This is a genomic window from Pseudomonas sp. AG1028 (assembly GCF_007993955.1).
Taxonomy (GTDB): Bacteria; Pseudomonadota; Gammaproteobacteria; order Pseudomonadales; family Pseudomonadaceae; genus Aquipseudomonas; species Aquipseudomonas straminea.
This window is the reverse complement of the sequence record NZ_VIVP01000001.1, coordinates 284243-341913: the sequence shown is the minus strand read 5'-3', so window position 1 is coordinate 341913 and position 57671 is coordinate 284243. Positions and strand designations below refer to the sequence as shown.

At 63.0% G+C, this 57671-nt stretch carries 51 protein-coding genes, 1 tRNA gene, 1 other RNA gene and 1 pseudogene (2 of these 54 running past the window's edge); 10 read left to right on the top strand and 44 right to left on the bottom strand.

The genetic code is table 11. The annotated features are described in order from the left end of the window. Positions 1-316, bottom strand: the 5' portion of a protein-coding gene (locus FB481_RS01545; RefSeq protein ID WP_093504084.1) for a YajQ family cyclic di-GMP-binding protein. Its footprint begins 164 nt before the window's first position; 316 of the gene's 480 nt are visible here — the first part of the coding sequence; the start codon lies at positions 314-316; its stop codon lies beyond the left edge, outside the window. 257 nt (positions 317-573) lie between these two features. Here FB481_RS01545 and FB481_RS01540 point away from each other — a divergent pair, with 257 nt between their 5' ends. The 4 genes from FB481_RS01540 to FB481_RS01525 are packed head-to-tail and all read left to right on the top strand — an operon-like array spanning position 574 to position 5084. Beyond that, positions 574-1536: a response regulator gene (locus FB481_RS01540; RefSeq protein ID WP_093504087.1), complete on the top strand. Its 963-nt coding sequence runs from the start codon at positions 574-576 to the stop codon at positions 1534-1536. Then, positions 1533-2444: a putative 2-dehydropantoate 2-reductase gene (locus FB481_RS01535; protein ID WP_093504088.1), complete on the top strand. Its 912-nt coding sequence runs from the start codon at positions 1533-1535 to the stop codon at positions 2442-2444. Before FB481_RS01540 ends, FB481_RS01535 begins: the two co-directional genes overlap by 4 nt. 46 nt (positions 2445-2490) lie before the next feature. Continuing rightward, positions 2491-4494, top strand: coding sequence for a HAMP domain-containing sensor histidine kinase (locus FB481_RS01530; RefSeq protein ID WP_093504090.1), 2004 nt, complete (start codon positions 2491-2493; stop codon positions 4492-4494). A 14-nt stretch (positions 4495-4508) separates the two neighbouring features. Next, positions 4509-5084 (top strand): cob(I)yrinic acid a,c-diamide adenosyltransferase, encoded by a 576-nt coding sequence (locus FB481_RS01525; protein ID WP_093504092.1) that lies wholly within the window; start codon positions 4509-4511, stop codon positions 5082-5084. Here FB481_RS01525 and FB481_RS01520 read toward each other — a convergent pair. The 7 genes from FB481_RS01520 to FB481_RS01490 all read right to left on the bottom strand — a co-directional run bounded on the left by FB481_RS01520 (position 5074) and on the right by FB481_RS01490 (position 14028). Then, positions 5074-5958, bottom strand: a complete 885-nt coding sequence (locus FB481_RS01520) for a pseudouridine synthase (protein WP_093504094.1) — start codon at positions 5956-5958, stop codon at positions 5074-5076. The two genes, FB481_RS01525 and FB481_RS01520, sit on opposite strands and share 11 nt — an antisense overlap. Positions 5959-5980: 22 nt before the next feature. Continuing rightward, positions 5981-6907: an AEC family transporter gene (locus tag FB481_RS01515; RefSeq protein WP_147174868.1), complete on the bottom strand. Its 927-nt coding sequence runs from the start codon at positions 6905-6907 to the stop codon at positions 5981-5983. Positions 6908-6976: 69 nt separating this feature from the next. Next, positions 6977-7927, bottom strand: coding sequence for a Nudix family hydrolase (locus tag FB481_RS01510; RefSeq protein ID WP_147174867.1), 951 nt, complete (start codon positions 7925-7927; stop codon positions 6977-6979). Continuing rightward, on the bottom strand, positions 7924-8556 hold the full coding sequence (locus FB481_RS01505) for a glutathione S-transferase family protein (protein WP_147174866.1): 633 nt from the start codon (positions 8554-8556) through the stop codon (positions 7924-7926). The genes FB481_RS01510 and FB481_RS01505 overlap by 4 nt, the downstream gene beginning before the upstream one ends. A gap of 109 nt (positions 8557-8665) precedes the next feature. Further along, positions 8666-9883: a bifunctional glutamate N-acetyltransferase/amino-acid acetyltransferase ArgJ gene (gene argJ, locus FB481_RS01500; protein ID WP_147174865.1), complete on the bottom strand. Its 1218-nt coding sequence runs from the start codon at positions 9881-9883 to the stop codon at positions 8666-8668. 314 nt (positions 9884-10197) lie between these two features. Further along, complete coding sequence (secA, locus tag FB481_RS01495) at positions 10198-12933, bottom strand: preprotein translocase subunit SecA (RefSeq protein WP_147174864.1); 2736 nt, start codon at positions 12931-12933, stop codon at positions 10198-10200. 168 nt (positions 12934-13101) lie between these two features. Beyond that, on the bottom strand, positions 13102-14028 hold the full coding sequence (locus FB481_RS01490; RefSeq protein ID WP_147174863.1) for a M23 family metallopeptidase: 927 nt from the start codon (positions 14026-14028) through the stop codon (positions 13102-13104). A 90-nt stretch (positions 14029-14118) separates the two neighbouring features. Between FB481_RS01490 and FB481_RS01485 the strand changes: the two genes are divergently transcribed. Continuing rightward, positions 14119-14577 (top strand): DUF721 domain-containing protein, encoded by a 459-nt coding sequence (locus tag FB481_RS01485; RefSeq protein WP_147174862.1) that lies wholly within the window; start codon positions 14119-14121, stop codon positions 14575-14577. A 180-nt stretch (positions 14578-14757) separates the two neighbouring features. Here FB481_RS01485 and lpxC read toward each other — a convergent pair whose 3' ends face one another. The 18 genes from lpxC to rsmI form a co-directional block, all read right to left on the bottom strand. Next, on the bottom strand, positions 14758-15669 hold the full coding sequence (lpxC, locus tag FB481_RS01480) for a UDP-3-O-acyl-N-acetylglucosamine deacetylase (RefSeq protein ID WP_013792645.1): 912 nt from the start codon (positions 15667-15669) through the stop codon (positions 14758-14760). 112 nt (positions 15670-15781) lie between these two features. Then, a complete protein-coding gene (ftsZ, locus tag FB481_RS01475; RefSeq protein ID WP_013792646.1) occupies positions 15782-16972 on the bottom strand; it encodes a cell division protein FtsZ in 1191 nt (396 codons plus the stop codon). A 77-nt stretch (positions 16973-17049) separates the two neighbouring features. Then, on the bottom strand, positions 17050-18297 hold the full coding sequence (ftsA, locus tag FB481_RS01470; protein WP_147174861.1) for a cell division protein FtsA: 1248 nt from the start codon (positions 18295-18297) through the stop codon (positions 17050-17052). A 22-nt stretch (positions 18298-18319) separates the two neighbouring features. Then, on the bottom strand, positions 18320-19174 hold the full coding sequence (locus FB481_RS01465; RefSeq protein WP_013792648.1) for a cell division protein FtsQ/DivIB: 855 nt from the start codon (positions 19172-19174) through the stop codon (positions 18320-18322). A 2-nt stretch (positions 19175-19176) separates the two neighbouring features. Beyond that, positions 19177-20127 carry a D-alanine--D-alanine ligase gene (locus FB481_RS01460; RefSeq protein ID WP_147174860.1) on the bottom strand — a complete coding sequence of 317 codons (951 nt, stop codon included), beginning with the start codon at positions 20125-20127 and terminating at the stop codon, positions 19177-19179. Then, a complete protein-coding gene (gene murC / locus FB481_RS01455) occupies positions 20124-21530 on the bottom strand; it encodes a UDP-N-acetylmuramate--L-alanine ligase (protein WP_049792726.1) in 1407 nt (468 codons plus the stop codon). Before murC ends, FB481_RS01460 begins: the two co-directional genes overlap by 4 nt. Positions 21531-21564: 34 nt before the next feature. After that, positions 21565-22635 (bottom strand): undecaprenyldiphospho-muramoylpentapeptide beta-N-acetylglucosaminyltransferase, encoded by a 1071-nt coding sequence (murG, locus tag FB481_RS01450; RefSeq protein WP_147174859.1) that lies wholly within the window; start codon positions 22633-22635, stop codon positions 21565-21567. Further along, positions 22625-23848, bottom strand: a complete 1224-nt coding sequence (ftsW, locus tag FB481_RS01445; RefSeq protein WP_147174858.1) for a putative lipid II flippase FtsW — start codon at positions 23846-23848, stop codon at positions 22625-22627. Before ftsW ends, murG begins: the two co-directional genes overlap by 11 nt. After that, on the bottom strand, positions 23848-25194 hold the full coding sequence (gene murD, locus FB481_RS01440) for a UDP-N-acetylmuramoyl-L-alanine--D-glutamate ligase (RefSeq protein WP_147174857.1): 1347 nt from the start codon (positions 25192-25194) through the stop codon (positions 23848-23850). The genes ftsW and murD overlap by 1 nt, the downstream gene beginning before the upstream one ends. A gap of 7 nt (positions 25195-25201) precedes the next feature. Further along, the gene (mraY, locus tag FB481_RS01435; RefSeq protein WP_147174856.1) at positions 25202-26284 is read right to left on the bottom strand and encodes a phospho-N-acetylmuramoyl-pentapeptide-transferase; all 1083 of its coding nucleotides are present in this window, start codon (positions 26282-26284) and stop codon (positions 25202-25204) included. Next, a complete protein-coding gene (murF, locus tag FB481_RS01430) occupies positions 26285-27664 on the bottom strand; it encodes a UDP-N-acetylmuramoyl-tripeptide--D-alanyl-D-alanine ligase (RefSeq protein WP_147174855.1) in 1380 nt (459 codons plus the stop codon). It lies immediately after the preceding gene. Further along, positions 27657-29120, bottom strand: coding sequence for a UDP-N-acetylmuramoyl-L-alanyl-D-glutamate--2,6-diaminopimelate ligase (locus tag FB481_RS01425; RefSeq protein WP_147174854.1), 1464 nt, complete (start codon positions 29118-29120; stop codon positions 27657-27659). The genes murF and FB481_RS01425 overlap by 8 nt, the downstream gene beginning before the upstream one ends. Beyond that, entirely contained in the window at positions 29120-30856 is a 1737-nt protein-coding gene (locus FB481_RS01420; protein WP_167363138.1) for a penicillin-binding protein 2, read from the bottom strand. The genes FB481_RS01425 and FB481_RS01420 overlap by 1 nt, the downstream gene beginning before the upstream one ends. Further along, on the bottom strand, positions 30856-31149 hold the full coding sequence (gene ftsL / locus FB481_RS01415; protein ID WP_013792658.1) for a cell division protein FtsL: 294 nt from the start codon (positions 31147-31149) through the stop codon (positions 30856-30858). Before ftsL ends, FB481_RS01420 begins: the two co-directional genes overlap by 1 nt. Continuing rightward, complete coding sequence (gene rsmH / locus FB481_RS01410; protein WP_147174853.1) at positions 31146-32087, bottom strand: 16S rRNA (cytosine(1402)-N(4))-methyltransferase RsmH; 942 nt, start codon at positions 32085-32087, stop codon at positions 31146-31148. Before rsmH ends, ftsL begins: the two co-directional genes overlap by 4 nt. Before the next feature lie 2 nt (positions 32088-32089). Beyond that, positions 32090-32545: a division/cell wall cluster transcriptional repressor MraZ gene (gene mraZ / locus FB481_RS01405; RefSeq protein WP_013792660.1), complete on the bottom strand. Its 456-nt coding sequence runs from the start codon at positions 32543-32545 to the stop codon at positions 32090-32092. 302 nt (positions 32546-32847) lie between these two features. Continuing rightward, positions 32848-33197: RNase P RNA component class A (gene rnpB / locus FB481_RS01400), an RNA gene on the bottom strand. 41 nt (positions 33198-33238) lie between these two features. Further along, positions 33239-34111: a 16S rRNA (cytidine(1402)-2'-O)-methyltransferase gene (gene rsmI / locus FB481_RS01395; RefSeq protein WP_093504126.1), complete on the bottom strand. Its 873-nt coding sequence runs from the start codon at positions 34109-34111 to the stop codon at positions 33239-33241. Between the two features lie 196 nt (positions 34112-34307). Between rsmI and FB481_RS01390 the strand changes: the two genes are divergently transcribed. The 4 genes from FB481_RS01390 (at position 34308) to FB481_RS01375 (ending at position 37648) form a co-directional block, all read left to right on the top strand. Further along, on the top strand, positions 34308-36065 hold the full coding sequence (locus FB481_RS01390; RefSeq protein WP_147174852.1) for a penicillin-binding protein activator: 1758 nt from the start codon (positions 34308-34310) through the stop codon (positions 36063-36065). Then, on the top strand, positions 36025-36423 hold the full coding sequence (locus FB481_RS01385; RefSeq protein WP_093504283.1) for a YraN family protein: 399 nt from the start codon (positions 36025-36027) through the stop codon (positions 36421-36423). The genes FB481_RS01390 and FB481_RS01385 overlap by 41 nt, the downstream gene beginning before the upstream one ends. 101 nt (positions 36424-36524) lie before the next feature. Continuing rightward, positions 36525-37118: a phosphoheptose isomerase gene (locus FB481_RS01380; protein WP_013792664.1), complete on the top strand. Its 594-nt coding sequence runs from the start codon at positions 36525-36527 to the stop codon at positions 37116-37118. After that, positions 37115-37648, top strand: a complete 534-nt coding sequence (locus FB481_RS01375; protein WP_093504128.1) for a BON domain-containing protein — start codon at positions 37115-37117, stop codon at positions 37646-37648. Before FB481_RS01380 ends, FB481_RS01375 begins: the two co-directional genes overlap by 4 nt. Positions 37649-37713: 65 nt before the next feature. Here the strand turns inward: FB481_RS01375 and FB481_RS01370 are convergent. The 15 genes and pseudogenes from FB481_RS01370 to rlmE form a co-directional block, all read right to left on the bottom strand. Further along, a pseudogene (locus FB481_RS01370) lies at positions 37714-38465 on the bottom strand (carbon-nitrogen hydrolase family protein). 150 nt (positions 38466-38615) lie between these two features. Further along, positions 38616-40721, bottom strand: a complete 2106-nt coding sequence (gene pnp, locus FB481_RS01365) for a polyribonucleotide nucleotidyltransferase (protein ID WP_093504129.1) — start codon at positions 40719-40721, stop codon at positions 38616-38618. A gap of 206 nt (positions 40722-40927) precedes the next feature. Next, positions 40928-41197, bottom strand: a complete 270-nt coding sequence (gene rpsO, locus FB481_RS01360) for a 30S ribosomal protein S15 (RefSeq protein ID WP_042554902.1) — start codon at positions 41195-41197, stop codon at positions 40928-40930. A gap of 139 nt (positions 41198-41336) precedes the next feature. Further along, the gene (gene truB / locus FB481_RS01355) at positions 41337-42254 is read right to left on the bottom strand and encodes a tRNA pseudouridine(55) synthase TruB (RefSeq protein WP_093504130.1); all 918 of its coding nucleotides are present in this window, start codon (positions 42252-42254) and stop codon (positions 41337-41339) included. Positions 42255-42258: 4 nt separating this feature from the next. Next, positions 42259-42666 carry a 30S ribosome-binding factor RbfA gene (gene rbfA / locus FB481_RS01350; RefSeq protein ID WP_013792669.1) on the bottom strand — a complete coding sequence of 136 codons (408 nt, stop codon included), beginning with the start codon at positions 42664-42666 and terminating at the stop codon, positions 42259-42261. Between the two features lie 109 nt (positions 42667-42775). Then, positions 42776-45265, bottom strand: a complete 2490-nt coding sequence (infB, locus tag FB481_RS01345; protein WP_093504131.1) for a translation initiation factor IF-2 — start codon at positions 45263-45265, stop codon at positions 42776-42778. A gap of 26 nt (positions 45266-45291) precedes the next feature. Next, positions 45292-46773, bottom strand: a complete 1482-nt coding sequence (nusA, locus tag FB481_RS01340) for a transcription termination factor NusA (RefSeq protein WP_093504132.1) — start codon at positions 46771-46773, stop codon at positions 45292-45294. 63 nt (positions 46774-46836) lie between these two features. Next, positions 46837-47295 (bottom strand): ribosome maturation factor RimP, encoded by a 459-nt coding sequence (gene rimP / locus FB481_RS01335; protein WP_013792672.1) that lies wholly within the window; start codon positions 47293-47295, stop codon positions 46837-46839. Between the two features lie 301 nt (positions 47296-47596). Further along, positions 47597-47682, bottom strand: a tRNA-Leu gene (locus FB481_RS01330). Positions 47683-47692: 10 nt separating this feature from the next. Continuing rightward, complete coding sequence (secG, locus tag FB481_RS01325) at positions 47693-48079, bottom strand: preprotein translocase subunit SecG (protein WP_147174851.1); 387 nt, start codon at positions 48077-48079, stop codon at positions 47693-47695. A gap of 4 nt (positions 48080-48083) precedes the next feature. Further along, a complete protein-coding gene (tpiA, locus tag FB481_RS01320) occupies positions 48084-48839 on the bottom strand; it encodes a triose-phosphate isomerase (RefSeq protein ID WP_147174850.1) in 756 nt (251 codons plus the stop codon). 65 nt (positions 48840-48904) lie between these two features. After that, positions 48905-50242 (bottom strand): phosphoglucosamine mutase, encoded by a 1338-nt coding sequence (gene glmM, locus FB481_RS01315; RefSeq protein ID WP_093504136.1) that lies wholly within the window; start codon positions 50240-50242, stop codon positions 48905-48907. 22 nt (positions 50243-50264) lie between these two features. Then, positions 50265-51116, bottom strand: a complete 852-nt coding sequence (folP, locus tag FB481_RS01310) for a dihydropteroate synthase (protein WP_093504137.1) — start codon at positions 51114-51116, stop codon at positions 50265-50267. 10 nt (positions 51117-51126) lie between these two features. Continuing rightward, on the bottom strand, positions 51127-53043 hold the full coding sequence (gene ftsH, locus FB481_RS01305; protein ID WP_178109814.1) for an ATP-dependent zinc metalloprotease FtsH: 1917 nt from the start codon (positions 53041-53043) through the stop codon (positions 51127-51129). Positions 53044-53230: 187 nt separating this feature from the next. Beyond that, a complete protein-coding gene (gene rlmE / locus FB481_RS01300) occupies positions 53231-53863 on the bottom strand; it encodes a 23S rRNA (uridine(2552)-2'-O)-methyltransferase RlmE (RefSeq protein WP_147174848.1) in 633 nt (210 codons plus the stop codon). Positions 53864-53960: 97 nt separating this feature from the next. Between rlmE and yhbY the strand changes: the two genes are divergently transcribed. Continuing rightward, positions 53961-54272 carry a ribosome assembly RNA-binding protein YhbY gene (yhbY, locus tag FB481_RS01295; protein ID WP_147174847.1) on the top strand — a complete coding sequence of 104 codons (312 nt, stop codon included), beginning with the start codon at positions 53961-53963 and terminating at the stop codon, positions 54270-54272. A gap of 9 nt (positions 54273-54281) precedes the next feature. On the opposite strand, the gene FB481_RS01290 is transcribed toward yhbY, so the two are convergent. The 3 genes in view from FB481_RS01290 to carB are tightly spaced (each overlapping or abutting the next) and all read right to left on the bottom strand, a layout consistent with a single transcriptional unit that may run on beyond the window. Further along, complete coding sequence (locus tag FB481_RS01290) at positions 54282-54737, bottom strand: DUF4149 domain-containing protein (RefSeq protein WP_306109825.1); 456 nt, start codon at positions 54735-54737, stop codon at positions 54282-54284. Then, positions 54715-55191 carry a transcription elongation factor GreA gene (gene greA / locus FB481_RS01285; RefSeq protein ID WP_147174846.1) on the bottom strand — a complete coding sequence of 159 codons (477 nt, stop codon included), beginning with the start codon at positions 55189-55191 and terminating at the stop codon, positions 54715-54717. The genes FB481_RS01290 and greA overlap by 23 nt, the downstream gene beginning before the upstream one ends. Further along, positions 55188-57671, bottom strand: the 3' portion of a protein-coding gene (gene carB, locus FB481_RS01280) for a carbamoyl-phosphate synthase large subunit (RefSeq protein ID WP_147174845.1). 738 nt of this gene lie beyond the right edge of the window; only the last 2484 of its 3222 coding nucleotides appear in the window; its start codon lies beyond the right edge, outside the window — the gene reads right to left on this strand; the stop codon is at positions 55188-55190. Before carB ends, greA begins: the two co-directional genes overlap by 4 nt.

Below are 57671 nucleotides of genomic sequence, written 5' to 3'. Positions count from 1 at the left end.
TCTTCTTGGCCAGCTCCTTGTCGATGCCTTCGCGGAATTCGACTTCCTGCTTGATCACCTTGCCGGACGCATACGGGTCCTTGGTCTCCATGCACTGGCTGTCGATCTTGCGCTTGATCAGGCAGCTGCGAATGATGTCGAGCATCTGCTCAAGCATGAAATCGGCTTCGGCGGTCAGCGTAACGGCCTTGTCCTTGACTTCGAAACTGCACTTGCCGCGCAGGTCGAAGCGCCGCTCCAGCTCCTTGGTGGCATTATCCAGGGCGTTGGTGAGTTCGTGTTTGTCCAGCTCCGACACCACGTCGAACGAGGGCATGGAATTCCTCCAGTTAAAAAGCGCGACCGGCAGCACCGTTTCGCGAGTCGCTGCCGGCAGCCGCCTTGGCCGCGCTACGAATGCATCGGGCTGGGCGCCAGTTCGCGAGATCGTGAATTAAGTCTGCGCAAATCGCGCGGATGGCTTGACGATAAAATTGGCGCGATCATTATATCCGCTCTGATACAGATCGCTCGGCGTTGTATTGGTTACTCCCTTCCCTCGACCTGTTTTCCTGCCCGCGAGTGCCATAAAAAATGCCCAACCCCCATCTCAGTATTCTGGTGGTGGACGACGCCAAGTTCTCGAGCGCCATGATCGGCCGTGCATTGAGCCAGGCTGGATATCAGGATATTCGCTTCGCCAGCAGCGCTGCCGAAGCCATCAGCAATCTCGAACAACGCCCCGCCAGCGTACTGCTGGCAGACTGGCTGATGCCCGAAATGGACGGTCTGGAGCTGACCGGACGGGTGCGCCAGCTCGACGAGGCGGCCGAGCACTACACCTACATCATCCTGCTGACCGGCAAGGAGGGCGAGAACGTCCTCAACGAAGCCTTCGACCGCGGCGTCGATGACTTCATCAGCAAGTCAGCGATGAACGAACAGCTGCTGCCCCGGGTATTCGCCGCCGAACGCCTGTGCAGCACCCTGCAGCGCCTGCTCCACGAAAACGCCCTGCTGGTGCAGAACATCGCCAGCCTGGAAGAACGCAACCTGGTCGACCCACTGACCGGCCTGGGCAACACCCGCTACCTGAAACAGAAGATGGCCGACAGCCTGCGCCAGGTGGAATCGCGTGGTGGCGCACTGTGCTACCTGATGATCGGTCTGCAGGGCGTCGACGAGCTGAGCGCACGCCACGGCGCGGTATTCAGCAACGAGTTGCTGCGCAGCGTGGCCCGCCGCCTGCAACAGCTGGTACGCCCGCTGGACGTGCTGGTCAGCCTGGATGATCGTCATTTCGCACTGATCACCCTGCTCGAAGATCTGCAGGAATGCTCGCCGAGCAGCTTCAAGCGTCTGCACGAAGGCCTCAACCTCAAGGCCTTCAAGACCAGCGAAGGCTTTATCAGCCTCAAGGCCGGCATCGCCGTGGTCGGGCTGGACAGCAAGGCCATGCCCATGGAGCAGCAGCAACTGCTCGACCTGGCCACTCGTCTGCTACCCGAAGCCCACGCCAGCGGCCGCGTGACCGCGGTACGCCTGCCCCGTCCATGAGCTGGCATGTACTCGGTGCCGGCAGCCTGGGCAGTCTGTGGGCCTGCCGCCTGTTTCGCGCCGATGTGCAGGTGCAGCTTGTGCTCCGTGACCCGCGGCGTCTGACCGCGTATCGCCAGGCGAGCGGCCTGACCCTGGTCGAGCAGGGCCACAGCCACCTCTACCCTATCCCGGCCAGCGACCTGCAGGATTCGGCGCCCATCGAGCGTCTGCTGCTGGCCTGCAAGGCCTATGACGCCGCTGAGGCGATTGCCGCCGTGGCCCATCGCCTGACACCGGCTGCCGAAGTCGTCCTGCTGCAGAACGGCCTGGGCAGCCAGGACGAAGTGGCGCAGCAGTTGCCTGGCCGCCGTTGCCTGCCCGCCTCCAGCACCGAAGGCGCGTTTCGTGACGGTGACTGGCGCGTGGTATTCGCCGGTCAGGGCCACACCTGGATCGGCGATCCATGCGGCGCGGCGGCGCCTGCCTGGCTGCAGGAACTGGAACGTAGCCAGATTCCCCACACCTGGAGCGCGGACATCCTCGCGCGCCTGTGGCGTAAGCTGGCGTTCAATTGCGCGATAAACCCGCTGACCGTGCTGCACGGCTGCCGCAATGGCGAACTGGTGCGCTATCACGAACAGGTCGATGCGCTATGTACCGAGCTGGCCGAGCTGTTGATCGGCTGTGGCCAGGTAGAGGCCGCCCAAAAGCTGCATAGCGAAGTGTGGCGGGTGATCGAGGCCACGGCCGCCAATTACTCGTCCATGTACCAGGACGTCGCCGCTGGTCGGCGCACCGAAATCAGCTACCTGCTCGGCTACGCCTGCGCCGCCGGCGAACGCGCTTTGCTGCAGCTGCCGCAGCTGAAAGCCTTGCACCAGCGACTGCAGGAGCATCTGGACGGCCACGGATTGCCGCGCTATTGAGTCACGCGCTACCCTGCGCCCTCACCTGCCACCACGAAACACGCCCATGCGTCTGCGCCACCGCCTGAAGAACCTGCCCGTAGGCCGAAAGCTGCTCGCTGCCCTGCTGGTCCTGCTGGCCGCCGTGCTGGTGGTCGCCAACATGACCTTCATCAGCGCGGCCTACTGGATCTCCCAGGAAAGCGTCGCGCCCCAGGCGCTGCAGACCTTGGGCCGGCTGTTCGCCACTCCCGCCCTGAGCCGCGACGCCCTGAGCTCTCCCGAAAACGCCCATGAGCTACTCAAGCGCCTGGAGGGTTATGGCCCACTACGCGCCGCGGTGATCTACGACGCCGACGGCAATAGCATGGCGCAGTTGCAGAGGGGCGAGAAACTCGACCTACCCGAGCAGGTCGCTGCTCTGGACAACTGGCGCATCGGTGAATTTCGCGCCAACCAGTTGGTCGAGCTGCCGCGATCCGATGCTCCGCCAGGCCACCTGCTACTGGTCGCCTCCAGTGAGTTGCCGGGCGCTTTCTACACCGGCACCGTCACCGCCAGCCTGGTGATCCTGCTGTTCAGCCTGGTGCTATGGCTGTTGGTGGCGCGGCAGATCCGCCGCCTGGTCACCAGCCCGATCAAACGCCTGGAAGAGCTGACCCGCCAGGTCACCCGCGAAGAGAACTACTCACTGCGCGCGCGACGCGGCAACCGCGACGAAATCGGTAGCCTGGCCGAAGCCTTCAACACCATGCTCGAGCGCATCGAGGCCCGCGAACAGCAGCTCAAGCGTGCCCGCGACGATTCCGAAGAGGCTTACAACCAGGCCCGCGGCCTGGCCGAGGAGACGCGCCTGTCCAACCGCAAGCTGGAACTCGAAGTGCAGGTGCGCAGCAAGATCGAGAAGAAGCTCACCGGTTTCCAGAACTACCTCAACAGCATCATCGACTCCATGCCCTCGGCGCTGATCGCCCTGGACGAACAGCTCTACGTGGCGCAGTGGAATCAGGAGGCCAGTGCGCTGTCCGGTACCTCCATCGACGAGGCGGTCAACCAGCCGGTGTTCCTCGCCTTCCCACTGCTCAAACCGTACCTGTCCAAACTCAAGCGCACCGCCGAGCAGCACCGGGTCGAGAAGATCGAACGCGTCACCTGGATTCGCGATGACGAGCCCCATCACTACGCCCTGACCTTTTATCCGCTGATCGGCAGCATCGGCCGTGGCGTGGTGATCCGCATCGACGACATCACCCAGCGCCTGAATCTCGAAGAGGTCATGGTGCAGTCCGAGAAGATGCTTTCCGTGGGCGGCCTGGCGGCCGGCATGGCGCACGAGATCAACAACCCGCTGGGCGCCATCCTGCACAACGTGCAGAACATCCGCCGGCGCCTGTCGCCGGAGCTGCCACGCAATCAGGAGCAAGCCGAACTGGCCGGCGTCAGCCTGCCGGCCATTGACCGCTACCTGGTAGCGCGGGAGATCCCTATGCTGCTCGACGGCATCCAGCAGGCCGGTGCACGAGCCTCGAAGATCGTCACCCACATGCTCAGCTTCAGCCGCCTGAGCAACCGTCAGCTGGCGCCCTGCCAGTTGCCGGCACTGATCGACCAGGCGGTGGAGATCGCCAGCAACGACTTCGACCTGACCGAAAGCTTCGACTTCAAGAGCCTGCTGATCCAGCGTGAATTCGACCCGCAGCTAGGGCCGATTCCCGGCATCGCCAACGAACTGGAGCAGGTGCTGCTCAACCTGCTGAAGAACGCTGCCCAGGCCATTCACCTGCGTGAAGACGAAAGTGAGCCCGGCAAGCTGATACTGCGCACGCGCCTGGCGCCGCCCTGGGCCGAAGTGCAGGTCGAAGACAATGGCGTGGGCATCCCCGAAGCCGTGCGCAAGCGCATCTTCGAACCGTTCTTCACCACCAAAGAGGTCGGTCAAGGCACCGGACTGGGACTTTCGGTGTCGTACTTCATCGTCACCAACAACCACAAGGGCCAGATGGAAGTGCACTCGCGCACCGGCCAGGGCACCTGTTTCACCCTGCGCCTGCCCCTGGGCGCCAGCAGCTGATCAGCGGAGACCCCATGGGTTATCGACTCTCGAAAATCTACACGCGCACCGGCGATGCCGGACAAACCGGTCTGGCCGACGGCCGCCGCGTCGCCAAGGATCATCCGCGCATCGAAGCCATCGGCGAAGTGGACACCCTCAACAGCCAGCTCGGCCTGCTACTCGCCGACCTGCTCGAGCAGCAGGCTAACCACCCGGGTCTCGGCGAGCTTGTCGAAGTGCTCGCGCCCTGCCAGCACCGCCTGTTCGACCTCGGTGGCGAGCTGGCGATGCCCGAGTACCAAGCGCTGCAGGGCGCCGAAATCGAGCGCCTGGAAGCGGCCATCGACCGCTGGAACGAGGAAGTCGGGCCGCTCACCAACTTCATCCTGCCCGGCGGCTCACGGCTGATCGCCCAGGCCCACCTGTGTCGCAGCAGCGCCCGCACCGCCGAGCGACGCTGCGGCCAGCTGCATACCATCGAACCACTGCGCGGTGAGTTGCTGGCCTACATCAACCGGCTGTCCGACCTGCTGTTCGTGGCCGCGCGGCTGATCGCCAGGCGCCAGGGCATCGACGAAGTGCTCTGGCAGGCCGCCGTCAAAGGCTGAGGCAACTCTCGAAGCGGCGCAGCTCGCCGCTCAGCGGGTCGCTGAACGACAGCCCACGGGCCAGCAGCTTCAGCGGCCGCCCGTAGTCGTCGGGCTCACCCTCGGCGCAGCTGACTTCGGGATAGAACGGATCGTTGAGGATCGGCGCGCCCAGGGCCGCCATATGCACCCGTAGCTGATGTTTCTTGCCGGTGACTGGCTCCAGACCGTACAACCAATGCTCGGCGCGCTTCTCGATCACCTCGACGCGCGTACGGGTGTTCGCCACCCCCGGTGCCTCGCGCATGCGAAAGAACGGCTCCCCGGCTTCGAAACGCGTCTCGCGCAACAGCGGAAACTGCAGCCCGGGCAAGGGAGCAGCCAGCGCCTCGTAGCGCTTGTCGATGGCGCGCTCGCGAAACATTGCCTGGTAGCGCCCGCGAGTCTGCGGATTGCTGGAGAACAGCACCAGCCCGGCGGTGTGCCGGTCGATGCGATGCAGGGGCACCAGATCGGCATTGCCGGTACGCTTGACCAGCCGCGCCAGCAGAGTCTGCTCGACATAGGCGCCGGCCGGCATCACCGACAGGAAATGTGGCTTGTCGGCGACCAGAATGTGCTCGTCGACATGCAGGATGGCTTCCTCGAAGGGAATCAGCGGCTCGGCGGGCACCTCACGGAAATAATGCACGCGCAGGCCGACCCGATACGGGTGATCGACGCCGATGGGCGCGCCGTCGGCGTCCAGCACCCGGCCACGGGCCATGCGCTCGAGCCAGACGTCTCGCGGAATCGCCGAGAAATGCGCGCACAGGCAGTCGAGCACCGTCGCCCAGTCGCCGGCAGGCAGGTGCAGCGTGCTGGGACGCAGGGTCGGCTGATCGGATGGTGGCATGCGAAGGCTCCAGGCGCGGTAGTCAGGGCGCGATCAGGTAGAGAAAGATCGACAGCGTCACCAGCGAACCCAGCGTCGACAACAGAATGGTGCTCGACACCTCGGCACCGTCGCGGCGATAGAACTCGGCGAGCATGAACGGCCCGGTACCGGTCGGCAACGCGCTGAGCAGCAGCGCGGCGTGGGCCCACATCGACGGCAGGCGGAACACGTAGACGGCCAATGTCCAGGTGATCAGCGGATGAGCGACCAGCTTGATCAGTACCAGGCCGGTACCGCGCTGCTTCGGCCCTGCGTGCTTTGCAGCCAGGAACAAACCCAGGGCGATGAGCGCGCAGGGGCCCGTGGCGGCGGCGAGCAATTTGAGAAACTGGTGCAGGGGCGCCGGCAGCGGCTGCGCCGTAGCCGCCCACAGACCACCGAGCAGCGGCGCCATGACGATCGGGTTCTTCAGCAGAGCGATACCGACTTTGCGCACCGCGGCCAGCAGGCTCTTTTCGTTCTGCAGGCCCACTTCGATGCACACCACCGCCAGGGCGAAAAGTACGCAGATGACGATCAGGCAGGCGATCAGCGCCGGCTCCATACCGGCATCGCCGAACACCAGCAGGCACAGCGGAATGCCCATGTAACCGGTATTGGCGTAGGAAGCGCTCAGCCCCTGCACGCTGGCATCGGCCAGGCTGGTGCTGCGCAAGCGCCACAGCAGCACCAGGGCAAAGAGGCCCAGGGTGGCGATGCCATAGGCAAGGATGAAACCGGGCTGCCAGATCTCGTCCCAGACCACCGTCGCCATCGCCTCGAACAGCAGCGCCGGCAGGCACAGCCAGACCACCATGCGGTTGATCTCCGAGGCCGCGCTGGCGCCCAGCAGGCCCAGGCGCCGGCAGGCAAACCCCGCAAGGATCAGCGCAAAGACCGGCAGGATGACATTGAGAACGGAGGCCATGGGCCGTGGATCACTCGAAAACGGGACGCCGCAGGGTAGGCGCTACGGCGTACTCATACAAGCGCCGGCTCAGCGCTGGTGCCCTGGCCAGAAAGCGCGAATGCCGGCAACGCCTTGGGCGCCAACCTGCCAGGCCTGCTGGCAATCCCGCGGCCCGACCCCACCGAGCAGGTAGCACGGCTGGTTGAAACCCTGCAGCCATTCACTCGCCCGCTGCCAACCCAGCGGCTGGGCCTCGGGATGGGTCTGGGTGACCTGCAACGGCGACAGGGTGACGAAGTCGGCGCCAATCTGGGTCGCCAGTTCGAGTTCTTCGGCACTGTGGCAGGACGCGGCCAGCCAGCGCCCTTCGGGCAGCGGACGGCCTTTGCTGGCGTACTTACGCAGTTGCTCGGCGGTCAGGTGCCAGCCGGCAGCCGGAAAATCGCCCAGCCACTCCAGCGGGCCCTTGAGCATCAACTGCGCCTTACCGGCGCAGAGCCCCTGCACGTCCACGGCCAGATCGCGGTACTGGGCGTCGAACATCGCCGGCGCGCGTAGCTGGATCAGGCGCATACCGTTGGCGACAGCAGCCCGTACGCCAGCCAGCAGCTCCGGCCCGTCCAGCCCTTCCGGGGTGATCAGGTAATGCTCGGGCAGGCGCGCCGCCGCGACGATCGGTCGGTTGGCGGCCGGAAACTCATAGTCGCCCAGCTGTCGTGGGCTGACCCAGGCCAGCGGCTGGCCCTCGGCGCCATGGGGCTCACCAGTGAATCGACTGACTTCCCAGACATCCAGCAGCACCTGCTTGTCGCTGTAGTCGTGACGTACCTGGATCAGCGGCCGCGCCGCCTCCACGCCGATGCCCAGTTCCTCGTGCAGCTCGCGCGACAGCGCCGCCAGAACGGCCTCGCCCTCCTCGACCTTGCCGCCCGGAAACTCCCAGAGCCCGCCCTGGTGCTTGTCGTCCGGGCGTTTGGCGATCAGGACCCGGCCATCGTCACCGCGGATTACCGCGGCCGCTACATGCACGCGTTTCACGTCTTCTCCTCTAGTGCAGCCTGCAGCCAGCGCTGGAATGCCGGCCACTGAAAAATGGTTTCCACATAGGCCGCCGCATCTGCCGGAAGTTGCACGCCGTAGCTGCGCAGCCGACTGGCGACCGGGGCGAAGTAGGCGTCGGCGATGCTGACTTGACCGAACAGGTACGGCCCGCCTTGACCGAAGCGCTCGCGGCAGCCCGCCCACAGCGCGACGATGCGCTGGATATCGTGCTTGACCTCGTCGGTCACGCTGGCCAACGGCGCATTGCGCTGCATGTCCATCGGCATGTGGCTGCGCAGCGCGCCAAAGCCGCTGTGCATTTCCGCGCAGGCCGAACGGGCCATCGCGCGGGCAGCCACATCGCGTGGCCACAGCCCGGCTTCGGGGAAACGCTCGGCCAGGTATTCGGCGATGGCCAGGGAATCCCAGATCACCCCGGCGTCCTCGGTCTTGAGCACCGGTACCTTGCCCGTCGGCGAATGCTCCAGCAGCCGCGCGTGGGTGTCGGCGCGAAACAGCGGCACCAGGGTTTCCCGATAGGCCGCGCCGCTGAGTTCAACCAGCAGCCAGCCGCGCAGCGACCAGGAGGAGTAGTTCTTGTTGCCTATCACCAGTTCGAGCGACATCTATTTCTCCAGCGTTCGGAAGGAACAGAGCGACAGCTTCACCCGTGGCTGCCGGCAAGGCAAATTCCCTGCGCGCATGAGGCCATGCGCGCGGGGAATCCATCGGCGATCAGGTGCGGTATTCGGCGTTGATCTTCACGTACTCGTGGGACAAGTCGGTGGTCCAGATCGTCTCGCTGCAGGTGCCGCGGCCCAGCTCGATGCGGATGGTGATTTCCTCTTCGGCCATCACCGCCGCACCCTGCTCCTCGGTGTAGCTGGCAGCGCGGCAGCCCTTGCTGGCGATACACACGTCGCCCAGGAACACGTCGATCTTGCTGACGTCCAGTTGCGCCACGCCGGCACGGCCCACGGCAGCGAGGATGCGCCCCCAGTTGGGGTCGGAGGCGAACAGCGCGGTCTTGATCAGCGGCGAATGGGCCACGGCATAGCCGACGTCCAGGCATTCCTGGTGGGTCGCCCCGCCGTTGACCTGCACGGTGACGAACTTGGTAGCGCCTTCGCCGTCACGGACGATGGCCTGGGCCACTTCCATGCACACCTCGAACACCGCCTGTTTGAGCGCTGCGAACAGCGCACCGCTGGCCTGGGTGATTTCCGGCAAGGCGGCCTTGCCGGTAGCGATCAGCATGCAGCAGTCGTTGGTCGAGGTATCACCGTCGATGGTGATGCGGTTGAACGACTTGTTCGCCGCGTCGCGCAGCAGGTCCTGCAGCACGCCTTGGGCGACCTTGGCGTCGGTGGCGATGTAGCCGAGCATAGTGGCCATGTTCGGTTTGATCATGCCCGCGCCCTTGCTGATGCCAGTCACGGTGACGGTCACGCCCTCGTGGGTGAACTGGCGGCTGGCGCCCTTGGGCAGCGTGTCGGTGGTCATGATGCCGGTGGCAGCATCGGCCCAGTTGTTCTCGGAGAGGTTGTCCAAAGCGGCCTGCAGGGCGCCTTCGATCTTCTCGACCGGCAGCGGCTCACCGATCACCCCCGTGGAGAACGGCAGCACTTCGCTTTCATCCACGCCGGCCAGGCTGGCCAGGCTCGCGCAAGTGCGCATGGCGTTCTGCAGACCCGGCTCGCCGGTGCCGGCATTGGCGTTGCCGGTGTTGGTCAGCAGATAACGCACGCTACCGGACACTCGCTTTTTGGCCAGGATCACCGGCGCCGCGCAGAACGCGTTGAGGGTGAACACCCCCGCCACACTGCTGCCCTCGGCACAGCGCATCACCACCACATCCTTGCGCCCCGGGCGCTTGATGCCGGCAGAGGCGATGCCCAGCTCGAAACCTGGAACCGGATGCAGGGTAGACAGCGGGCCAAGACCAACAGCCATGGGAAAGCTCCTTGAATTAGGTGGATGGGCACAGCATGTTCGATGCGAAAACGCCGCGAAGAGGCTAGCCCTCGCGGCGTTGGGATTTTACAGCTCAGGTAAAGAACCTGATCACGACCTTGCGAGCTAGAGGCCTGCAAGGCCTAGGCGGCCCCACGAAAACAGGCGAGGAAGCGGAGTGTACTTTTGTACATGAGCATTACTCGCTTCGCTCGCCCCTTCGGGGCCGCACTAAAGTGCGTTAGCCGCAAGCGGCTTGCCGAGCCTGTTTTCAACGCCGCAGGGCCGACGCGCAGCTAGTCGTGTTCAGGTTCTCAGTTGACCTGACCGTGGCAGTGCTTGTACTTCTTGCCGGAACCGCACGGGCACAGCTCGTTGCGGCCGATCTTCTGCTCGGCGCGTACCGGGGCGGCAGCCACGGCGACATCGCCGTCCTGGCCCTCGGCTTCTGGCTCTTCGAGCGCGGAAACTTCATCGTGCTGGAACTGCATGCGCTGGGCCATGGCTTCGGCTTCGCGGCGCAGGCGGGCTTCTTCCTCGGCCGGGTCTTCACGGCGCACCTGCACGTGAGAAAGCACACGGATGGTGTCGCGCTTGATCGAATCCAGCAGTTCCTGGAACAGGGTGAAGGACTCGCGCTTGTATTCCTGTTTCGGGTTCTTCTGCGCGTAACCACGCAGGTGGATACCGTGACGCAGGTGGTCCATGGTCGACAGGTGGTCTTTCCACAGGTCGTCCAGCACGCGCAGCAAAATCTGCTTCTCGAAGGTACGCAGGGCTTCGGCGCTGGCCTGGGTTTCCTTCTCGTTGTAGGCGTCCACCAGTTCCTTGAGGATGCGCTCGCGCAGTGTTTCTTCGTACAGCTTGTCGTCTTCGTCGAGCCACTGCTGGATCGGCAGGCGCAGGTTGAAGCCGGCGAAGATCGCCTCTTCCAGACCGGCGATGTCCCATTGCTCGGGCAGCGACTGCGGCGGCATGTGCGCGCTGATGGTGCTATCCAGAACTTCCTGGCGGAAGTCCTCGATGGTCTCGCCGACGTTGTCGGAAGCCAGCACGGTGTTGCGCATGTGATAGATCACCTTGCGCTGCTCGTTGGCCACGTCATCGTATTCGAGCAGCTGTTTACGCATGTCGAAGTTACGGCCTTCGACCTTGCGCTGCGCCTTCTCGATAGCGTTGGTCACCATGCGGTGTTCGATGGCTTCGCCCGGCTGCATGCCCAGGGCCTTCATGAAGTTCTTCACGCGGTCGGAGGCGAAGATGCGCATCAGGCTATCTTCCAGCGACAGGTAGAAGCGGCTGGAACCGGCATCGCCCTGGCGACCGGCACGGCCGCGCAGCTGGTTGTCGATACGCCGCGACTCGTGGCGCTCGGAGGCGATCACGTGCAGGCCACCGGCTTCCAGCACCTGCTGGTGACGCTTCTGCCAGTCGGCCTTGATCTGCGCGATCTGCTCGTCGGTGGGGTTCTCCAGTGCAGCGACTTCCACTTCCCAGTTGCCGCCGAGCAGGATGTCGGTACCACGACCGGCCATGTTGGTGGCGATGGTCAGCGCGCCGGGACGACCGGCCTGGGCGATGATCTCGGCTTCCTTCTCGTGGAACTTGGCGTTGAGCACCTTATGCTCGATGCCTTCCTGCTCGAGCAGGCGCGACACGTATTCGGAGGTCTCGATGGTCGCGGTGCCGACCAGGATCGGGCGGCCCTGGGCCTGGCACTCGCGGATATCGTTGATGATCGCGGCGTACTTCTCTTCCTGGGTCAGGTAGACCAGATCGTTGAAGTCCTTACGGGCGATCGGCTTGTTGGTCGGGATCACCATCACGTCCAGACCGTAGATCTGGCGGAATTCGAAGGCTTCGGTGTCGGCGGTACCGGTCATGCCGGACAGCTTGTTGTACAGGCGGAAGTAGTTCTGGAAGGTGGTCGACGCCAGGGTCTGGCTTTCGGCCTGGATCTGCACGCCTTCCTTCGCCTCGATGGCCTGGTGCAGGCCTTCGGACAAGCGACGGCCCTGCATGGTACGGCCGGTGTGCTCGTCGATCAGGATGACCTGACCGTTCTGCACGATGTATTCGACGTTGCGATGGAACAGGGTGTGGGCACGCAGGCCGGCATAGACGTGGGTCAGCAGGCCCAGGTTGTGCGCGGAATAGAGGCTTTCGCCCTCGGCCAGCAAGCCGATCTGGGTGAGCATGTCCTCGATGATCTGATGGCCGGCTTCGTTGAGTTCGACCTGACGGCTCTTCTCGTCGACCTTGTAGTGGCCTTCCTGAGTGACCACGCCTTCCTCTTCCTCGATGTGCTGCTTGAGGCGGGGAATCAGCTTGTTGATCTCGATGTACAGCTTGGAGCTGTCTTCGGCCTGACCGGAAATGATCAGCGGCGTACGGGCTTCGTCGATGAGGATCGAGTCCACTTCGTCGATCACCGCGAAATTCAGTTCGCGCTGGAATTTCTCTTCCAGGCTGAACGCCATGTTGTCGCGCAGGTAATCGAAACCGAATTCGTTGTTGGTGCCGTAGGTGATGTCGGCAGCGTAAGCGGCGCGCTTCTCTTCCGGCGGCATGAACGGGGTGACAATGCCGACCGACAGGCCGAGGAATTCGTACAGCGGGCGCATCCAGTTGGCGTCGCGGCGGGCCAGGTAGTCGTTGACCGTGACCACGTGCACACCCTTGCCTTCCAGGGCGTTGAGGTAGACGGCCAGGGTACCGACCAGGGTTTTACCCTCACCGGTACGCATTTCGGCGATCTTGCCTTCGTGCAGAGTCATACCGCCGATCAGCTGGACGTCGAAGTGGCGCATGCCCATCACGCGCTTACCCGCCTCGCGGGCCACGGCAAAGGCTTCAGGCAGCAGTTGATCCAGGGTTTCGCCCTTGGCCAGGCGGGCCTTGAATTCTTCGGTCTTGGCACGCAGTTGCTCATCGGAGAGCGCGAGCATCTGCTCCTCGAATGCATTGACGGCCTGAACCGCCTTGAGCATGCGTTTGACTTCACGCTCGTTCTTGCTTCCAAAGAGTTTTTTCAACAAAGGCGCAAACATATCGACAGGATCTTCCACGCTATGAATGGAGGGCGGCCCCGTGAGTCGCCCATGCAGCCCGTATGGCTGCGTGCGAAGGGGGCATTCTACCCGGAAACGGAATTGAAGAAAGAGCGCGATTGGCACAGGGCCATCGGCACAGGGCAAGCCGGCCTTGACCGGCTTTTGTCAGGGCTCGTCGCTGACGCGGGCGATATAGCTGTGCGGGTTGACCAGCTCGCCGCTGCGGGTGACTTCGAAGTGCACGTGGTTGCCGGTCGAGCGCCCGGTGCTGCCGACCGTGGCGATGGCCTGACCACGCTGGACCAGATCGCCGACCTGTACCTTGTTGCTGCGGTTATGCGCATACAGGGTGACATAGCCGTCGGCGTGGCTGATTTCCACGGTGTTGCCATAACCATTGCGGCGCCCGGCGAAGGTCACCACGCCGGCACCGACCGCCACCACGTCGCTGCCGGCCTTGGCGGCGAAGTCAACGCCCTTGTGCACGCTGACGCGTCCGGTCAGCGGGTCGATACGCCGCCCGAATGGTGACGACACGTAGCCTTGCAACACCGGATGGCCGGAGAGCATCGTCGCCTCGTCGAGACGACGGTCGGCGAGCAGCTGTTCCAACACTTCGAGCTGCTGCTCACGGCTGTCCATGCGCAGGGCCAGCTCGTCGAGCGTGCTCATGAACGGCGGTGGCGCGTAGGCCGCGCTGCCAAGCGGTTCCTCAGGACCGCCCTGCCCCACGCCAAGAGAAAAATCGAACTCACTGGCATCCAGTTCGGCCAATTCGGTAAGCCGCTCGCCCAGAGCGTCGAGCCGGGTCAGGCGCGCCTGCAGCTCGGCAACGTGTGCGGCGAAGGCATCGAGCTGACGCTGGGCATCGATCTTCACCGCGCCAACTTCCTCGCGCTGGGCATCAAGAGCCTGGCTGACCACATCGCTGTTCAGTACCGGCACCGATTGCGGCGCAATCCACGCCCCCAGCGCTGCACCGCCGCCCACCGCCAGAACGACCAGCAGCACCGCACCGGCCAGCAGCCAGCGCAAATCGAGGCTGAGCGAGCGCGCGGCGCCGTGGCGCCTGCTGAGCAAAATGATGTGCATGACATCCCCATTTCGAAAAAAGTGGAACCCGAGCGGTCAGCAGAGGTTCTGCTACCATGACGGCCCCAAAAACGTCGCAGGCTTCCTGCCATGAGTTTTCGTCCCTTGCCGGCCAAGGCGCCCGCCGCGCTCCTGCGCGAGGCGAAGCCGCTGAAAGCGCTGTTCAGCCAGGCTCAACGCCTCGACCACCTGCAGCAGGTGGTGGAAAGCCAGCTGCAGCCTGCCGCCCGTGAACACTGTCGCGTGGCATCGTGGCGTGAAGGCTGCCTGCTGCTGATCGTCACCGATGGCCACTGGGCCACGCGGCTGCGTTATCAGCAAAAACGCCTGCAACGGCAGTTGCAGGCGCTCGAAACGTTCGCGACCTTAACGAAAATCCTCTTCAAGGTGCAACCTCCGAGCGGCGAGAAACGCCAGGCGCCACGGCCCTTCGAGCTCTCCGACAGTGCCGCCGACAACATCCAGGAAACCGCCGAAGGGGTCAGTGATCCGCGCCTGAAGGCTGCCCTGGAGCGCCTCGCCAGTCACCGCCGTCGCAGCGATTCCTAGACCCTTCAGCCAGTTAGATTCGCCAAACAGCGAGCGCCATAAAAATGGCAGCTCGGTTGACAGCGTCTGCCCAACCCGCGCTGGGCCTGCCTCTGGCCGTTTGTCGGGCCACTTGAGCGCGGTATAAAAAAAGGCCACCCGAAGGTGGCCTTGAAAGAGATAAAGCTAGGAGAGAGTGCCTTACACCGCCGCAGCCGGGCGCATGTAAGAGATCGGAGCAGTGTCGGCGTCTTCGAACGTCACCGTTTCCCAAGCATCCGGCTGTGCGATCAAGGCTCGCAGCAGGCGGTTGTTCAGGCCATGGCCGGATTTGTAGCCGCGGAACTCACCGATCAGGCTGTTGCCGAGCAGATAGAGGTCACCGATCGCATCGAGAATCTTGTGCCTGACGAATTCGTCCTCGTAACGCAGGCCGTCTTCGTTGAGCACACCGTCTTCGTCCACCACGATGGCATTGTCCACACTGCCGCCGCGCGCCAGGTTGTGCGAACGCAGAAATTCGATATCACGCATGAAACCGAAGGTGCGGGCACGGCTGACTTCCTTGACGAACGAGGTGCTGGAAAAATCGACACTCGCGGTCTTGGTGCGGTCGTGGAATACCGGGTGATCGAAGTCGATCTCGAAACTCACCTTGAAGCCATCGAACGGAACGAAGGTGGCGCGCTTGTCGCCGTCCGTCACGGTCACTTCACGGGTGATGCGGATGAACTTCTTGGGGGCGTCCTGCTCTTGCAGACCAGCCGACTGAATCAGGAAAACAAAGGGACCCGCACTGCCATCCATGATCGGCACTTCACAGGCGGAGAGCTCGACGTAGGCGTTATCGATGCCCAGGCCTGCCATGGCCGAAAGCAGATGCTCGACCGTATCCACCTTGACATCACCATTGACCAGCGTGGTCGACATGGTGGTCTCACCAACGTTCAGGGCGTGCCCCTTCACCTCCACCACAGGGTCAAGGTCGGTACGACGGAACACGATACCGGTATCCACCGGAGCCGGCTTCAGGGTCAGGTAAACCTTCTCCCCGGAATGCAGGCCGATACCCGTGGCGCGGATGATGTTCTTCAGGGTGCGTTGTCTGATCATGGGTCTGGCCGCTATTACGCTAGGTGCGAATTGTTTTCAACAAAGGCTGGCGATGATAGCAGAACCGACCTTTGCTGAACACCAATCACCCTTATACTCCTGATAGATTTCATTAATCCGCCTGACGACGCAGGAATGCCGGAATGTCCAAGTAATCCAGGTCGTCCTGCGGATTCATTTTCGCCGCAGTGGCTGCGCCACCATGGCTCTGACGCTGAACGGTCGGGCGCTCGTAGTCCTTGTAGTTGACGTTCTGCTCGGCGCGAACCGGAGCGGCTACCGGGGCAACTGGCTGTGCGGCGGCGACCTGAACGGTATTGTCGACGACCTTGACCGGCTTCTCCATGCGCGCGCCCAGACCGGTGGCAACCACGGTCACGTGCAGCTCGTCGCGCATGTCCGGATCGATCACGGTGCCGACCTTGACGGTAGCGTGCTCGGAAGCGAACTGTTCGATGATGTTACCCACATCGGAGTACTCACCCAGGGACAGGTCAGGGCCAGCGGTGATGTTCACCAGGATGCCGCGGGCGCCCTGCAGGTTGACGTCTTCGAGCAGCGGGTTGCGGATGGCCGCTTCGGTGGCTTCACGCGCACGGTTCGGACCACTGGCGCAGCCGGTGCCCATCATCGCCATGCCCATTTCGCTCATCACGGTCTTCACGTCGGCGAAGTCGACGTTGATCATGCCCGGGCGCTTGATGATGTCGGAGATACCACGCACGGCACCGCTCAGCACGTCGTCGGCCTTGGAGAAGGCGGACAGCAGGCTGGCGTCCTTGCCGAGAATGGTCAGCAGCTTCTCGTTGGGGATGGTAATCAGCGAGTCAACGCTTTCCTGCAGCGCGCGGATGCCTTCGTCGGCGATCTGCATGCGCTTGCGGCCTTCGAACGGGAACGGACGGGTCACCACCGCAACGGTGAGGATGCCCAGCTCCTTGGCCACTTCGGCAATCACAGGTGCTGCACCGGTACCGGTACCGCCGCCCATGCCGGTGGTGATGAACACCATGTCGCAGCCCTGCAGCACTTCAGCGATGCGCTCACGGTCTTCGATGGCTGCCTGACGGCCAACTTCCGGGTTGGCGCCAGCGCCCAGACCCTTGGTGACGCCAGTACCGAGTTGCAGCACGGTACGTGCGCCGATGTTCTTCAGTGCCTGAGCATCGGTGTTGGCGCAAATGAATTCGACGCCTTCGATGTTGCTCTTGGCCATGTGGTTGACTGCGTTGCCACCGCCACCGCCGACACCGATAACCTTGATGACCGCGCTTTGCGGAAGGTTGTCTACGAGTTCAAACATGGTCTCTCTCCTGTATTTTCTAGTTTTTAACGCCTAGTGCCGACAACGCTGCACACGCCCGTGCCGCGTCGCCCGCCTTAGAAATTGCCCTGAATCCAGCGCTTGAGCCGTTCCAGAGCGGGTGCCTTGGTTTCATCACCGTACCCGCCATTGCCGGGCATCGGGATGTCGTCGGACTGCTTGCGCAGGCCATACATCAACAGGCCAACGCCCGTCGAGTAAATAGGGTTGCGGACCACATCGCTGAGGCCTTTGACACTGTGCGGCACGCCCAGGCGCACCGGCATGTGAAAGATTTCTTCAGCCAGCTCAACCGCGCCTTCCATCTTCGCCGTACCACCGGTAAGCACGATGCCCGCCGGGATCAGGTCCTCGTAGCCGCTGCGGCGCAATTCGGCCTGGATCAGGGTGAACAACTCGTCGTAACGCGGCTCGACCACCTCGGCCAAGGACTGGCGCGACAGATCGCGCGGCGGACGATCACCGACGCTCGGCACCTTGATGGTTTCGCCGGCGCCGGCCAGCTTGGCCAGGGCGCAGGCGTAACGGATCTTGATCTCTTCGGCGTACTGGGTCGGGGTACGCAGTGCCATGGCGATGTCGTTGGTGACCTGGTCACCGGCAATCGGGATTACCGCGGTGTGACGGATAGCGCCTTCGGTGAAGATGCAGATGTCGGTGGTGCCGCCGCCGATGTCGACCAGGCACACCCCCAGCTCTTTCTCGTCGTCGGTCAGCACCGCATAGGCGGAAGCCAGCTGCTCGAGGATGATGTCGTCGACTTCCAGGCCGCAACGGCGCACGCATTTTTCGATGTTCTGCGCCGCGTTCACCGCGCAGGTGACCACGTGCACCTTGGCTTCCAGGCGTACGCCGGACATGCCCAGGGGCTCGCGCACGCCTTCCTGGTTATCGATCACGTAGTCCTGCGGCAGGGTATGCAACACACGCTGGTCGGCAGGAATGGCGACGGCCTGGGCAGCGTCGAGCACGCGCTCCAGGTCGGCGCTGCTCACTTCACGATCACGGATGGCGACGATACCGTGGCTGTTCAGGCTGCGGATGTGGTTGCCGGCCACGCCGACGAATGCCGAGTGGATGCGGCAGCCCGCCATCAGCTGGGCTTCCTCCACTGCGCGCTGGATCGACGCCACGGTGGACTCGATGTTGACCACCACGCCCTTCTTCAGGCCGCGCGATGGGTGAGTACCGATGCCAACGATTTCCAGCTGACCATCAGCGGTCACTTCGCCTACCAGCGCCACCACCTTGGAGGTGCCGATGTCGAGGCCGACGATCATCTTGCCGCTCTGCACGTTTGCCATGTTTCCTGCCTTCTCTCTCTATTCACTGCACTGCAGCGGTGTCGACCGCCGCAGGTGCCGGCGGCTCGCGCCACGCGACGGCCAGGCCGTTGGCGTAACGCAGATCGACCCGCGCGATGTTGTCTTTCTGATCCTTCAGCGCCTTGCTGTAGATAGCGCCGAAACGACGTATTTTTTCCACCAGATGGTCGCGCCCCAGCAGCACTTCGATCCCCTGCCCGGTGGACAGGAACCAGCTGCCCCGCTCACGCAGCTCCAGGCGCGTCACGGTAAAACCCATGGGGCGCAGCATCTGGCTGAGTACCTGATACTGCTGCATCACTTGCTGCTGGGCGCGTTTCGGGCCGACCAGCTGCGGCAAATTCTCGTAGTGCGCCAGTTCCCGTGGCGCGAACGCCTGGCCCTGGTTGTTGAGCAGCGCCTCGTTGCCCCAGCGGGCGATCGGCAGTTGCTCTTCAAGGCGCACCACCACCTGATCGGGCCACACACGGCGAACTTCGGCGTGAGCAATCCATGGCATCTGCTCCAGTTCATGGCGCATACCGACAAGGTCGACACTGAAGAAGCTCGCACTCACAAAAGGTTCAATGCGTTGTTGGACCGATTGCTGGCTGATGTAGCTCAGGTCGCCTTCCACGCTGATCTTGGCGATGGGCCGGTCGGCGTAAGGCAGCAGACGCAGCGACAGTTCATAGGCGCCAAAGCCCAGCACCAGCAGCATCACCGGCCAGGTCAGGCGCTTGAACAGGCTGAAATTCGGCCGCGGCAAACGCGCACTGATCGGCTCCTTGGCCACCAGGCGGCTGGCGCCACGCGGTACGGCCTTGCCGCGTAGCGGCGTGCCTGAACCTGGCTGATGACGAAGGACGGCGCCCATGCTTACCCCCGAGCCTCGACGCTGTCAGCGAGAATCGCCAACACCAGCTGCTGGAAATCCAGACCGGCCGCCTGCGCCGCCATCGGCACCAGGCTATGGTCGGTCATACCCGGAACGGTGTTCACCTCCAGCAGCCAGAAGCGGCCGTCGGCGTCCTGCATCACGTCGGCGCGGGCCCAGCCCTGGGTGCCAACGGCTTCGCAGGCGCGGGCGGTCAGGGCCTTCAGCTCGGCTTCCTTGTCAGCCGACAGGCCGCAGGGCACGCGGTACTGGGTGTCATTGGCCAGGTACTTGGCGTCGTAGTCGTAGAAGCTGTGTGGCGTGCCCAGGGCGATCGGTGGCAGTACCTCGCCGCGCAGCATGGCGATGGTGAACTCCGGGCCCTGGATCCACTGCTCGACCAGCACCTGGCTGTCGTAGCAGGCAGCGTCCTGCCAGGCGGCGATCAGGGAGTCGACGTCGCCGACCTTGGCCATGCCGATGCTCGAGCCTTCGTGGGCCGGTTTGACGATCAATGGGAAGCCCAGCTCGTAGGCGGCGCGGCGGCAATCGTCGGCGCTGCTCAGCACCGCGTGACGCGGCGTGGACAGCCCCAAGCTCTGCCACACCTGCTTGGTGCGCAGCTTGTCCATGGCCAGGGCCGAAGCCAGGATGCCGCTGCCCGTGTAAGGAATGCCGGCGCACTCGAGCAGGCCCTGCATGCTGCCGTCCTCACCCCCACGGCCGTGCAGCACGATAAAGGCGCGGTCGATCTTCTCGCTGGTCAGACGCGCCAGGAAATCATCGCCCACGTCAATGCCGAAGGCGTCCACACCGGCGCTCTGCAGCGCGCTGAGCACGGCATTGCCGGACTTGAGCGACACTTCGCGCTCGGCGCTCTTGCCGCCGAACAGTACGGCAACGCGACCGAAGGCGGCGCCCGGCAGTTGTGATTTCAGGGTTTCAGCACTCATTTCCCTTGACCTTGCGCGCGAAACAGCGGGCTCTGCAGCAGTTGGGGGGCCACGCCACCGATGTCACCGGCGCCCTGACACAGCAGGATGTCGCCAGCACGCAGCAGCGGCTTGATCAGCGGCGCCAGGTCGGCACCGCGCTCGATATAGATGGGGTCCAGCTGACCGCGCTGGCGGATGCTGTGGCACAGCTGACGGCTGTCGGCACCGGGGATCGGCTCTTCGCCGGCCGGGTAGACCTCCATCAGCAGCAGCACGTTGGCATCGGTCAGCACCTGCACGAAATCGTCGTACAGATCGCGGGTACGGCTGTAGCGGTGCGGCTGATAGACCATCACCAGGCGACGCTCCGGCCAGCCGCCGCGCACGGCCTTGATCACCGCCGCCACTTCGCGCGGGTGGTGGCCGTAGTCGTCGACCAGCATCACTTCGCCGCCTTCGACCGGCAGCTGACCGTACACCTGGAAGCGCCGGCCGACGCCCTGGAACTGCGACAGGCCCTGAACGATGGCCTCGTCGCTGATGCCTTCGTCGCTGGCGATGCAGATGGTCGCCAGGGCGTTGAGCACGTTGTGGTTGCCCGGCATGTTCACCGATACGTCCAGCGGTTCGCAGTCCGGGCGCAGCACGGTGAAGAAGGTCTGCATGCCCTGCTGGCGCACGTTGATGGCGCGCACGTCGGCGTCTTCGCTGAAGCCGTAGGTCAGGGTCGGGCGACCGACCTGGGCGAGAATCTCGCGCACCACCGGATCGTCCACACAGAGCACAGCCAAGCCATAGAACGGCAGGTTGTGCAGGAACTCGATGAAGGTCTTCTTCAGTTTGTTGAAGTCGCCCTCATAGGTACTCATATGATCCATGTCGATGTTGGTCACCACCGACACCATGGGCTGCAGGTGCAGGAAGCTGGCGTCGCTCTCATCAGCTTCGGCGATCAGGTAGCGACTGGAACCCAGCTGGGCGTTGGTGCCCGCGGCGTTCAGCCGGCCACCGATCACGAAGGTCGGATCCAGGCCGCCGGCGGCGAACACCGAAGCCAGCAGGCTGGTGGTGGTGGTCTTGCCATGAGTGCCGGCCACAGCGATGCCATGGCGGTAGCGCATCAGCTCGGCCAGCATCTCGGCGCGCGGCACCACGGGGATGCGACGCTCCAGGGCAGTGGCCACTTCCGGGTTGGAGGTATTGATTGCGCTGGAAACCACCAGCACATCGGCGCTCTCGGCGTTCTCGGCACGGTGGCCGATGAAGATCTGCGCGCCGAAGTTTTCCAGGCGCTCGGTCACAGCCGAGGTTTTCAGATCGGAGCCGGACACTTCGTAGCCCAGGTTGAGCAGGACTTCCGCGATACCGCACATGCCGGCGCCGCCGATACCGACGAAGTGAATGCGGCGGATACGGCGCATGCGCCGCACTTCTGCCTTGACCGCTGCGGGAGACTTAGCCACGGGCCACCTCCAGACAAACATCGACAACGGTACGGGTAGCATCGGGCTTGGCCAGGCGACGTGCGGTGCTGGCCATTTGTTTGAGTCGTTCGGGGTGCATCAAGACCTCGGTCAGCTGCGCTGCCAGATCGGCAGCGTCAGTGGAACGTTGCGGCAGAAGAACGGCGGCACCGTCCTTCGCGAGATAGCTGGCGTTGCGCGTCTGGTGATCGTCGATCGCGTGGGGCAACGGCACCAGGAAAGCCGGCAGACCGGCGGCAGCCAGTTCGCTGACGGTCAGCGCACCGGAGCGGCAGACCACCAGGTCGGCCCAGGCGTAGGCGCGGGCCATGTCGCTGATAAAGGGCGCGACCTGCGCTTCGACGCCCGCTGCGCTGTATCGTTCGGCGGTCACCTCGGCGTGTTGCTTGCCGGCCTGGTGGAAGACTTCCGGACGCAACTCGGCAGATACTTGTGCCAGCGCCTCCGGCAGCAGTTTGTTCAGCGGTTCGGCGCCCAGGCTGCCACCGAGAATCAGCAGACGTGGCCGACGGTCGGTCAGCGAATCGCGCGGGGTTTCCAGGAACAGCTCTTCGCGCACCGGGTTGCCGGTGGTACGACGCTTGTCGGACGCAGCGAAGGTATCGGGGAAAGCCTCGCAGACCCGGCTGGCGAATGCCACCAGGCTGCGATTAGCGGTACCAGCCACGGCATTCTGTTCGTGAATGATCAGTGGCACGCCGGCCAGCTTGGCAGCCAGGCCGCCCGGGCCGGTCACGTAGCCGCCCATGCCGAGGACGCAGACCGGTTGCAGCTCGCGCACCACCTTGCGGGCCTGGAACAGTGCCTTGATCAGTTGCAGCGGCGCCTTGAGCAGCGACAGTTTGCCTTTGCCGCGCAGGCCACTGACGTTGATCAGGTGCAGCGGCAGACCAGCCGCCGGCACCAATTCGTTCTCGATGCCGCGCGGTGTGCCCAGCCAGTGCACACGATAGCCGCGCGCCTGGAATTCGCGGGCGCAGGCCAGCGCCGGGAACACGTGGCCGCCAGTGCCGCCGGCCATGATCAATACGTTACCGGCCATGCTGCACCTCCCGCTCGGGCTCGAGGAAGTCGCTCTCGTCGAATTCGATGTCTTCGTTGCCCAGGCCGTTGCGTGCTTCCCACTCGATGCGCAGCAGCAGCGCCAGGCTGACGCAGCAGATCACCAGGGACGAACCGCCGTAGCTGAGGAACGGCAGGGTCAGGCCCTTGGTCGGCAGCAAACCGATGTTCACGCCGATGTTGATCAGGAACTGGCCGATCCACAGGAAACCCAGGCCGAACGCCACATAGGCGGAGAAGAACTGCTTGGCCTTCTCGGCCCACAGGCCGATGTACAGCGCGCGTACGCTGACGAACACGAACAGGCCCACGGTCGCCAGCGCGCCGACCAGGCCCAGCTCTTCGGCCAGAATGGAGAATACGAAGTCGGTGTGGGCTTCAGGCAGGTAGAACTGCTTCTGGATGCTGTTGCCCAGGCCAACGCCCAGCCACTCGCCACGGCCGAAAGCGATCAGCGCCTGGGTCAGCTGGTAACCGGAGCCGTACTGGTCGGCCCAGGGATCTGTGAAGGTGATCAGACGCTGCAGGCGGTATTCCTGGCTCTGCACCAGCACGAACACCGCGCCGACTGCCAGAGCCACCATCAGCAGGAAGCGGAACAGGCCGACGCCGCCGAGGAACAGCATGGCCATGGCCGCGCCCATCATGACAACCGTGGCACCGAAGTCGGGCTCGAGCAGCAGCAGGAAGGCCATCGGCAGCAGCACCACGAAGGGCTTGAAGAAACCGGCCCAGCTTTCACGCACTTCTTCCTGACGACGCACCAGGTAGCCAGCCAGATAAAGCACCACGAAGACCTTGGCGATCTCCGACGGCTGGATGTTGAAGGCGCCGAAACCGATCCAGCGCTTGGCGCCGTTGACCTCACGGCCAATGCCGGGCAGCAGCACCAAGACCAGCAGCACGATGGCGATGATCAGCATCACCCAGCTGTGACGTTGCCAGGTGGACAGCGGGATCATCAGCACCACGCCGGCTGCGCCCAGGCCGATGGCCAGATAGATCAGGTGGCGGATCATGTAGTACAGCGGGCTGCCGGTGTTGGCCGCCGCCACTTCGGTGGAGGCCGAGGAGATCATCACCAGGCCGAGACCGAGCAGCGCCAGGCAGCCGGCGAGCATCGCGAAGTCCATGTCCATCAGGCCACGACGGCCGAACAGTGGGGACGGATAGGGGCGCAGGAAGGACAGCATCAGTTAAGCTCCTCCACTGCCTGGGCGAACAGACGTCCGCGCTCTTCGAAATTCTTGAACATGTCCAGGCTTGCGCAGGCGGGCGACAGCAGGACGGCGTCGCCGCTCTGGGCGATGGCAGCAGCGCGCTCGACGGCGGCCTGCAGGCTGTCGACACGAATGATGTCCACCGCGCCATCGAACACCGCAGCCAGCTTGTCGGCATCACGGCCGAGCAGCACCACGGCGCGGCAGTGAGCGGCAACCGGCTTGCGCAGGCTGGAGAAGTCGGCGCCCTTGCCGTCGCCACCGGCGATCAGCACCAGCTTGCCGGCGATGTCCGCGCCCAGGCCTTCGATGGCCGCGAGTGCTGCCCCGACATTGGTGGCTTTGGAATCGTCGTAGTAACTCACGCCCGCGCGCTCACCGACCCACTGGCAGCGGTGCGCCAGCCCGGTGAACTGCTTGAGGGTTTCCAGCATGGCCGCCATAGGCAGGCCCACGGCATGGCCCAGCGCCAGCGCCGCCAGGGCGTTGGACTGGTTGTGCGCGCCACGCACCCTGAGTTCGCGTACCGGCAACAGCGCGTCGAATTGATAGGCCAGGTATTTTTCGCCGTTCTCTTCGAGCAAGCCGAAGCGCTTGAAGTCCGGCTTGCCGAGGCCGAAGCTCCAGCACGGTACCTGATCGGCGATCATCGGCCGCGACAGCGGATCGTCACGGTTGACCACCACCTGACGCGCGCCGCGGAAGATGCGGTGCTTGGCCAGGTGGTAGGCCGGCAGATCGGCGTAGCGATCCATGTGGTCTTCGCTGACGTTCAGGCAGGTGGCCACTTCAGCGTTGAGCAGCTCAGTGGTTTCCAGCTGGAAGCTGGACAGCTCGATCACGTAAAGCTCGACGTCATCAGCTAGCAGATCCAGCGCCGGCGTGCCGAGGTTGCCACCCACGGCGACCTTGCGGCCGGCCGCGGCGGCCATCTCGCCGACCAGGGTGGTCACGGTGCTCTTGGCATTGGAGCCGGTGATGGCGACGATCGGCGCCTTCGCCGCGCGGGCGAACAGGTCGATATCGCCGGACAGCTTGACGCCGCGTTTGGCCGCTTCCTGCAGCGCTGGGGTAGCCACGGCCAGGCCGGGGCTGATCAGCAGTTCACTGGCACGACTCAGAAATTCCACGTCCAGCTCGCCACAACGCACTTCGACCTGCGGGAACTGTTCGCGCAAGGTGCTCAGCTCCGGCGGATTGGCACGGGTGTCGACCACGGCGAAGCGCACGCCCTGACGCGCGAGGTAGCGCACCAGGGACATACCGCTCTTGCCGAGGCCGACAACGATGCGGAATTGGTCGGAAGCGATCAGGCTCATGCTCTCCTCAACGCAGTTTCAAAGTAGCGAGGCCGATCAGCACCAGAATGACGGTGATGATCCAGAAACGAACGATGACCCGTGGCTCGGGCCAACCCTTCAACTCGAAATGGTGGTGAATCGGTGCCATGCGGAACACGCGCTTGCCGGTCAGCTTGAAGCTGGCGACCTGGATGATCACCGACAGGGTTTCCATCACGAACACGCCACCCATGATGAACAGCACGATTTCCTGACGCACGATCACGGCGATGGTGCCCAGCGCGGCGCCCAGCGCCAGCGCGCCGACGTCGCCCATGAACACCTGCGCTGGGTAGGTGTTGAACCACAGAAAGCCCAGGCCGGCGCCGATCAGCGCGCCGCAGAACACGATCAGCTCGCCAGCGCCCGGCACGTAGGGAATCAGCAGGTATTCGGCGAACTTCACGTTGCCCGACAGGTAGCAGAAGATGCCCAGGGCGCCGCCGACCATTACGGTGGGCAGAATCGCCAGGCCGTCGAGGCCGTCGGTGAGGTTCACCGCGTTGCTGGAGCCGACGATCACGAAATAGGTCAGCACCACGAAACCGATGCCCAGCGGGATGCTGACATCCTTGAGCAGCGGCACGATGAAGGTGGTTTCGATCGGGCTCTGCGCAGTCATATAAAGGAAGACAGCAGCGCCAATGCCGAACACCGACTGCCAGAAGTACTTCCAGCGGCTCGGCAGGCCGCGCGAGTTCTTCTCGATCACCTTGCGGTAGTCGTCGACCCAGCCGATGGCGCCGAACAGCAGGGTGACGATCAGCACGACCCACACGTAACGGTTGCTCAGGTCAGCCCACAGCAGGGTGCTGATGGCAATGGCCGAGAGGATCAGCGCGCCACCCATGGTCGGCGTGCCTTTCTTGGACAGGTGCGATTGCGGGCCGTCGTTACGCACGGTCTGGCCGATCTGGCGGATCTGCAGGGTACGGATCATCCACGGGCCCAGGCACAGCGCCAGCACCAGCGCGGTCAGCACGCCGAGAATCCCGCGCAGGGTCAGGTACTGAAAGACCGCGAAGCCCTTGTAGAACTGTTGCAGATACTCTGCCAGCAGCAGCAGCATTTAGTGACTCTCCCCACTGTCGCCACACAAGGCGGCGACGACGTTTTCCATCGCGGCGCTGCGTGAACCTTTAATTAGAATGGTGCTGTCGCCGGGCTCGGCGCGTACCGCGTCGATCAGCGCGGCCTGATCGGCGAAATGCCGACCCTCGGCGCCAAAGGCCTGCACGGCGTGTTTCATCTGCGAGCCAACCGCGTACAGCACGTCGGCGCGGCCGCGGGCGTATTCGCCCACTTCGCGGTGGCCCTGCTCGGACCACTCGCCCAGCTCGCCGATGTCGCCCAGCACCAGCACCTTGCGACCGGCAAAGCCGGTAAGGATGTCGATGGCGGCGCAGATCGAAGCCGGGTTGGCGTTGTAGGTATCGTCGATCACCCGGGCGCCGTTTTGCGCCAGTTGCGCCACGGCGCGGCCCTTGACCGGCAGCAGGCTCTCGAGACCGTTCTTGATGGCCACCAGCGGCACCGCCAGGGCATGGGCGGCAGCGGCAGCGGCCAGTGCATTGGCCACGTTGTGCTCGCCAAGCAGATTCAGTTGCACGCGGGCCTGGCCTTCGTGGCAGAACAGCGTGAACGCCGGGCAGCCGCGCGGATCGCGGCTCAGCTCACGGGCATGGAAGTCAGCACTGGCGTCGCGCAGGGCGAAGCTCAGTACGCGGCGGCCGGTAGCGCGCTTGACCCAGCGCTCGAACGCCACGTCGTCACGATTAAGCACGGCCACGCCATTATCGCTCAGGCCTTCGATGATCTCGCCCTTGGCCAGCACGATGTTCTCAGGGCCGCCGAACTCACCGACGTGGGCGTTACCGGCATTGGTAATGATGGCCACCTGCGGCTTGGTCAAGCCAACGGTGTAGGCGATCTCGCCGATACCCGAAGCGCCGAGCTCGATCACTGCGCCGGTGTGCTGCGGGCCCAGCTCCAGCAGAGTCAGCGGTACACCCAGTTGATTATTGAGGTTGCCACGGGTCGCCAGCACGGCGCCGCCGTCTTGGGCAAAGGCTGCACGCAGGATGGCCGCGAGCATTTCCTTGACCGTGGTCTTGCCGCTGGAACCGGTCACGGCTGCCAGTAAGCCGCCGTAGGCCTGACGATTGAGCGCGCCGAGCTGGCCGAGCGCCAGGGCGGTGTCGGCGACGACCAGCTGCGGCAGGTCAACGCCCGCCACTTCGCGCGACACCAGCGCAGCGACGGCGCCCTTGGCAGCGACCTGGGCCAGGTAGTCATGGCCGTCGAAGCGCGGGCCGCTCAGGGCCACGAACAGCTGGCCCGGCACGAGGCTGCGGCTGTCGGTGCTGACCGCCGAGAAGGCGCAGTCGGCACCAACCACACGGCCACTCAGAGCACTTGCCACGTCGCTCAACCGCAGGGCCTTAAGCATGTGCCGCCTCCCATGCATCCAGCGCGCGGCTGGCTTGCTGCAGATCGGAAAACGGCTGGCGGACGCCGTCGATTTCCTGATAGTCCTCATGGCCCTTGCCGGCCAACACCACCACATCGCCGACCTGGGCTTCGCCAATCAGCTGGGCGATTGCATCGCCACGGCCGTGTACGAAGCGGACCTGATCAGCGCTACGGAAGCCTTCGCGAATGTCGTCGAAAATCTGTGCGGGCGCTTCAGTACGTGGGTTGTCGTCGGTAACCAGCGCGGCATCGGCCAGGCGCTCGACCACTTCAGCCATCAGCGGGCGCTTGCCGCGATCACGGTCACCGCCGCAACCGAACAGGCACAGCAGGCGGCCGGTCACATGGGGGCGCAGTGCACCCAGCACCTGCTCCAGCGCGTCCGGGGTGTGGGCGTAGTCGACCACCACCAGCGGCGCGTCCTGGCCGCCTAGGCGCTGCATGCGGCCAATCGGCCCCTGCAGACACGGCAACACCTTGAGAATTTCGTCCAGCGGGTAGTCCATGGCGACCAGAGCACCGACCACGGCCAGCAGATTGCTCAGGTTGAAGCGGCCCAGTAGCGAACTGCGCAGGCTGCCTTCGCCACGTGGGGTGACCAGCGTAGCCCGCACGCCCTGGTCGTCGAAATGAATGTCGCGGCAGAATAGGTAGGCGCTCGAATCCTGCAGGCTGTAACCGATCAGCCGGGAGTCACGCTCCTGAGCAGCCAGTTCGCGACCCATGGCGTCGTCAAGATTGATAACGCGAGCGCGCAGGCTAGGCCAGGCGAACAGTGCAGCCTTGGCAGCCTGATAGGCTTGCATCGAACCGTGGTAGTCGAGGTGATCGCGCGACAGGTTGGTGAACACCGCCACGTCGAAATCCAGAGCGGCCACGCGGCCCTGATGCAGGCCATGGGACGACACTTCCATGGCGATCGCACGGGCACCTTGCTTCTTAAGACCAGCCAGAGTCGCCTGTACGCCGATCGGATCCGGCGTGGTGTGCATGCCCTGGGCCAGCGCGCCGTAGAAGCCGTTGCCGAGGGTGCCAACGATGCCGCAGGGTTCGCCGAGCAGATCCAGCGCCTGGGCCAGCAGCTGGCTGACGCTGGTTTTACCGTTGGTGCCGGTGATGCCGACCATGTGCAGGCCGCGGCTCGGCTCGCCATAGAAGCGCCCGGCGATGGCCGACAGTTGGCCGGCCAGGCCCTTGATGGCGACCAGCTCGGCGCTTTCGGCAGTCATCGGCAGCGAGCCGTCGGTTTCATAAGCAACTGCCGCCGCACCGCGGGAAATTGCATCGGCGATATGTACGCGACCGTCCTGACGAGTACCGGGCACGGCCAGGAACAGGTCGCCTGGGCGCACCTGGCGGCTGTCGAGGGTCAATTCGCGGATCAGTACGCCGCTGCTGGCCTGAGGCAGAAGCTGATTCAATGGCATGGGCATCAGCCGCGCCCTCCATTGCTAGCCGCCGCCGGCGCATCGGCTTTCGCCGCGGCGGTTTCGGGCAGGTTGTCCGGGGTAATGTTCATCAGGCGCAGGCCGCCGGCCATGACGCGGCTGAATACCGGTGCCGATACCAGGCCGCCGAAGTAGCCGCTCTTGCTCGGCTCGTCGATGACCACGGCCACCGCGATGCGTGGGTTGCTGGCTGGTGCGAAGCCGGCGAACAGCGAGCGATAGGCATTGGCTTGGTAGCCTTTGGTACCCGAGGCGGTCTTGCGCGCCGTGCCACTCTTGCCGGCCACGTGGTAACCCGGAACCTGAGCGCGGAACACGCCACCTGGGGCCTCGATAACCTGTTGCAGCATGCCCTGCAGGGTGTGGGCGACGTCTTCAGGAATCACCTGCACGCCGTCACGTACGCTGTCGGTGCGGGTCAGCGACATCGGTACGCTACGACCGTTATTGCCGAGCACCGCATAGGCGTGGGCCAGCTGCACGGCGGTCACGGACAGGCCGTAACCGTAGGACAGGGTCGCGGTTTCCGCCTTGCGCCACTCACGGTGGTTGGGCAGGTTGCCGACGCGCTCGCCAGGGAAACTCAGGCCGGTGTCCTGACCGAGGCCGACCTGCTGCATCACGTCATAAATAGCCGCGCCGCCAATATCGAAGGCGACCTTGCTCATGCCCACGTTACTGGACTTGATCAGAATGCCGGTCAGATCCAGCACACCTTCCGGCGCGCGCGATACGTCCTTGATGGTGTAACGGCCGATCTGCAGCGTACCGCCCTGCACATCGACCTTGTCGGTCGGTTTCCAGCGCCCAGTTTCCAGGGCGGCGCTCATGGAGAACGGCTTCATGGTCGAACCCGGCTCGAACACGTCGATCATGGCGCGGTTACGCATGGCCGCCGGTTGCAGGTTGCGACGGTTGTTGGGGTTGTAGGTCGGCTGATTGACCATGGCGAGGATTTCACCGGTCTTCACGTCGAGCATCACCAGGCTGCCGGCCTTGGCGCCGAACTCGACCAGCGCGTTGCGCAGTTCACGGTGCGCCAGATACTGCAGACGCAGGTCGATGGACAGCGCCAGCGACTTGCCGGCCTTGGCATTCTGGGTGACCTGCACATCGCGGATCAGACGACCGCGGCGATCCTTGAGCACCTGACGCTTGCCCGGCACGCCGGCCAGCCAGTCTTCGAACGCCAGCTCGACACCTTCGCGACCGTGGTCGTCGATATCGGTAAAGCCGACCATGTGCGCTGTGACTTCGCCGGCCGGATAGAAACGACGAAACTCTTCGATGGAGTAGACGCCCGGCACCTTGAGGTCGAGCACGCGTTGACCCTGCTCGGGGGTCAGGCCGCGCACCAGGTACATGAACTCGCGCTCAGCGTTGGCCTGCAGACGCTGTGCGAAGGCATTGGGCTCCTGGCCCAGGGCCGCTGCCAGCACCGGCCACTGCGCCTTGCCAGCCTGCAGCTCCTTGCCGTTGGCCCACAGCGTGGTGACCGGCGTACTGACCGCCAGCGGCTCGCCGTTACGGTCGGTAATCAGGCCACGATGCGCCGGAATCGGGATATGTCGCACGCTACGCGCATCGCCATGAGCCTTGAGGAAGTCATGGTCGAACACATGCAGCTCGAAGATACGTGCGGCGATGGCCGCGACCATCAGCGCCAGCAGCAACATGACTAGACGGAAACGCCATGGGTACAGAGCACCCTCGAGCTTCATCATGGCGCCACCATGCGCACTTCGGCGGCGTCGGGAATGCGCATTTTCAGCTGTTCGCTGGCCAGGGTCTCGATACGATTGTGGGCGGTCCAGGTGCTCTGCTCGAGGATCAAACGGCCCCACTCGGCCTGCGCCTTGTCGCGCACGCTGAGCTCGCCGTACAAGCTGTTGAGCAGTTGACGATTCCAGTGCGCGCTGTAGGACACCGCCAGCGCGGAGCCCAGCACGGCGATGAACAGCACCAGCATCAGCAGGCTGCCCTTGGGGAAGCGCTTGGCGCCCACGCCGCTCATCGCAGCTTCTCCGCGACACGCATGACCGCACTGCGCGAACGTGGGTTGGCCTTGAGCTCGGCCTCGGAGGCGAACTGCGGCTTGCCGATCAGCTTCAGGCGTGGCTCGAAGGCTTTCGGAATGATCGGCAGATCACGCGGCAGCTTGTCCATCTCGCCCTTGGCGTGCTTGCGCATGAACTGTTTGACGATACGGTCTTCCAGAGAGTGGAAACTGATGACCACCAGACGACCACCGATTTCCAAATTCTCCAGCGCCGCATCGAGGCCGCGCTCCAGATCACCCAGTTCGTTATTGACGTGAATGCGCAGCCCCTGGAAGGCGCGGGTTGCCGGGTTCTTGCCCTTCTCCCAGGCGGGATTGGCCACTGTCAGCACCTGGGCCAGATCGGCGGTGCGCTCGAACGGCTGCTCCTGGCGACGGGCAACCACGGCGCGAGCCATGCGCTTGGCGAAACGCTCCTCGCCGTATTCCTTGAATACGCGGGCGATTTCGTCTTCGTCGGCAGTAGCGATGAACTGCGCCGCGCTGACGCCGCGCGACGGATCCATGCGCATGTCCAGGGGGCCGTCATTCAGGAAGCTGAAACCGCGCTCGGCATCATCCAGCTGCGGCGAGGACACGCCAAGATCCAGCAGAATGCCGCTGACCTGACCGGCCAGGCCGCGGACAGCGAGCTCGTCGGCAAGTTCCGCAAAGCTTCTCTGTACAACGACAAAGCGGCCGTCTTCGGCCGCTAGCGTATTTCCAGTCGCGATTGCGAGAGGGTCCTTGTCGAACCCCAGCAAGCGACCGCCTGGCCCAATCCTCTCCAGGATCAGCCGGCTGTGCCCACCCCGCCCGAACGTGCCATCCACATAGCAGCCATCGGTGCGCAGCGAGAGCGCCGCAACGGCTTCCTCGAGCAACACGGTGATATGGCGGAAGGTAGAGGTCATGTTCACAGAATCAGGTCACGAAGGTCATCGGAAAGAGCACCCGGTTGTTTGATGGCGGCCAGATCGGCATCAGCCACGGCGTTCCAGGAATCCTCATCCCACAGTTGAAATTTATTGAGCTGCCCCACCAGCATCGCGCGCTTGTCCAGTTTGGCGTATTCGCGCAACCGCGGTGGAACCAGGAAACGACCGCTGCCATCCAGTTCGAGGTCGACGGCATTACCAATCAGCAGACGTTGCAGGCGACGGTTCTCTTCACGGAAGGAGGCCAGTTCGCGCAGCTTGTTCTCGATGATTTCCCACTCCGGCAGCGGGTAGACACAAAGGCAGGGATCGATGGCGTCGATGGTGACGATGAGCTGGCCAGCCGAACGCGAAACGAGCTCATCCCGATACCGACTTGGCATCGCGAGCCGCCCCTTGGCGTCAAGACTTATGGCGTTAGCTCCGCGAAACACGATCGCGTTTCCCCTTTAATCAGCCATCCGCATCCAAAAAAACCCACTTCATGCCACTTTTTACCACCGGAGCACACTATAGGAACGCGCATACCCCACCGTCAAGGCGGGCCAGAACGGAAAATTCCTTATAGAACGGAGATTTAGCGAATAAATAAGAAGTGGGACGAGCGCCCAAAGCCGGAAAGATGGCTAAAAAACAACCACATACAAGAACCTACTCAACGAACTTAAAGTAGTTTGTTAAGAGTAAGATTTTTTCGGTATTAGAAATGAGGAGGAGAAGCAAAAGCAGTAAGGAGGTGGAGAGTCGATCTATAAGCCGGGTTCTGTCGAGGACAGCCATTCCTCTACGACGTACATCACTGCACGTCTTTAGCAACCTACCCGGTTCCAGCGCGGGCCACGCCAATGGAACCCTATTTGGTCTTGCTCCGAGTGGGGTTTGCCTAGCCACGGACTGTTACCAGCCGTGCGGTGCGCTCTTACCGCACCTTTTCACCCTTACCGGCGCCGAAGCGCTTAGGCGGTTATTTTCTGTGGCACTTTCCGTAGGCTCACGCCTCCCAGGCATTACCTGGCACTCCGCCCTATGGAGCCCGGACTTTCCTCCCCCTTCCAGATGGAAGGCAGCGACTGTCCGATCGACTCTCCGCCGCGTAGGGTAACCGCTGGCGCACGCCTAGAACAAGGTCAACCGTCCTGTTGACGCTCCAAAGCTGCCTGATAGAGCAGGTTCTTGCGCGCGCCGGTGATCTGCGCGGCCAGTGCTGCCGCACGCTTGAGCGGCATTTCGGCAAGCAGCAGATCGAGCACGCGCAGCGCCTCGACGCTTACCGCCGCCTCGTCTTCGGGCGCCTGCCAGCCGGCAACCAGCACCACGCATTCGCCACGCTGCTGATTGGCATCGGCCGCCACCCACTCGCACAACTGCTCTAGCGGCATGCCCTGCAGGGTCTCGAACGTCTTGGTCAGCTCCCGGGCCAGCAGCGCCTGGCGCTCGCTGCCAAACACCTCGCGCATGTCCTGCAGGCACTCGAGGATGCGATGCGGCGCTTCATAGAAGATCAGCGTGCGCGGCTCCTCGCGAACCAGCTCGAGGCGGGCCCGCCGCCCGACCGTCTTGGCTGGCAGAAAGCCTTCGAAGACGAAGCGATCGGACGGCAGGCCGGCAGCCGACAGTGCCGCGATCAGTGCGCAGGCACCAGGCACCGGAACCACGCGAACCCCGGCGGCCCGGGCCTGGCGCACCAGGTGATAGCCCGGGTCGGAAATCAGCGGCGTGCCGGCATCGGAAATCAGCGCCACATCGTCTCCCGCCAGCAGGCGCTCGATGAACCGATTGCCTTCATCGCGCTCGTTGTGCTCATGGCAGGCCGCCAGCGGTGTACCGATACCGAAGTGCTGCATCAGGCGCGCCGAGTGCCGGGTGTCTTCAGCGGCGATCAGCGCCACATCGCCAAGCACCTTCAAGGCCCGGGCACTGAGATCGTCGAGATTGCCAATGGGCGTCGCCACCACGAACAGGGTGCCCGCGGCGCTTCGGGGTGCTTCATTAGCAGTCACGGCAATGCCTCTTTAAATAAGCGGAAAGCCGCCATTGTAACGCGAGCCAACCGCCAGGGCAGAACTGCACCACCAATACGGGCGCAATACGAGCGCCTGCGACCTCTGCGTACCGGTTAACACCTTCAGCGTCGCGCCAAGGCGGTGCCTTGGGTACAATCCGGCGTTCATTTGCTCAAGACCCGGAATCGCTTACATGATTGCCTGCCTGCGTCCGCTCTCTGCACTCTGCCTAGCCGGCCTGCTCGTTGCCTGCAGCAGCTCGCCCTCCTCGAACCTTGGCGAACTGCCGCGCACACCCCAGGCCAGCGTGGAGCAGATGCTCCAGAAAGCCGGCACCAGCCAGAACGAAGAGGCCCAACTGCTGCGCCTGTCGGCCGCCGACCTGGCTGCCAAGCAGGGCAACACGCAACGCGCCGAAAGCATTCTCGGGCAGGTCGACCTGCAACTGCTCAAACCGGCGCAGCAGATCTATGCCAGCACCCTCAAGGCCGAACTGGCCCTGATGCGCAACGACGCCAAGGCCGCCCTCGCCGCCCTGAACCACCCCAGCCTGGAGCGCCTCGGCGAACTGCCGGTCGAACAGCAGACCCGCACCCAGCTGGCCCGCGCCAACGCGCTGGAAAAGGACGGCCAGGTTCTCGCCGCCGCCCGCGAGCGCGTATTCATCGCCCCGCTGTTGAGCGGCGACGAAGCGCAGCGCAATCAGGACCATATCTGGAGCCTGGTCTCCAGCCTGCCGACCGAGCCTGCTGCGACCGCCGATGACGCCGACCTGGCTGGCTGGCTGTCGCTGGCCCAGGTGGCGAAAACCGTCGGCACGCTCAAACAGCAACAGGACGCCATCGACAACTGGCTGGCCAAGCACCCCAACCACCCGGCCGCCCAGCAGCTGCCCAAGGCCCTCGCCGACCTGCGCGCCCTGTCCAGCAAGCCGCTGGAAAAGATCGCCCTGCTGCTGCCCCAGGAAGGCCAGCTGGCTTCGGTGTCGCGTGCCCTGCGTGACGGTTTCCTGGCCGCACACTACCAAGCCCAGCAAGCTGGTGAGAAGCCGCCGCAGATCCAGTTTTACGACAGCGCCCGCCTCAGCTCGCTGGACGACTTTTATCGCCAGGCCCAGGCTGACGGCGTAGAGCTGGTGATCGGCCCGCTGGAGAAGAACCTGGTTACCCAGCTGGGCAACCGCGATCAGCTGCCGATCACCACCCTGGCCCTGAATTATGCCGATCCAAGCGCCAAGAACCCGGCCCAGCTGTTCCAGTTCGGCCTGGCCGCCGAAGACGAAGCCCGTGAAGTCGCCCGCCGCGCCTGGGCCGATGGCAAGCGCAGTGCCGTCGCGCTGGTACCCAAGGGCGATTGGGGCAACCGCGTGCTGGATGCCTTCCGCCAGAGTTGGCAAGCCGCCGGCGGCACCTTCCTGGGCGCCGAGCAGATTGATCAGCCGGTGGACATGGCCAGCCAGGTCGCCCGCCTGATGCAGGTAAACGGCACTTCGCGCCGTCAGGACGTGGATTTCATCTTCCTCGCCGCCACACCGCAACAGGCCCAGCAGATCAAACCGACCCTGGCCTACCAATACGCCGGCGACGTACCGGTGTACGCCACCTCGCATCTGTTCAGCGGCAGCATGAGCGCAGCCCAGTACCGCGACCTGGACGGCATACGCTTCTGCGAAACCCCGTGGCTGCTGGATGCCAACGACCCGCTGCGCCAGCAGGTCAACAGCCAGTGGCCGCAGGCCGGTGGCAGCCTGGGCCGGCTGTACGCCATGGGCGTCGACGCCTTCCGCCTGGCACCGCGCCTGGATCAGCTCAAGACCCTGCCCGACAGCCGCGTCGAAGGCCTGTCCGGCAACCTGAGCCTGGGCGCCTCGCAGCGCGTCGAGCGTCAGCTGCCCTGGGCACAATTCAGCAATGGCCAGGTTCAGCGCCTGCCCGACGCCAACATTGAGTGACGATCCGCGCCATGTCAGCGGGCGAGCGGCCGAAGCCCTCGCCCGCGAGCATCTGCAAGACCATGGCCTGCGCCTGATAGAGCAGAACTGGCGCGGCAAGCGCGGCGAACTCGATCTGGTCATGCTCGATGGCGATACAGTAGTATTCGCCGAAGTGCGCTACCGCAAGCACAGCGCCTGGGGTGGCGCGGTGGAAAGCGTCGACTGGCGCAAGCGTGACAAACTGATCGCCACCGCTACGCAATTTCTGCAACAGGAGAAGCGCTGGGCCAAACATCCCTGCCGTTTCGATGTCATAGCCGTAGGCCATGGCACACCCGCATCACTGCAATGGATCAGAAACGCCTTCGACAGTTGAAGCACTTGCTCGCTGAGATGCCCTGATTCACCGCCCTTTCCAACGACAGCGCCACGCGCCCAGCGGCCGCGGCCTCGTTATAGTCAAGGTCAAAGCTCTACATGGACATGCAAGCCCGTATTCGCCAGCTGTTTCAAGCCAGCATCGAAACCAAGCACCACGCCATGGAGGTGCTGCCTCCGTTCATCGAGCACGCCAGCCAGGTGATGGTTCAGGCGCTGCTCAGCGAGGGCAAGATTCTCTCCTGCGGCAATGGTGGCTCGGCCGGCGATGCGCAGCACTTTTCTTCGGAGCTGCTCAACCGCTTCGAGCGCGAGCGCCCCAGCCTGCCGGCGATCGCCCTGACTACCGACAGCTCGACGATCACCTCGATCGCCAACGATTACAGCTATAACGAAGTCTTTTCCAAGCAGATCCGCGCCCTGGGTCAACCCGGCGACGTGCTGCTGGCCATATCCACCAGCGGCAACTCCGCCAACGTCATTCAAGCCATCCAGGCTGCCCATGACCGGGAAATGACCGTGGTCGCCCTGACCGGCCGCGACGGCGGCGGCATGGCCTCGCTGCTGCTGCCCGAAGATGTCGAAATTCGCGTGCCGTCGAAGGTCACGGCGCGCATTCAGGAAGTCCATCTATTGGCCATCCACTGCTTGTGCGACCTTATCGACAGTCAACTGTTTGGGAGTGAAGAATGACCCGTTCACCACTGATCTTCGCCGCCTTGGCATTGAGCTTGATCTTGGGCGGTTGCGGCAGCCGCAGCATTGGCAACAAGATCGACGACCAGTTCGTCGGCCCGGATGTGGCCAACGCCATCAGCCGCGCTCACGCCGACCTTGCCAGCCCCACCTCGCACATCGTGGTGACCAGCTACAACGGCGTGATTCTGCTTGCCGGGCAAACGCCCCGCGCTGAACTGAAATCTACAGCCGAGCAGGCCGCCCGCCGCGTTCAGGGCGTACGCAAGGTACATAACGAGCTGCAGGTGCAGCAGCCCAGTTCACTCTTGGCACGTAGCAACGACTCGCTGCTGACTACCAAGATCAAGACCCAGATGCTCGCTGACAGCGGCGTGCCGGGCAGCCGCGTCAAGGTGATCACCGAAAACGGCATCGTCTACCTGCTCGGCGTGGTCAGCCGCCAGGAGGCCAACGCGGCCAGCAACGTGGTGCAGAACACCTCGGGCGTGCAGAAAGTCATCAAGCTGTTCCAGTACACCGACTAACCGCCACACCCCATAAAAAACGCCAGCTAGGCCGAGCCTGACTGGCGTTTTTTATGCCTGACGGTTCAGCAGGCCAGCACGATATCGCGCCCGTGCCAGCCATCGGCCTGCCTGGATATGACCAGCAGACGATTGCCCGTGCCTGCTGTTGCGGCAATGCAGCGCCCCTGCTCATCCCAGAATGCGCTACGCCCGGCTGCCGCCCAGCCCCCGTCGGTCCACCGTGATTGACCATCAGCACAGCCATGCCATGGCGCTGCGCATACCCCTGCAGCAATGCACTGTCGTGGGCGTAGCCGCCCTCGCCGATCAGCAAACTAGAGGCATAAATTTGCGCGCCACGCTCAGCGGCCTGAGCCGGATGCTCAGCGCGGCTGAAGTCGGCGCATACCGACAAGGCCACTGCCCGATCATCGATACACAGCAACTCGCCGCCGGCCCCCGGACAGAAGAACACCTCCTCTCCCGCATGCAGGTGCTGCTTGGTGTATACGCCCAGAGAACCGTCGCCTTTGAGGACACAGGCCGCGATTTGCGGTTTGTCGAGACCAGGCACACGTAGCGGAACACCGACTACCGTGGTCATCTCCGCCTCCCTGGCCATACTGCGCAAAGGGTCGAACAGGCCGCTGTCAGGCCCCTGCGCCAGGCCACATGCCAAGGTCGGCTCGTATCCCGTTAGCGATAACTCAGGAAAAACCAGCAACCTGGCACCCTGCTCAGCGGCGTGCTGCATGAAACGTATATGCATGGCCAGATTGGCCTCGAGATCGCCAGCGCGAACCACACACTGGGCAGCAACCATAACGGATGCCATAGGCTTCTCCAGAAAAAGCGCCACCTTATCCCAGCCGCTGGTTTCAACACAGCAGAATGCCAAGAGAAGCCGGCCAGCCAGACGACGGATAATAAAAAAGCCAGTCAGGTCACCCTGACTGGCTTTCTCGTTACGCGACTTCAGCCCGGATCAGACACCCGAGGCCTTGGCGGCGGCGACGTCCTTGATGGACAGCTTGATACGGCCGCGGTTGTCCACGTCCAGCACCAGCACTTCTACTTCCTGACCTTCCTTGAGGATGTCAGTGACCTTCTCTACGCGCGCATCGCTGAGCATGGAGATGTGCACCAGACCGTCCTTGCCCGGCAGGATGTTGACGAAGGCGCCGAAGTCGACGATGCGCTCAACCTTGCCGACGTAGATCTTGCCGATCTCGGCCTCGGCGGTGATCGCCAGTACGCGCTGCTTGGCAGCGTCGGCGGCTTCCTTGGTTTCGCCAAAGATCTTGATCGAGCCGTCGTCTTCGATGTCGATCGAGGCTTTGGTCTCTTCGCAGATGGCGCGGATGGTGGCGCCGCCCTTGCCGATGACGTCACGGATCTTGTCCTGATCGATCTTCATCGCCAGCATGGTCGGGGCGTTGGCCGACAGCTCGCTGCGCGACTGGGCGATCACCTGGTTCATCTGGCCGAGGATGTTCAGGCGCGCTTCCAGGGCCTGATTCAGGGCGATCTCCATGATCTCTTCGGTGATGCCCTGGATCTTGATGTCCATCTGCAGCGCGGTGACGCCATTGGCGGTACCAGCTACCTTGAAGTCCATGTCGCCCAGGTGGTCTTCGTCACCGAGGATGTCGGTCAGAACGGCGAATTTCTCGCCTTCCTTGACCAGACCCATGGCGATACCGGCAACCGGCGCCTTCATCGGTACACCCGCGTCCATCAGCGCCAGGGAAGCGCCGCAAACGGAGGCCATGGAGGACGAACCGTTGGATTCGGTGATCTCCGAGACGATACGGATGGTGTACGGGAACTCGTCAGCGCTCGGCAGCATGGCAGCAACGCCACGACGAGCCAGACGACCGTGACCGATCTCACGACGACCAGTGGCGCCCATGCGACCACACTCGCCCACCGAGTAGGGCGGGAAGTTGTAGTGCAGCATGAAGGGGTCTTTCTTCTCGCCTTCGAGGGTGTCGAGCAGCTGTGCGTCGCGGGCGGTACCGAGGGTGGCCACGACCAGCGCCTGGGTTTCGCCACGGGTGAACAGGGCCGAACCGTGGGTCTTGTCCAGCACACCGACTTCGATGTTCAGGCCACGTACGGTACGGGTGTCACGACCATCGATACGCGGCTTGCCGTTGACGATGTTCTCGCGCACGGTGCGGTATTCGATTTCGCCGAAGGCGTCTTTGACTTCGCCAGCGCTCGGCTGACCTTCCTCACCAGAGAACTTGGCAACCACCTGGTCACGCAGCTCGCCCAGGCGCGCATAGCGATCCTGTTTGATGATGATGGTGTAGGCGTCGGAGATCGCGGCACCGAACTCGGCGCGGATGGCGTCCAGCAGGCTGGTGTTGGCAGCAGCAGGCTGCCAGTCCCAACGCGGCTTGCCCGCTTCGGCGGCCAGCTCGGTAACGGCCTGGATAACGGCCTGGAATTCGTCATGGGCGAACAGCACGGCACCCAGCATCTGGTCTTCGGTCAGCTCTTTGGCTTCGGATTCGACCATCAGTACGGCGTCTTTGGTGCCGGCCACGACCATGTCCAGGCTCGAGGCCTTGAGCTGCTCGTAGTTCGGGTTCAGCAGATAGCCGGTTTCCGGGTGGTAGGCAACACGGGCGGCACCGATGGGGCCGTCGAACGGAATGCCGGAGATGGCCAGGGCAGCGGAGGTGCCGATCATCGCAGCGATGTCCGGATCGGTCTTCTTGCTGGTGGAGACCACGGTGCAAATGACCTGCACTTCGTTCTGGAAGCCTTCCGGGAACAGCGGGCGGATCGGACGATCGATCAGGCGCGAGGTCAGGGTTTCCTTCTCGCTCGGGCGCGCTTCACGCTTGAAGAAGCCGCCAGGGATCTTGCCGGCTGCGTAGGTCTTTTCCTGGTAGTGCACGGACAGCGGGAAGAAGCCTTTGCTCGGGTCAGCCGACTTGGCGCCTACCACGGTGACCAGCACGGTTACGTCGTTGTCGACGGTGACCAGCACGGCGCCGGAGGCCTGACGGGCGATACGGCCAGTCTCGAGGGTTACGGTCGACTGACCGAATTGAAATTTCTTGATTACCGGGTTCACGGTGTTTTCCTTCTCTCTGTTGCCTTTGGGGAAACGGTTTCTTGCGAATTCGTGGGCAATCGCTTCGGGAGTCGGCCCGGCGCTGTCCTGAGATGAAGCGACTTAGGGCTTCGGTACGGCGTAAAACGGATGAAGCATAAACGCAAAAGCTGGAAGCGGGGCGAGCCCACTTCCAGCTTTTGCGGTCAACGACGACTAAGCATTGCTTAGCGACGCAGACCCAGGCGACCGATCAGGGCGCTGTAACGGCTGGTGTCCTTACCCTTCAGGTAGTCCAGCAGCTTGCGGCGCTGGTTGACCATACGGATCAGGCCACGACGCGAGTGGTGGTCTTTGCCGTTGGCCTTGAAGTGGCCTTGCAGCTTGTTGATGTTGGCGGACAGCAGAGCAACCTGGACTTCCGGGCTACCGGTATCGCCTTCAGCTTGCTTGTAGTCGTTAACGATCTGGGCTTTTTCTTCAACGCTGAGTGCCATGTGGGCATCCTCTCATCTGGAGACAGTCGCAAGGGCAGTCTCAATAGGCCGGGAATCGCTTCCCGTGTTTTAAAAGGAGGTATGACCGTGCCTATTGACAGCCACCCTCGTTACGAACCGCCGAAACGGTTCGCCACGGTCACGCGGACCGAATCAGACGACGCGGCGCAATGCGCCCGTCTTCGCTCACTTCACCGATACCGATGAAGCGACCATTGTGATCTTGCACCCGAACCATGCCGAACTTCGGCGCGTCCGCGGCGCGAACCGGCTGCCCTTGCAGCCAATAGAACGAACTGTGCTCCGAAAAGCTCAGCAGCGGCCAATGCTCCAGCCCGCTGTCCACCGGCAGCAGGAAGCGATCGACGGCTTCGTTGCCACCCTCTTCATGGGCCTGCAGCAGTTCATCCAGACTGACGCTCTGGGACAGGTCGAACGGGCCGGCCTTGGTACGGCGCAGCTCGGTGACATGGGCACCACAGCCCAGCAGATGCCCGATATCCTCGACCAGCGTACGGATATAGGTACCTTTACTGCAGTCCACCGCCAGGCTCGCCTTGTCGGCCGCACTGCTCAGCAACTCCAGGCGCGCAATAGTAACAGAACGCGCCTCGCGCTCCACTACTTCTCCGGCACGCGCAAGTTTGTACAACGGCTGGCCATCGCGCTTGAGCGCCGAATACATCGGCGGCACCTGGCGGATGTCACCGCGAAAACGCGGCAGCAGCGCCTCGATGTCCGAAGCTTCGACATTCACTTCGCGGCGCTCGATCACCTCACCCTCGGCATCGGCCGTGGTGGTGGTCACGCCGAGCTGCATGACCGTCTCATAGCCCTTGTCGGCATCGAGCAGGTACTGGGAGAACTTGGTCGCCTCGCCGAAGCACAACGGCAGCACACCGGTGGCCAGCGGATCGAGGCTACCGGTGTGCCCGGCCTTCTCGGCATTGAGCAACCAGCGCACCTTCTGCAACGCCGCGTTGGAGCTGAAGCCCTTGGGCTTGTCGAGCAGGATGATGCCGTCGACCTTGCGACGAATACGTTTAACCTGGGCCACGCGCTTACTCCTTGGCCTCGGTGTCGCTGTCAACGTGCTTGCTGTCCTCGGTCACCGCACGCTCGATCAGCGCCGACAACTGGGCACCACGCACGATGCTTTCATCGTAATGGAAACGCAGGTGCGGCACGCTGCGCAGCTTCATCGCCTTGCCCAGCTGCATGCGCAGGAAACCACTGGCGTCGTTCAGCACCTTGAGGCTCTGCGCGATGGGGTCGGAACCCTCCTGCGGCTCGGCGCCCATGACGGTGACGAACACCTTGGCATGGCTGGCGTCACGGCTGACATCGACCGCGGTAACGGTGACCAGGCCACCCAGGCGCGGGTCTTTGACTTCGGTACGAATCAGCTGCGCCAATTCGCGTTGAATCTGGTCGCCGATACGCTGGGCACGGCTGTAGTCTTTTGCCATCGTTGCTACCTTCCACTCGTCTCGCTGCCTGCAAAAGCAGCGGACTCAAAAGCGGCAAACGCCCGGCCGCGCAGATGCGGGGCCGGGCGTTGCGTGTTGCGACTCGCGATTACAGGCTGCGAGCCACCTGGACTTTCTCGAACACTTCGATCTTGTCGCCGACCTTGACGTCGTTGTAGCTCTTCACGGCGATACCGCACTCCATGCCGTTACGCACTTCGGCCATATCGTCCTTGAAGCGACGCAGGGACTCCAGCTCGCCTTCGAAGATCACCACGTCGTCGCGCAGTACGCGGATCGGACGGTTACGGTAAACCGTACCCTCGACCACCATACAACCGGCGACCGCACCGAACTTCGGCGAACGGAATACGTCGCGCACTTCGGCGATACCGAGGATGTTCTCGCGAACGTCGCTGCCGAGCATACCGGTGAGCGCCTTCTTGACGTCCTCGATGATGTCGTAGATGACGTTGTAGTAGCGCATGTCCAGGCCTTCGGCCTCGACGATCTTGCGCGCACCAGCGTCAGCACGGACGTTGAAGCCGAACAGCACGGCGTTCGACGCCAGGGCCAGGTTGGCATCGGACTCGGTGATACCACCGACGCCGCCACCGACCACGCGCACCTGCACTTCGTCGTTGCCCAGGGTGCTGAGCGAGCCCTGCAGTGCCTCGAGAGAACCACGCACATCGGACTTGAGAACGATGTTGAGGGTTTTCTTCTCTTCCTGGCCCATGCTCTCGAAGATGTTCTCCAGCTTGCCGGCGTGGGCACGAGCCAGTTTCACTTCGCGGAACTTGCCCTGACGGAACAGCGCAACCTCACGAGCCTTCTTCTCGTCGGCGACGACGGTCATGTCGTCGCCGGCTTCAGGCGTGCCGTCCAGGCCGAGAATCTCGACCGGGATGGACGGGCCGGCTTCCTTAACAGGCTTGCCATTTTCGTCCAGCATGGCGCGGATGCGGCCGTAGTTGGAGCCGACCAGCACCATGTCGCCCTGGCGCAGCGTACCGTCCTGAACCAGAACGGTGGCTACAGGGCCGCGGCCCTTGTCCAGACGCGATTCGACGACCACGCCACGGCCAGGCGCCGTCGGCATGGCCTTGAGTTCGAGCACTTCGGCCTGCAGCAGAACTGCTTCGAGCAGTTCGTCCACGCCGGTACCCATCTTGGCCGAGACGTGCACGTAGGGTGCGTCGCCGCCCCACTCTTCCGGAATCACGTCGAGTGCGGCCAGGCCGTTCTTGATGTTGTCCGGGTTGGCATCGGGCTTGTCGATCTTGTTAACCGCGACCACGATCGGCACGCCAGCCGCTTTCGCGTGCTGAACCGCTTCCTGGGTCTGCGGCATCACGCCGTCATCGGCCGCCACCACGAGGATGACGATGTCGGTAGCCTTGGCACCACGGGCGCGCATCTGAGTGAACGCAGCGTGACCAGGGGTATCGAGGAAGGTCACCATGCCGCGCTCGGTTTCCACGTGGTAGGCACCAATATGCTGCGTGATACCACCGGCTTCACCGGACGCGACCTTGGCACGACGAATGTAGTCGAGCAGCGAGGTCTTACCATGGTCGACGTGACCCATTACGGTCACCACCGGCGCACGGGAAATCGCCTCACCTTCGAACTTCAGGGACTCGGCCAACTGCTCTTCGAGCGCGTTGTCGCTGACCAGCTTGACCTTGTGGCCGAGCTCTTCGGCGACCAGCTGAGCGGTCTCCTGGTCCAGCACCTGGTTGATGGTGGCAGGCGTGCCCATCTTGAACATGAACTTGATGACTTCAGCAGCCTTCACCGACATCTGTTGGGCCAGTTCGCCCACGGTGATGGTCTCGCCGATCGACACTTCACGCACCACCGGGCCGGCCGGAGCCTGGAAGCCATGCTGGTTGCGCTTCTTGAGCTTGGACTTGCCACGGCCACCGCGACGGAAGCCATCGCTCTCTTCGTCGATGGTACGCGGCGCCACACGTGGAGCAGGTGCCTTTTCCTTGACGGTCGGGCGGTGCTGAGTGGTCTTGCGCTCACCACCACGACGATCGGCATCGTCGCTACGTGCCTTATCGGGACGACGTGGCTCTTCTTTCTTGCGCTCCTCGACAACCGGGGCAACTGGCGCATCGACAGTGGCCGGAGCCGCAGTCGCTTCGACAGCGCGCTCAGCCGGGGCTGCAGCCGTCTGACGCTTGGCTTCTTCTTCGGCCTGGCGCTTGGCTTCTTCCTCGGCCTTCAGGCGAGCAGCTTCCGCCGCAGCACGTTGCTCTTCGAGCTCGCGCTGTTTCTCGGCTTCGATCTCTTCGTTGCTGCGCTTGACGAAGGTCTTCTTCTTACGCACTTCAACGCTGATGGTCTTGCTACCAGCAACCCGGAGGGTGCTGGTGGTCTTGCGCTGCAAGGTAATCTTGCGCGGTTCCTCGGCTTTCTTGTCGCCGTGGCTGCTCTTCAGGTGAGCAAGCAGGGCCTGCTTTTCGTTATCGGTGACAACTTGCTCGGCACTGCTGTGCGGCAAACCCGCCTCTCGCATCTGCTGCAGCAGGCGCTCTACCGGTGTGTCGACCACTTGGGCCAGTTCTTTCACCGTGACTTGCGTCATGCACTTCTCTCCTCAGGCCGTAAAACTTACTCGAACCAGTGGGCTCGGGCGGCCATGATCAGCTTGCCGGCACGCTCTTGGTCGATGCCGTCGATGTCGAGCAGGTCGTCGATCGACTGCTCGGCCAGGTCTTCACGGGTAACCACCCCGCGTACTGCCAGTTCCTGCGCCAAACCTTTGTCCATACCCTCGACTTCGAGGAGGTCTTCGGCCGGCTGGGCGTCTGCCAGTTTTTCTTCCGTGGCGATAGCCTTGGTCAGCAAACGATCCTTCGCCCGAGAGCGCAGTTCGTTGACGATTTCTTCGTCGAAACCATCGATGCTGAGCATCTCTTCCATCGGCACGTAGGCGATTTCTTCCAGGCTGGTGAAGCCTTCTTCGACCAGCACCTGGGCCAGTTCTTCGTCGACTTCCAGCTCGTCGATGAAGCCCTGCAGGATATCGCCGGTCTCGGCCTGCTGCTTGGCCTGGATGTCCGCCTCGGTCATCACGTTCAGCGTCCAGCCAGTCAGTTGGCTAGCCAGGCGCACGTTCTGGCCACCACGACCAATCGCCTGCGCCAGGTTGTCTTCGCCAACGGCGATGTCCATCGCGTGGGCATCTTCATCGACGATGATCGCCGCGACTTCGGCCGGCGACATCGCGTTGATGACGAACTGCGCCGGGTTGTCGTCCCACAGCACGATATCCACACGCTCGCCAACCAGCTCGCCGGAAACAGCCTGAACGCGCGAACCGCGCATGCCGATACAGGCACCCTGCGGATCAATGCGTTTGTCCTTGGAACGCACCGCGATCTTGGCGCGCGAACCCGGGTCTCGGGAGGCGGCCTTGACCTCAATGAGGCCTTCAGCGATCTCCGGCACTTCGATGCGGAACAGCTCGATCAGCATTTCCGGCGCGGTACGCGACAGGATCAGCTGAGGGCCGCGGTTCTCGGTGCGGATTTCCTTGAGCAGTGCACGCAGGCGCACACCGACACGGAAAGTCTCACGCGGGATGATGTCTTCGCGCGCCAGCAGGGCCTCGGCGTTGGCACCCAGATCAACGATGACGCTGTCGCGGGTCACCTTCTTGACGGTACCGGCGATGATCTCACCCAACCGTTCGCGGTAGGCTTCGACCACCTGGGCGCGCTCGGCTTCACGAACCTTTTGCACGATGACCTGCTTGGCGGTCTGCGCAGCGATACGACCGAACTCGATGGATTCGATCTTCTCCTCGAGCACGTCGCCGACCTTGGCATTGGCCTCGACAGCACGCGGCATGTCGGTCGTTACCTGATGAGCCGGGTCTTCGAAGTTTTCTTCGTCGACCACGGTCCAGCAACGGAAGGTCTCGTAGTTACCACTCTGACGATTGATCGACACACGCAGTTCGACTTCGTCTTCAAAACGTTTCTTGGTCGCTGTGGCCAGCGCCAACTCGAGCGCCTCGAAAATCACAGCGGCCGGTACGCCCTTTTCATTGGATACCGACTCAACAACCAGCAGTACTTCTTTGCTCATCGTACGCCTCGCCTTTCGCAATCCATTGGGATCCACACATTCCGATCCCGCAGGATCCGTGTCTCAATCAAATCGGGGGATAATGTTGGCCTTGTCGATCATGTCGATCGGCAAAAGAAACTCGTGGTCATCCACCTGCACCACCACGTCCTCTTCCTCCACACCACGGAGCAGACCCTGGAAGTTGCGGCGCCCTTCGAACGGCGAGCGCAACTTGATTTTCACCTGCTCGCCGACGTGACTGGCGAACTGAGCCAACGTAAACAGTGGCCGATCCATGCCAGGCGACGATACCTCGAGAGTGTATTCGGCACTGATGGGATCCTCGACGTCGAGAACGCCACTGATCTGCCGACTGACCTTCTCGCAATCGTCGATAAGAATGCCGTCGGCATGATCGATGTAGATACGCAGCAGCGAGTGCCGCCCCTGAGACAGGAACTCGATACCCCAGCATTCGTAGCCAAGCGCTTCGACTACTGGGGCCACCAAGGCCTGCAACTGTTCTAGCTTGCTCGACACCTGAACCCCTCGCGCATGCTGTGCAAATAAAAAATGGGCGAAACGCCCATCTACAAGACCGCCCAGACGGCGGAAAATCTGTCTACCAAGTAACAAAAAGCCCCTTAAAAGGGGCTCAATGAAAACCGACTGCGGGGGGATGGACTTGAGCCAAAGACCTTCGGGTTATGAGCCCGACGAGCTACCGGACTGTTCACCCCGCGCTAAAACTGGGAGCGGATTATACGGCTGAAACGCCGCACGGGTCAACCAACCCCCCAGATACAGAAAAGCCCGCATGCAGCGGGCTTTTCTGTTTAATTGGTACCGAGAAGGGGACTCGAACCCCTACAGCCTATGGCCACTACCACCTCAAGGTAGCGTGTCTACCAATTCCACCACCTCGGCAATTTGACACTTACTTCGTTTCGGGAGCCTGAGGTACGTCTTGCTCTCCCGAAACTGGCGCTTGTTGTTGCTCAAGCACCGGTACATCTTCCGCAGGCTTGTTGCTCTGCGGCGCTTCCATCACCGCCGGATCCGGCAAACCAGCCTGACCCAGTGTATCAGACTTTTGATTAGCAAAATACGCTAACCCCAAGCTGGTAATGAAAAAACTGGCGGCGAGTATAGCAGTAACTCGACTCAGAAAGGTAGTACTTCCTTGGCTACCGAAAACGGTATTGGAAGCCCCCGCACCGAACGAAGCACCTGCATCGGCACCTTTACCCTGCTGCAGCAGAACCAGCACAACCACGCCGATCGCAGCCAGCAGATGAAGAACTACAACGCCTGTTTCCAGCATATTCTTAGTTTCCTGCAGCGCGACAAATCGCACCGAACTCATCCGCATTCAGAGAGGCCCCACCCACAAGCCCCCCATCGATATCAGGCATGCCGAAAAGCTCGGCTGCATTGGCGGCCTTGACGCTGCCGCCGTAAAGAATTCTCAACCCACTCGCTACCTGCGGGTCTTTCGCTGCGACTTGCGCACGAATGGCCGCATGCACGTCCTGCGCCTGCTGAGGCGTCGCCGTCAGCCCGGTACCAATGGCCCAGACCGGCTCATATGCCACAACTGCACCTGCAAGCACCGAAACACCCAGCGCATCGATCACACTATCGAGCTGGCCGGCAACCACCTTGAGGGTTTCACCTGCCTCGCGCTGCTCCAGGGTTTCCCCAACGCACAGCACCGGCACCAGCCCGGCGACCTGAGCCGCCGCGAACTTGCGTACGACCTGCTCTTCGCTATCACCCAGAATCAGGCGACGCTCGGAATGACCGATCAGCACCAACTCGCAACCGACATCGCGCAACTGATCGCTCGACACCTCTCCGGTCAATGCACCCTGCCCCGCTTCGACGGCGCAATCCTGGGCACCTACCGACACCGCAAGACCACTGACCCCCTCGACAACCTGGCCGAGATGAACACTGACAGGAAACACCGCAACCTCGACATCGGCAGGCAGTGACTGCCGATTCAGACCATCGATCAGCTCTGCGACACTGGCGCGGGTACCGTGCATTTTCCAGTTACCAGCAACCATTGAGCGACGCATGCTTTACCTCGTTGGTCAAAGAGGGCGCAGATGTTACCCAACCGCTTGTGGACTGGCAAGCCGAATCAAGCACAGACGCGCGAGACAATTTCAGCCAATTCATCGGCATAGGCTCGAACCTGAGTTTCGTCCTCGCCTTCGACCATTACCCGCACCAGTGGCTCGGTACCGGACTTGCGCAGCAGCACCCGGCCACGCCCAGCCATGCGCTCGGTCACACTGTCGCTGGCCGCCTGTACATCCGGGTGTTTGAGCGGATCGACGCCACCGCCGAAACGCACATTGACTAATACTTGCGGGCACTTGCGCAGCCCCTGACGGGCTTCCGCCAGGCTCTGACCGCGGCGACGAATGGCCAGAAGCACCTGCAGCGCAGCAACGATGGCATCGCCAGTCGTCACATGCTGGAAGCACACTAAATGGCCCGAATTCTCACCGCCCACCTGCCAGCCGCGCTCGAGCAGCTCGGCGATCACGTAGCGGTCACCGACATTGGCCCGCACAAAGGGAATATCCAGCTCCTTGAGCGCAAGCTCCAGGCCCAGATTGCTCATCAGCGTACCCACGACACCACCCTGCAGCTTGCCGCGGGCCTGCAGATCCCGGGCAATGATGAACAGCAGCTCATCGCCATCCACCACCGCACCGGTGTGATCGACCATCAATACGCGATCGGCATCACCATCGAACGCGATACCTAGGTCAGCGTGACGCGCCGTCACTTCGGCCTGAAGGTTCTCGATATGGGTCGAACCGCAATCGGCATTGATATTCAGCCCGTTGGGCTGGGCCGACAATACTGAAACCTCGGCGCCAAGCTCCTGAAATACCGCCGGCGCGACCTTGTAGGCTGCACCGTGGGCGCAGTCGAGCACGATTTTTAACCCAGAGAAGTTGGTGCTGGTCGGCACACTGCTCTTGCAGAATTCGATATAGCGGCCGGCGGCATCGTTGATCCGCGATACCTTGCCGAGCTGCTCGGACTCGACCACGGTCATAGGCGCATCGAGCAGCTCTTCGATCATCAGCTCGACTTCATCCGGCAGCTTGGTGCCCTGCCCCGAGAAGAACTTGATGCCGTTGTCGTGGTGCGGATTGTGCGAAGCACTGATAACGATGCCAGCCTCGGCGTGGAAGGTACGCGTCAGGTAGGCGATCGCCGGCGTCGGCATCGGCCCCAGCAGCATCACGTCAGCCCCGGCTGCGGAGAGCCCCGCCTCGAGTGCCGACTCGAACATGTAGCCGGAAATGCGCGTGTCCTTGCCGATCAGGATGCGACACTTGCCCTGTTTGCGAAACGCCATACCGGCGGCCCAGCCCAGCTTGAGCATGAAGTCCGGCGTGATGGGGTACTGACCGACGCGCCCACGGATACCGTCGGTGCCAAAATACTTGCGACTCAAAACGACAACTCCCTTTTTCTATTCACTGCGCCGCTTCGACCGCAGCGACCATGCGCACCACGTCCACGGTTTCCGCCACATCGTGCACGCGCAGGATATGCGCGCCCTTGGCGACCGCCAGGGCCGCCAGGGCCAGGCTGCCGTACAGACGACCATCGACCTCGCGGCCCAGCACGGCGCCAATCATACTCTTGCGTGACACGCCGACCAGCAGCGGCAGACCAAATTCCTGCAACGCCGGCATACGCCTGAACAGGCTGAGGTTGTGCTCCAAGGTCTTGGCGAAGCCGAAACCAGGGTCGAGCACGATGCGCTGCGCCGGGATACCGGCCGCCTCGCAGACGGCCAGCCGCTCGCGCAGGAAATCGGCCACGGCTTGTAGCACGTCATCGTACTGAGGGCTTTGCTGCATTGTCGTTGGCTCACCCCGCATATGCATCAGGCACACCGGCAAACCGCTTTCGGCAGCAGCCTGCAGCGCACCCTCCCGCTGCAGCGAGCGAACATCGTTGATCAACCCGGCACCCAGCCTGGCCGACTCGCGCATCACCTCGGGCGTGGAAGTATCCACGGAGATGATCACGTCCAGCTCGGCGGCGACCGCCTCCACCATGGGCGCGACCCGCTCCAACTCCTCGACCACCGACACCGGCGCAGCGCCGGGACGCGTGGATTCGCCGCCGATATCGATCAGCGTCGCACCGGCACGCACCATGCCTTCGGCGTGCCGTAGCGCCGTATCGCGAAGAGCGAAGCGACCACCGTCGGAAAAGGAATCTGGGGTGACGTTGAGGATGCCCATCACTTGCGGACGGCTTAAATCAAGAAACCGGCTGCCACAAGGCAGCCGGTTGTTTTTTTGCACAAGAGACATGAGAAGACTTTTATACCTCGGCAGCAGGACCGCCGATGGGCTTCTCGGGACGATCTGCTTCGTCAGACTTGGTAGAAGGCGTGCCGGCACCGTTGCCGCCGCCCGTCCAGTCCTTCGGTTCGCGCACTGGGCGACCACTCATGATGTCGTCGATCTGATCGATGTCGATGGTCTCGAACTTCATCAGCGCTTCGGCCATGGCATCGAGCTTGTCACGGTTGTCGGTCAGGATCTGCTTGGCAGTGTTGTAGCAGCCGTCGATGACTGCGCGCACTTCGGAGTCGATCAGCTTGGCCGTTTCACCCGACACGCTGGCACCGGAGGAACCACCACCACCGCGCAGGAAGGGCTGATCTTCGTCTTCGGCATACAGAAGTGGGCCGAGTTTTTCGGAAAGGCCCCACTTGGTGACCATGTTCCGGGCGATCTGGCTGGCCCGCATGATGTCGTTGGACGCACCGGTGGTGACGCCGTCGAAGCCCAGGGTCATCTCCTCGGCGATACGGCCACCGTAAAGCGAACAGATCTGGCTGGTCAGCGCACGTTTACTGAGGCTGTAGCGATCTTCCTCGGGCAGGAACATTGTTACGCCCAGGGCGCGGCCGCGGGGAATGATGGTGACCTTGTAGACTGGATCGTGCTCGGGCACTAGGCGACCGACGATGGCATGGCCCGCCTCGTGATACGCGGTGTTGAGCTTTTCCTTGTCGGACATGACCATGGTCTTGCGCTCGGCGCCCATCATGATCTTGTCTTTGGCCAGCTCGAACTCTTTCATCTCCACCAGTCGCTTGCCCGCGCGGGCAGCGAACAGCGACGCCTCATTGACCAGGTTGGCCAGGTCGGCACCGGAGAAGCCTGGCGTACCACGGGCGATGACCGCAGCCTTGACGTCTTCGCCCATCGGGATCTTGCGCATGTGCACGTTGAGAATCTGCTCGCGGCCGCGGATGTCCGGCAGGCCGACGACCACTTGACGATCGAAACGACCCGGACGCAGCAGGGCCTGATCGAGCACGTCCGGACGGTTGGTGGCGGCGATGACGATGATGCCGTCATTCATTTCGAAACCGTCCATCTCCACCAGCAGCTGGTTGAGGGTCTGCTCGCGCTCGTCATGACCACCGCCCATGCCAGCGCCACGGTGGCGACCGACGGCGTCGATCTCGTCGATGAAGATGATGCAGGGGGCATGTTTCTTGGCCTGCTCGAACATGTCGCGCACGCGGGAGGCACCGACACCGACGAACATCTCGACGAAATCGGAACCGGAAATGGTGAAGAACGGCACTTTGGCTTCGCCGGCAACGGCCTTGGCCAGCAGTGTCTTACCGGTACCTGGCGAGCCGACCATCAGCACGCCGCGAGGAATACGACCGCCCAGACGCTGGAATTTGCCCGGATCGCGCAGGAACTCGACCAGCTCGCTGACCTCTTCCTTGGCCTCGTCGCAGCCGGCGACGTCAGCAAAGGTGGTCTTGACCTGATCTTCGGAGAGCAGGCGCGCCTTGGATTTGCCGAAGCTCATTGGCCCGCCCTTGCCGCCTGCACCGCCCTGCATCTGGCGCATGAAGAACATGAACACGGCGATGATCACCAGAATCGGGAAGCTGGCGACCAGCAGCTGAGTCCAGATGCTCTGTTGCTCTGGCTGCTTGCCAACGATCTCGACGTTGTTGTCCATCAGATCCTTGATCAGGCCGTTATCCTGGATCGCCGGGCGCACGGTTTCGAACGAGGAGCCGTCGGAACGCAGGCCGCTGATGATGTAGCCATCGACGGTGACGCGCTTGACCCCACCGCTCTGCACCTGCTCGATGAATTGCGAGTAGTTGAGCTTGTTGGTCTCACTGGGGCTGGAGAAGTTGTTCATCACCGTGACGAGGACGGCGGCGATGATCAGCCACAGGATCAGATTCTTTGCCATGTCGTTCAATTAGCTACCCTCTGAAGCAGGCCCCTTGCCGAAGCGTGCTTCGCATGACGACCAGTTATAAACCGATCTAACTTACTACAAACGCCCGCTCGTGGCTGACACCGTCTGTAACCCTTTATGAGACGTCTGCCCATTACGATGCGCGTCTTGGCTTGGACTGACAACCACGCCATTGGTTTTACTCGGCCACCGGCCCCTTGAAGCCTCGGGCCAGCAGATACTGCTCGCGGGAGCGGTCACGGGACGACAGGGGTTTGCGCATCTGCACCTTGTCGAACTGACGGCGCACCTCCTTGTGGTAATCGTCGAAACCCTCGCCCTGGAAGATCTTGATCAGGAAATCGCCGCCGGGCTTGAGCACCCGGCCAGCCAGATCCAGCGCCAGCTCGCACAAGTACATCGCGCGCGGCTGATCGGCGGCCCTCACCCCACTCATATTGGGGGCCATATCGGAAATCACAAGGTCGACGGGATTATTGTCGATGGCCTCAAGAATCTGGGCGAACACGGCGTCGTCGGTGAAATCGCCTTGAATGAAGGTGACATCCGGGATGCTGTCCATCTCCAGGATGTCGGAGGCGATCAGCCGACCCTTGTCGCCGATCACCCGGCTGGTGACCTGGGACCAGCCGCCCGGCGCAGCGCCGAGGTCGACCACGGTCATGCCGGGGCGCAGGATGCGATCCTTCTCCTGCACCTCCAGCAGCTTGTAACTGGCACGTGAACGGTAACCGTCCTTTTGCGCCATTTTGACGTACGGATCGTCGAAATGCTCTTTCAGCCAACGCTGGCTGGTCTTGGAACGGGCCACACAACACCTCAAGAGAACAGAATGAATAACTGGGCGGGCTTCGGGCGGCTCGGTTAAAATAGCCCGCTTTCCCAGATTAATACGCAGGGTTCAGATTATGCCGCTCACTCAAGAGCAGAAGAAACAGTTCAAATCTATCGGCCACCACCTGAAACCGGTATTGATCGTCGCCGACAACGGTGTTACCGAAGGCGTAGTGGCCGAACTCGAACGCGCGCTGAATGACCACGAACTGATCAAAATTCAGGTGCGCGTGACCGAGCGCGACGACCGCCTGGCGGTGATCGAAGAACTGTGCAAGGCCGGTAATGCCGAGCTGGCGCAGGTCATTGGCAAAATGGCGCTGCTGTACCGCAAGAACCCCAAGGCCAATCGCAACCTGTCCAACATCAGCCGCTATCAGGGCTGATTCAGGTGCTCAGCCGACCTGCGGGTCGGCTGCCCCGCTCTTGCACGGCACGGGCTGCAGCACCAGCAACACGCCGAAGAACGCCAGCAGCAGGTAGCTGAACAGCTGCCAGCGTACAGCCTGCGGCCACAGCACCAGCGAAATCAGAAAGGCCAGCGAGACGACCAGCACCGCGAGCAGCAACTGCCCGCTACGCACTCGCCACAGCGCCGCCAACCCATACTGCCGAACCAGCAGCAAGAGCTGCAGCAGCGCTGCGCCCAGCGTAATGCCGACCATCTGCGGCACCAGGGTGCGCGCGACTTCTTCGATCAGCAAGGACGCCAGACCGACACTGGCGAGACCCGGCAGCACCAGAAAGTGCAGGATCCAGATGCCGCCGACCCAGAGGGTCTGCAGCAGCATCCAGGCATTGGCTGCGCTGTCACGCGCAGCCGTGCGATCAGACGTGACGAACTTCGACAATCTCGTACTCGACCAGACCACTGGGCGTGTTAACGCCAACCACGTCACCTTCGTTCTTGCCCACCAGGGCACGAGCGATAGGCGAACCTACGGACAGCTTGCCCTGCTTGATGTCGGCTTCGTCTTCGCCAACGATCTGGTAGGTCACGCTTTCGTCGGTCTCGACGTTGGCGATTTCCACGGTGGTGCCAAAGATCACCTTGCCGGTGTGGGCGATAGTGGTGACATCGATGATCACCGCATTCTGCAGGCGACCTTCGATGTCACGCACACGCGCCTCGACCATGCCCTGCTCCTCGCGGGCGGCATGGTATTCGGCGTTTTCCTTGAGGTCACCCAGCTCACGGGCCTCGGCGATGGCCTGGCTGAGCGCCGGGCGACGCACCTTGGTCAGGTGTGCCAGCTCTTCTTCCAGGGCGCGAGCGCCCTGGGTGGTCATGGGGTACTTGTTCATGCCTTGATTCCTGCATGCAGATCCTGCAGACGGCGCACGGTCTTCTCGGGACCGAACTTGAGCGCCTCACAGACCGCCTGCCCCGCCGCGATGGTGGTGGTGCAGTAGATCTTGTGCTGCAGCGCGTTACGACGAATGGAGTAGGAGTCAGCGATCGACTGACGGCCTTCGGTGGTGTTGATGATCAGGGTGACTTCGTCGTTCTTGATCATGTCGACCACGTGCGGACGACCTTCGGTCACCTTGTTGACGCGGCGCACTGGCAGGCCGGCAGCCTCGATCACCTTGGCGGTGCCGGCTGTGGCCACCACTTCGAAGCCCAGCGCGACCAGATCACGGGCGACCTGAATGGCCTCTGGCTTGTCGTCTTCGCGAACACTGATGAAGGCGACACCTGCGTTCGGCAGAATCTCGCTAGCACCCATCTGCGCCTTGGCGAAGGCTTCGCCGAAGCTGTCGCCGACGCCCATTACTTCGCCGGTGGACTTCATTTCCGGGCCGAGGATCGGGTCGACACCCGGGAACTTGTTGAACGGGAACACCGCTTCCTTGACGCTGAAGAACGGCGGGATGATTTCCTGAGTGAACCCCAGCTCGGCCAGGCTCTTGCCAGCCATCACACGGGCTGCGACCTTGGCCAGCGACTCGCCGATGCACTTGGACACGAACGGCACGGTACGCGAGGCACGCGGGTTGACCTCGATCACGTAGATGTCCTCGCCCTGCACGGCCATCTGCACGTTCATCAGGCCGATGACGCCCAGTTCCAGAGCCATCTTCTTGACCTGGTCGCGGATCTCGTCCTGGATGTGCGCCGGCAGCGAGTACGGCGGCAGCGAGCACGCCGAGTCACCGGAGTGAACGCCGGCCTGCTCGATGTGCTGCATGATCGCGCCGATCACCACGACTTCGCCGTCGCTGACCGCATCCACGTCCACCTCGATGGCGCAGTTGAGGAAGCGATCCAGCAGCACCGGGCTGTCGTTGGATACCTTCACCGCTTCGCGCATGTAGCGCTTGAGCTCTTCTTCCTGGTAGACGATTTCCATCGCTCGGCCGCCCAGTACGTAGGACGGACGCACCACCATCGGGTAACCGATGTTCTTGGACAGGGTCAGTGCTTCTTCTTCGCTGCGTGCGGTGGCGTTGGCCGGCTGACGCAGGCCGAGGCGTTGCACCATCTGCTGGAAGCGCTCGCGATCTTCGGCGCGGTCGATGGCGTCCGGGCTGGTGCCGATGATCGGCACGCCCGCTTCTTCCAGGGCACGGCACAGCTTCAGCGGGGTCTGGCCGCCGTACTGAACGATCACACCCTTGGGCTGCTCGACGCGAACGATTTCCAGCACGTCTTCCAGGGTCACCGGTTCGAAGTACAGGCGGTCGGAGGTGTCGTAGTCGGTGGAAACAGTTTCCGGGTTGCAGTTGACCATGATGGTCTCGTAACCGTCTTCACGCATGGCCAGTGCGGCGTGCACGCAGCAGTAATCGAACTCGATGCCCTGGCCAATACGGTTCGGGCCACCGCCGAGAATCATGATCTTGTCGCGACCACTGGCGTTGGCCTCGCACTCTTCCTCGTAGGTCGAGTACATGTAGGCGGTGTCGGTGGCGAACTCGGCGGCGCAGGTGTCGACACGCTTGTAGACCGGCAGCACCTTGAGCTTGTGGCGGTGGCTACGCAGGTTCTTCTCGGTGACGCCGAGCAGCGCGGCCAGGCGCGCATCGGAGAAACCCTTGCGCTTGAGGCTGAACATCAGGTCGCGGTCGATGCTCGACAGGCCCAGGGTCTGGATGCGCTGCTCGTCCTTGATCAGGTCTTCGATCTGCACCAGGAACCATTCGTCGATGCGAGTCAGCTCGAACACTTCCTCGACGGTCTTGCCGGCGCGGAAGGCATCGGCCACATACCAGATGCGGTCGGCGCCCGGCACGATCAGCTCGCGCTTGAGGGTGCTTTCGGCTTCCGGGTCAGCCGGATCGAGCTTCGGATCGAAGCCGGACACGCCGACTTCCAGGCCGCGCAGCGCCTTGTGCAGGGATTCCTGGAAGGTCCGACCGATGGCCATGACCTCACCGACGGACTTCATCTGCGTGGTCAGGCGGGCGTCGGCGTTGGGGAATTTCTCGAAAGCGAAACGCGGGATCTTGGTGACCACGTAATCGATGGCCGGCTCAAAGGACGCCGGGGTGCGACCGCCGGTGATGTCGTTCTGCAGTTCGTCGAGGGTGTAACCCACAGCCAGCTTGGCAGCGATCTTGGCGATCGGGAAACCGGTGGCCTTGGAGGCCAGGGCCGAGGAGCGGGATACCCGCGGGTTCATCTCGATGACGACCATGCGGCCGGTATTCGGGCAGATGCCGAACTGCACGTTGGAGCCGCCGGTTTCCACGCCGATCTCACGCAGTACCGCCAGGGAGGCGTTACGCAGGATCTGGTATTCCTTATCGGTCAGGGTCTGGGCCGGCGCCACGGTGATTGA

Excerpts from the sequence above, each read along its gene's own strand:
- FB481_RS01540 (WP_093504087.1), top strand. The coding sequence starts at position 574 with ATGCCCAACCCCCATCTCAGTATTCTGGTGGTGGACGACGCCAAGTTC.
- FB481_RS01535 (WP_093504088.1), top strand. The coding sequence starts at position 1,533 with ATGAGCTGGCATGTACTCGGTGCCGGCAGCCTGGGCAGTCTGTGGGCC.
- FB481_RS01530 (WP_093504090.1), top strand. The coding sequence starts at position 2,491 with ATGCGTCTGCGCCACCGCCTGAAGAACCTGCCCGTAGGCCGAAAGCTG.
- FB481_RS01525 (WP_093504092.1), top strand. The coding sequence starts at position 4,509 with ATGGGTTATCGACTCTCGAAAATCTACACGCGCACCGGCGATGCCGGA.
- FB481_RS01520 (WP_093504094.1), bottom strand. The coding sequence starts at position 5,958 with ATGCCACCATCCGATCAGCCGACCCTGCGTCCCAGCACGCTGCACCTG.
- FB481_RS01515 (WP_147174868.1), bottom strand. The coding sequence starts at position 6,907 with ATGGCCTCCGTTCTCAATGTCATCCTGCCGGTCTTTGCGCTGATCCTT.
- FB481_RS01505 (WP_147174866.1), bottom strand. The coding sequence starts at position 8,556 with ATGTCGCTCGAACTGGTGATAGGCAACAAGAACTACTCCTCCTGGTCG.
- argJ (WP_147174865.1), bottom strand. The coding sequence starts at position 9,883 with ATGGCTGTTGGTCTTGGCCCGCTGTCTACCCTGCATCCGGTTCCAGGT.
- secA (WP_147174864.1), bottom strand. The coding sequence starts at position 12,933 with ATGTTTGCGCCTTTGTTGAAAAAACTCTTTGGAAGCAAGAACGAGCGT.
- FB481_RS01490 (WP_147174863.1), bottom strand. The coding sequence starts at position 14,028 with ATGCACATCATTTTGCTCAGCAGGCGCCACGGCGCCGCGCGCTCGCTC.
- FB481_RS01485 (WP_147174862.1), top strand. The coding sequence starts at position 14,119 with ATGAGTTTTCGTCCCTTGCCGGCCAAGGCGCCCGCCGCGCTCCTGCGC.
- lpxC (WP_013792645.1), bottom strand. The coding sequence starts at position 15,669 with ATGATCAGACAACGCACCCTGAAGAACATCATCCGCGCCACGGGTATC.
- ftsZ (WP_013792646.1), bottom strand. The coding sequence starts at position 16,972 with ATGTTTGAACTCGTAGACAACCTTCCGCAAAGCGCGGTCATCAAGGTT.
- ftsA (WP_147174861.1), bottom strand. The coding sequence starts at position 18,297 with ATGGCAAACGTGCAGAGCGGCAAGATGATCGTCGGCCTCGACATCGGC.
- FB481_RS01465 (WP_013792648.1), bottom strand. The coding sequence starts at position 19,174 with ATGGGCGCCGTCCTTCGTCATCAGCCAGGTTCAGGCACGCCGCTACGC.
- FB481_RS01460 (WP_147174860.1), bottom strand. The coding sequence starts at position 20,127 with ATGAGTGCTGAAACCCTGAAATCACAACTGCCGGGCGCCGCCTTCGGT.
- murC (WP_049792726.1), bottom strand. The coding sequence starts at position 21,530 with ATGCGCCGTATCCGCCGCATTCACTTCGTCGGTATCGGCGGCGCCGGC.
- murG (WP_147174859.1), bottom strand. The coding sequence starts at position 22,635 with ATGGCCGGTAACGTATTGATCATGGCCGGCGGCACTGGCGGCCACGTG.
- ftsW (WP_147174858.1), bottom strand. The coding sequence starts at position 23,848 with ATGCTGTCCTTCCTGCGCCCCTATCCGTCCCCACTGTTCGGCCGTCGT.
- murD (WP_147174857.1), bottom strand. The coding sequence starts at position 25,194 with ATGAGCCTGATCGCTTCCGACCAATTCCGCATCGTTGTCGGCCTCGGC.
- mraY (WP_147174856.1), bottom strand. The coding sequence starts at position 26,284 with ATGCTGCTGCTGCTGGCAGAGTATCTGCAACAGTTCTACAAGGGCTTC.
- murF (WP_147174855.1), bottom strand. The coding sequence starts at position 27,664 with ATGCTTAAGGCCCTGCGGTTGAGCGACGTGGCAAGTGCTCTGAGTGGC.
- FB481_RS01425 (WP_147174854.1), bottom strand. The coding sequence starts at position 29,120 with ATGCCCATGCCATTGAATCAGCTTCTGCCTCAGGCCAGCAGCGGCGTA.
- FB481_RS01420 (WP_167363138.1), bottom strand. The coding sequence starts at position 30,856 with ATGAAGCTCGAGGGTGCTCTGTACCCATGGCGTTTCCGTCTAGTCATG.
- ftsL (WP_013792658.1), bottom strand. The coding sequence starts at position 31,149 with ATGAGCGGCGTGGGCGCCAAGCGCTTCCCCAAGGGCAGCCTGCTGATG.
- rsmH (WP_147174853.1), bottom strand. The coding sequence starts at position 32,087 with ATGACCTCTACCTTCCGCCATATCACCGTGTTGCTCGAGGAAGCCGTT.
- FB481_RS01390 (WP_147174852.1), top strand. The coding sequence starts at position 34,308 with ATGATTGCCTGCCTGCGTCCGCTCTCTGCACTCTGCCTAGCCGGCCTG.
- FB481_RS01385 (WP_093504283.1), top strand. The coding sequence starts at position 36,025 with ATGGCCAGGTTCAGCGCCTGCCCGACGCCAACATTGAGTGACGATCCG.
- FB481_RS01380 (WP_013792664.1), top strand. The coding sequence starts at position 36,525 with ATGGACATGCAAGCCCGTATTCGCCAGCTGTTTCAAGCCAGCATCGAA.
- FB481_RS01375 (WP_093504128.1), top strand. The coding sequence starts at position 37,115 with ATGACCCGTTCACCACTGATCTTCGCCGCCTTGGCATTGAGCTTGATC.
- rpsO (WP_042554902.1), bottom strand. The coding sequence starts at position 41,197 with ATGGCACTCAGCGTTGAAGAAAAAGCCCAGATCGTTAACGACTACAAG.
- rbfA (WP_013792669.1), bottom strand. The coding sequence starts at position 42,666 with ATGGCAAAAGACTACAGCCGTGCCCAGCGTATCGGCGACCAGATTCAA.
- infB (WP_093504131.1), bottom strand. The coding sequence starts at position 45,265 with ATGACGCAAGTCACGGTGAAAGAACTGGCCCAAGTGGTCGACACACCG.
- nusA (WP_093504132.1), bottom strand. The coding sequence starts at position 46,773 with ATGAGCAAAGAAGTACTGCTGGTTGTTGAGTCGGTATCCAATGAAAAG.
- secG (WP_147174851.1), bottom strand. The coding sequence starts at position 48,079 with ATGCTGGAAACAGGCGTTGTAGTTCTTCATCTGCTGGCTGCGATCGGC.
- tpiA (WP_147174850.1), bottom strand. The coding sequence starts at position 48,839 with ATGCGTCGCTCAATGGTTGCTGGTAACTGGAAAATGCACGGTACCCGC.
- folP (WP_093504137.1), bottom strand. The coding sequence starts at position 51,116 with ATGTCTCTTGTGCAAAAAAACAACCGGCTGCCTTGTGGCAGCCGGTTT.
- ftsH (WP_178109814.1), bottom strand. The coding sequence starts at position 53,043 with ATGGCAAAGAATCTGATCCTGTGGCTGATCATCGCCGCCGTCCTCGTC.
- yhbY (WP_147174847.1), top strand. The coding sequence starts at position 53,961 with ATGCCGCTCACTCAAGAGCAGAAGAAACAGTTCAAATCTATCGGCCAC.
- greA (WP_147174846.1), bottom strand. The coding sequence starts at position 55,191 with ATGAACAAGTACCCCATGACCACCCAGGGCGCTCGCGCCCTGGAAGAA.